This window comes from Streptomyces sp. NPDC031121 (assembly GCF_055570615.1).
The window spans coordinates 386687-441734 of sequence record NZ_JBVIGV010000003.1 but is presented as its reverse complement, the minus strand read 5'-3'; the positions used below and the strand labels follow the sequence as shown (position 1 = coordinate 441734).

53 protein-coding genes and 1 tRNA gene (1 of these 54 only partly in view) are annotated in these 55048 nt (G+C 75.5%); 27 read left to right on the top strand and 27 right to left on the bottom strand.

Going from position 1 to position 55048, the window contains the following annotated elements; genetic code table 11:
• Window positions 1–44: 44 nt before the first annotated feature.
• From ACZ462_RS07615 to ACZ462_RS07600, 4 genes are all read right to left on the bottom strand, one after another.
• Window positions 45–329, bottom strand: coding sequence for a DUF6087 family protein (locus ACZ462_RS07615; protein WP_467804815.1), 285 nt, complete (start codon window positions 327–329; stop codon window positions 45–47).
• 133 nt (window positions 330–462) lie between these two features.
• Window positions 463–1812, bottom strand: coding sequence for a bifunctional RNase H/acid phosphatase (locus ACZ462_RS07610; protein WP_467804816.1), 1350 nt, complete (start codon window positions 1810–1812; stop codon window positions 463–465).
• Window positions 1812–2555, bottom strand: coding sequence for a zinc ribbon domain-containing protein (locus tag ACZ462_RS07605; RefSeq protein ID WP_260615538.1), 744 nt, complete (start codon window positions 2553–2555; stop codon window positions 1812–1814). Before ACZ462_RS07605 ends, ACZ462_RS07610 begins: the two co-directional genes overlap by 1 nt.
• Window positions 2552–3409, bottom strand: coding sequence for a Nif3-like dinuclear metal center hexameric protein (locus ACZ462_RS07600; protein WP_467804818.1), 858 nt, complete (start codon window positions 3407–3409; stop codon window positions 2552–2554). Before ACZ462_RS07600 ends, ACZ462_RS07605 begins: the two co-directional genes overlap by 4 nt.
• Before the next feature lie 197 nt (window positions 3410–3606).
• On the opposite strand from ACZ462_RS07600, the gene ACZ462_RS07595 reads away from it, so the two are divergent.
• Window positions 3607–4755: a hypothetical protein gene (locus tag ACZ462_RS07595; protein ID WP_467804819.1), complete on the top strand. Its 1149-nt coding sequence runs from the start codon at window positions 3607–3609 to the stop codon at window positions 4753–4755.
• Window positions 4756–4775: 20 nt separating this feature from the next.
• On the opposite strand, the gene ACZ462_RS07590 is transcribed toward ACZ462_RS07595, so the two are convergent.
• The 3 genes from ACZ462_RS07590 to ACZ462_RS07580 all read right to left on the bottom strand — a co-directional run bounded on the left by ACZ462_RS07590 (window position 4776) and on the right by ACZ462_RS07580 (window position 7800).
• Window positions 4776–5732, bottom strand: a complete 957-nt coding sequence (locus ACZ462_RS07590; protein ID WP_467804820.1) for a 3-oxoacyl-ACP reductase — start codon at window positions 5730–5732, stop codon at window positions 4776–4778.
• 76 nt (window positions 5733–5808) lie between these two features.
• Window positions 5809–6888 (bottom strand): alcohol dehydrogenase catalytic domain-containing protein, encoded by a 1080-nt coding sequence (locus tag ACZ462_RS07585; RefSeq protein ID WP_467804821.1) that lies wholly within the window; start codon window positions 6886–6888, stop codon window positions 5809–5811.
• Window positions 6889–6945: 57 nt separating this feature from the next.
• Window positions 6946–7800: a MaoC/PaaZ C-terminal domain-containing protein gene (locus ACZ462_RS07580; protein WP_467804823.1), complete on the bottom strand. Its 855-nt coding sequence runs from the start codon at window positions 7798–7800 to the stop codon at window positions 6946–6948.
• Window positions 7801–8035: 235 nt separating this feature from the next.
• On the opposite strand from ACZ462_RS07580, the gene ACZ462_RS07575 reads away from it, so the two are divergent.
• Complete coding sequence (locus tag ACZ462_RS07575; RefSeq protein ID WP_467804994.1) at window positions 8036–8458, top strand: response regulator; 423 nt, start codon at window positions 8036–8038, stop codon at window positions 8456–8458.
• Here ACZ462_RS07575 and ACZ462_RS07570 read toward each other — a convergent pair.
• Window positions 8439–9626 (bottom strand): thiolase C-terminal domain-containing protein, encoded by a 1188-nt coding sequence (locus tag ACZ462_RS07570; RefSeq protein ID WP_467804824.1) that lies wholly within the window; start codon window positions 9624–9626, stop codon window positions 8439–8441. The genes ACZ462_RS07575 and ACZ462_RS07570 overlap by 20 nt on opposite strands.
• 14 nt (window positions 9627–9640) lie before the next feature.
• On the bottom strand, window positions 9641–11794 hold the full coding sequence (locus tag ACZ462_RS07565) for an acyl-CoA dehydrogenase family protein (RefSeq protein ID WP_467804825.1): 2154 nt from the start codon (window positions 11792–11794) through the stop codon (window positions 9641–9643).
• Between the two features lie 256 nt (window positions 11795–12050).
• On the opposite strand from ACZ462_RS07565, the gene ACZ462_RS07560 reads away from it, so the two are divergent.
• The 5 genes from ACZ462_RS07560 to ACZ462_RS07540 all read left to right on the top strand — a co-directional run bounded on the left by ACZ462_RS07560 (window position 12051) and on the right by ACZ462_RS07540 (window position 16943).
• On the top strand, window positions 12051–13109 hold the full coding sequence (locus ACZ462_RS07560; RefSeq protein ID WP_467804827.1) for a polyprenyl synthetase family protein: 1059 nt from the start codon (window positions 12051–12053) through the stop codon (window positions 13107–13109).
• Window positions 13110–13150: 41 nt separating this feature from the next.
• The gene (locus ACZ462_RS07555; RefSeq protein WP_467804828.1) at window positions 13151–13801 is read left to right on the top strand and encodes a class I SAM-dependent methyltransferase; all 651 of its coding nucleotides are present in this window, start codon (window positions 13151–13153) and stop codon (window positions 13799–13801) included.
• Window positions 13802–13911: 110 nt separating this feature from the next.
• Window positions 13912–14892, top strand: a complete 981-nt coding sequence (locus tag ACZ462_RS07550; RefSeq protein ID WP_467804829.1) for an N-acetylmuramoyl-L-alanine amidase — start codon at window positions 13912–13914, stop codon at window positions 14890–14892.
• A 137-nt stretch (window positions 14893–15029) separates the two neighbouring features.
• On the top strand, window positions 15030–15821 hold the full coding sequence (locus tag ACZ462_RS07545) for a DUF5336 domain-containing protein (protein ID WP_467804831.1): 792 nt from the start codon (window positions 15030–15032) through the stop codon (window positions 15819–15821).
• Window positions 15822–15932: 111 nt separating this feature from the next.
• Window positions 15933–16943 carry an LLM class F420-dependent oxidoreductase gene (locus ACZ462_RS07540; protein WP_467804832.1) on the top strand — a complete coding sequence of 337 codons (1011 nt, stop codon included), beginning with the start codon at window positions 15933–15935 and terminating at the stop codon, window positions 16941–16943.
• Between the two features lie 39 nt (window positions 16944–16982).
• On the opposite strand, the gene ACZ462_RS07535 is transcribed toward ACZ462_RS07540, so the two are convergent.
• The 4 genes from ACZ462_RS07535 to ACZ462_RS07520 all read right to left on the bottom strand — a co-directional run bounded on the left by ACZ462_RS07535 (window position 16983) and on the right by ACZ462_RS07520 (window position 20970).
• Entirely contained in the window at window positions 16983–17651 is a 669-nt protein-coding gene (locus ACZ462_RS07535; protein ID WP_467804995.1) for a hypothetical protein, read from the bottom strand.
• A 156-nt stretch (window positions 17652–17807) separates the two neighbouring features.
• The gene (locus ACZ462_RS07530) at window positions 17808–18896 is read right to left on the bottom strand and encodes a prenyltransferase/squalene oxidase repeat-containing protein (RefSeq protein WP_467804833.1); all 1089 of its coding nucleotides are present in this window, start codon (window positions 18894–18896) and stop codon (window positions 17808–17810) included.
• The gene (locus ACZ462_RS07525; RefSeq protein WP_467804835.1) at window positions 18893–19627 is read right to left on the bottom strand and encodes a class I SAM-dependent methyltransferase; all 735 of its coding nucleotides are present in this window, start codon (window positions 19625–19627) and stop codon (window positions 18893–18895) included. Before ACZ462_RS07525 ends, ACZ462_RS07530 begins: the two co-directional genes overlap by 4 nt.
• A gap of 38 nt (window positions 19628–19665) precedes the next feature.
• Window positions 19666–20970: a glycosyltransferase family 4 protein gene (locus ACZ462_RS07520; RefSeq protein ID WP_467804836.1), complete on the bottom strand. Its 1305-nt coding sequence runs from the start codon at window positions 20968–20970 to the stop codon at window positions 19666–19668.
• A gap of 242 nt (window positions 20971–21212) precedes the next feature.
• Here ACZ462_RS07520 and ACZ462_RS07515 point away from each other — a divergent pair, with 242 nt between their 5' ends.
• A complete protein-coding gene (locus tag ACZ462_RS07515) occupies window positions 21213–21839 on the top strand; it encodes a TetR family transcriptional regulator (protein ID WP_467804837.1) in 627 nt (208 codons plus the stop codon).
• 69 nt (window positions 21840–21908) lie between these two features.
• On the opposite strand, the gene ACZ462_RS07510 is transcribed toward ACZ462_RS07515, so the two are convergent.
• Complete coding sequence (locus ACZ462_RS07510) at window positions 21909–22142, bottom strand: ferredoxin (RefSeq protein WP_467804839.1); 234 nt, start codon at window positions 22140–22142, stop codon at window positions 21909–21911.
• Between the two features lie 3 nt (window positions 22143–22145).
• The gene (locus ACZ462_RS07505) at window positions 22146–23609 is read right to left on the bottom strand and encodes an aldehyde dehydrogenase (protein ID WP_467804841.1); all 1464 of its coding nucleotides are present in this window, start codon (window positions 23607–23609) and stop codon (window positions 22146–22148) included.
• Between the two features lie 185 nt (window positions 23610–23794).
• On the opposite strand from ACZ462_RS07505, the gene ACZ462_RS07500 reads away from it, so the two are divergent.
• The 7 genes from ACZ462_RS07500 to ACZ462_RS07470 all read left to right on the top strand — a co-directional run bounded on the left by ACZ462_RS07500 (window position 23795) and on the right by ACZ462_RS07470 (window position 31719).
• Entirely contained in the window at window positions 23795–24868 is a 1074-nt protein-coding gene (locus tag ACZ462_RS07500; protein ID WP_467804842.1) for an MBL fold metallo-hydrolase, read from the top strand.
• 362 nt (window positions 24869–25230) lie between these two features.
• Entirely contained in the window at window positions 25231–26481 is a 1251-nt protein-coding gene (locus ACZ462_RS07495) for a prenyltransferase/squalene oxidase repeat-containing protein (RefSeq protein ID WP_467804843.1), read from the top strand.
• A complete protein-coding gene (locus ACZ462_RS07490) occupies window positions 26481–27164 on the top strand; it encodes an SCO2322 family protein (protein WP_467804845.1) in 684 nt (227 codons plus the stop codon). The genes ACZ462_RS07495 and ACZ462_RS07490 overlap by 1 nt, the downstream gene beginning before the upstream one ends.
• Entirely contained in the window at window positions 27161–28342 is a 1182-nt protein-coding gene (locus tag ACZ462_RS07485) for an energy-coupling factor transporter transmembrane protein EcfT (protein ID WP_467804846.1), read from the top strand. Before ACZ462_RS07490 ends, ACZ462_RS07485 begins: the two co-directional genes overlap by 4 nt.
• On the top strand, window positions 28339–30129 hold the full coding sequence (locus ACZ462_RS07480; protein ID WP_467804848.1) for an ABC transporter ATP-binding protein: 1791 nt from the start codon (window positions 28339–28341) through the stop codon (window positions 30127–30129). Before ACZ462_RS07485 ends, ACZ462_RS07480 begins: the two co-directional genes overlap by 4 nt.
• The gene (locus ACZ462_RS07475; protein ID WP_467804849.1) at window positions 30126–30962 is read left to right on the top strand and encodes an ECF transporter S component; all 837 of its coding nucleotides are present in this window, start codon (window positions 30126–30128) and stop codon (window positions 30960–30962) included. Before ACZ462_RS07480 ends, ACZ462_RS07475 begins: the two co-directional genes overlap by 4 nt.
• A 352-nt stretch (window positions 30963–31314) precedes the next feature.
• On the top strand, window positions 31315–31719 hold the full coding sequence (locus ACZ462_RS07470; RefSeq protein WP_402377811.1) for an aggregation-promoting factor C-terminal-like domain-containing protein: 405 nt from the start codon (window positions 31315–31317) through the stop codon (window positions 31717–31719).
• 143 nt (window positions 31720–31862) lie between these two features.
• Here ACZ462_RS07470 and ACZ462_RS07465 read toward each other — a convergent pair whose 3' ends face one another.
• On the bottom strand, window positions 31863–33032 hold the full coding sequence (locus ACZ462_RS07465) for a steroid 3-ketoacyl-CoA thiolase (RefSeq protein ID WP_467804851.1): 1170 nt from the start codon (window positions 33030–33032) through the stop codon (window positions 31863–31865).
• Window positions 33033–33296: 264 nt separating this feature from the next.
• Between ACZ462_RS07465 and ACZ462_RS07460 the strand changes: the two genes are divergently transcribed.
• Together ACZ462_RS07460 and ACZ462_RS07455 are read left to right on the top strand one after the other, a co-directional pair.
• On the top strand, window positions 33297–34568 hold the full coding sequence (locus ACZ462_RS07460) for a cytochrome P450 (RefSeq protein ID WP_467804852.1): 1272 nt from the start codon (window positions 33297–33299) through the stop codon (window positions 34566–34568).
• A 118-nt stretch (window positions 34569–34686) separates the two neighbouring features.
• Window positions 34687–35052, top strand: a complete 366-nt coding sequence (locus tag ACZ462_RS07455; protein WP_467804854.1) for a DUF6193 family natural product biosynthesis protein — start codon at window positions 34687–34689, stop codon at window positions 35050–35052.
• Window positions 35053–35315: 263 nt separating this feature from the next.
• Here the strand turns inward: ACZ462_RS07455 and ACZ462_RS07450 are convergent, their stop codons facing one another.
• Entirely contained in the window at window positions 35316–35972 is a 657-nt protein-coding gene (locus tag ACZ462_RS07450; protein ID WP_467804855.1) for a CAP domain-containing protein, read from the bottom strand.
• 196 nt (window positions 35973–36168) lie between these two features.
• Window positions 36169–38298: a bifunctional glycosyltransferase 87/phosphatase PAP2 family protein gene (locus ACZ462_RS07445; RefSeq protein ID WP_467804856.1), complete on the bottom strand. Its 2130-nt coding sequence runs from the start codon at window positions 38296–38298 to the stop codon at window positions 36169–36171.
• A gap of 108 nt (window positions 38299–38406) precedes the next feature.
• On the opposite strand from ACZ462_RS07445, the gene ACZ462_RS07440 reads away from it, so the two are divergent.
• Complete coding sequence (locus tag ACZ462_RS07440; protein WP_467804858.1) at window positions 38407–38772, top strand: antibiotic biosynthesis monooxygenase family protein; 366 nt, start codon at window positions 38407–38409, stop codon at window positions 38770–38772.
• Between the two features lie 24 nt (window positions 38773–38796).
• Here the strand turns inward: ACZ462_RS07440 and ACZ462_RS07435 are convergent, their stop codons facing one another.
• Window positions 38797–39192 (bottom strand): nuclear transport factor 2 family protein, encoded by a 396-nt coding sequence (locus ACZ462_RS07435; RefSeq protein ID WP_467804859.1) that lies wholly within the window; start codon window positions 39190–39192, stop codon window positions 38797–38799.
• A gap of 299 nt (window positions 39193–39491) precedes the next feature.
• A complete protein-coding gene (locus ACZ462_RS07430) occupies window positions 39492–41558 on the bottom strand; it encodes an MDR family MFS transporter (RefSeq protein WP_467804860.1) in 2067 nt (688 codons plus the stop codon).
• Between the two features lie 618 nt (window positions 41559–42176).
• Here ACZ462_RS07430 and ACZ462_RS07425 point away from each other — a divergent pair.
• Both ACZ462_RS07425 and ACZ462_RS07420 read left to right on the top strand, forming a co-directional pair.
• The gene (locus tag ACZ462_RS07425) at window positions 42177–42698 is read left to right on the top strand and encodes a peptidoglycan-binding domain-containing protein (protein ID WP_467804862.1); all 522 of its coding nucleotides are present in this window, start codon (window positions 42177–42179) and stop codon (window positions 42696–42698) included.
• Window positions 42699–43411: 713 nt separating this feature from the next.
• Window positions 43412–44095: an HAD-IA family hydrolase gene (locus tag ACZ462_RS07420; protein WP_467804863.1), complete on the top strand. Its 684-nt coding sequence runs from the start codon at window positions 43412–43414 to the stop codon at window positions 44093–44095.
• 182 nt (window positions 44096–44277) lie between these two features.
• Here ACZ462_RS07420 and ACZ462_RS07415 read toward each other — a convergent pair whose 3' ends face one another.
• The gene (locus ACZ462_RS07415; RefSeq protein ID WP_467804865.1) at window positions 44278–44871 is read right to left on the bottom strand and encodes a TMEM165/GDT1 family protein; all 594 of its coding nucleotides are present in this window, start codon (window positions 44869–44871) and stop codon (window positions 44278–44280) included.
• 618 nt (window positions 44872–45489) lie between these two features.
• Between ACZ462_RS07415 and ACZ462_RS07410 the strand changes: the two genes are divergently transcribed.
• The 4 genes from ACZ462_RS07410 to ACZ462_RS07395 all read left to right on the top strand — a co-directional run bounded on the left by ACZ462_RS07410 (window position 45490) and on the right by ACZ462_RS07395 (window position 49384).
• A complete protein-coding gene (locus ACZ462_RS07410) occupies window positions 45490–46134 on the top strand; it encodes an HNH endonuclease family protein (RefSeq protein WP_467804996.1) in 645 nt (214 codons plus the stop codon).
• Between the two features lie 138 nt (window positions 46135–46272).
• Window positions 46273–47949, top strand: a complete 1677-nt coding sequence (locus ACZ462_RS07405; protein ID WP_467804866.1) for an alkaline phosphatase D family protein — start codon at window positions 46273–46275, stop codon at window positions 47947–47949.
• 132 nt (window positions 47950–48081) lie between these two features.
• Window positions 48082–48711, top strand: a complete 630-nt coding sequence (locus tag ACZ462_RS07400; protein ID WP_467804867.1) for a DedA family protein — start codon at window positions 48082–48084, stop codon at window positions 48709–48711.
• Window positions 48712–48886: 175 nt separating this feature from the next.
• Entirely contained in the window at window positions 48887–49384 is a 498-nt protein-coding gene (locus ACZ462_RS07395) for a hypothetical protein (RefSeq protein ID WP_467804869.1), read from the top strand.
• Between the two features lie 15 nt (window positions 49385–49399).
• Here ACZ462_RS07395 and ACZ462_RS07390 read toward each other — a convergent pair whose 3' ends face one another.
• The 4 genes from ACZ462_RS07390 to ACZ462_RS07375 form a co-directional block, all read right to left on the bottom strand.
• On the bottom strand, window positions 49400–49627 hold the full coding sequence (locus ACZ462_RS07390) for a DUF2277 domain-containing protein (protein ID WP_467804870.1): 228 nt from the start codon (window positions 49625–49627) through the stop codon (window positions 49400–49402).
• 14 nt (window positions 49628–49641) lie between these two features.
• Window positions 49642–50034 (bottom strand): TRADD-N-associated membrane domain-containing protein, encoded by a 393-nt coding sequence (locus tag ACZ462_RS07385; RefSeq protein ID WP_467804872.1) that lies wholly within the window; start codon window positions 50032–50034, stop codon window positions 49642–49644.
• 191 nt (window positions 50035–50225) lie between these two features.
• Window positions 50226–50519, bottom strand: a complete 294-nt coding sequence (locus ACZ462_RS07380; protein WP_467804874.1) for an Imm32 family immunity protein — start codon at window positions 50517–50519, stop codon at window positions 50226–50228.
• 652 nt (window positions 50520–51171) lie between these two features.
• Window positions 51172–51246 (bottom strand) — tRNA-Val (locus ACZ462_RS07375).
• Between the two features lie 104 nt (window positions 51247–51350).
• Between ACZ462_RS07375 and ACZ462_RS07370 the strand changes: the two genes are divergently transcribed.
• The 3 genes from ACZ462_RS07370 to ACZ462_RS07360 all read left to right on the top strand — a co-directional run bounded on the left by ACZ462_RS07370 (window position 51351) and on the right by ACZ462_RS07360 (window position 53943).
• Complete coding sequence (locus ACZ462_RS07370; protein ID WP_467804876.1) at window positions 51351–52601, top strand: hypothetical protein; 1251 nt, start codon at window positions 51351–51353, stop codon at window positions 52599–52601.
• A gap of 438 nt (window positions 52602–53039) precedes the next feature.
• Window positions 53040–53573, top strand: coding sequence for a DUF4383 domain-containing protein (locus ACZ462_RS07365; RefSeq protein ID WP_467804997.1), 534 nt, complete (start codon window positions 53040–53042; stop codon window positions 53571–53573).
• Between the two features lie 166 nt (window positions 53574–53739).
• Window positions 53740–53943, top strand: coding sequence for an FmdB family zinc ribbon protein (locus tag ACZ462_RS07360; RefSeq protein ID WP_179172463.1), 204 nt, complete (start codon window positions 53740–53742; stop codon window positions 53941–53943).
• Between the two features lie 8 nt (window positions 53944–53951).
• Here the strand turns inward: ACZ462_RS07360 and ACZ462_RS07355 are convergent, their stop codons facing one another.
• Both ACZ462_RS07355 and ACZ462_RS07350 read right to left on the bottom strand, forming a co-directional pair.
• Window positions 53952–54611: an O-methyltransferase gene (locus ACZ462_RS07355; RefSeq protein ID WP_467804878.1), complete on the bottom strand. Its 660-nt coding sequence runs from the start codon at window positions 54609–54611 to the stop codon at window positions 53952–53954.
• Window positions 54608–55048, bottom strand: the 3' portion of a protein-coding gene (locus ACZ462_RS07350; protein ID WP_467804879.1) for an HAD family hydrolase. The gene runs 390 nt beyond the window's last position; only the last 441 of its 831 coding nucleotides appear in the window; its start codon lies off the right edge, out of view; the stop codon is at window positions 54608–54610. The genes ACZ462_RS07355 and ACZ462_RS07350 overlap by 4 nt, the downstream gene beginning before the upstream one ends.

Sequence of the window (55048 nt, the reverse complement as noted above, 5' to 3'; positions counted from 1 at the left end):
GGCGCCGCCGGGGGGAGACCGTCCGGAGCGGGGGGCGGCGGAGATCAGGGCTTGCGGTGGCGGCCGGTGCCCGGGGCCAGGGGCGGGCCGGCGGGGCCGGTGGGCGGGGTGTCGGCCTCGGGGTAGAGGAGGCGCTTGGCCGCCGCGAGGTCGGGCGTGAACGCGTACGGCTCCCAGGTGTGCCCGTTCCAGCGCTCGACCGCGCGCGGAGCACCGGGGTTGACGTGCGCCGCCCTCGGGCCGCCGCCGGGGGCGAGGGGCACGGCCCGCAGACGACCGGTCTTCGCGTCTCGGCGCTCGGCCCACTCGGACAGCGGTTCGTCGTCCATGTCCCGGAGGGTAGCGGCTCCCGGCGAGGCGTCGGCGGGGTCCTGCGGGCATTGCACAAGAAGGTGTCGCCACGGCGGCGCCGTACGGCGGCCTGCGCGCCCCGGCGCGCGCGGGGGCGCGCCGGGGGCGGGGTCAGCGGAGGTGGGACGTGTCGTTGAGGAGGCGGAGGGAGGCGTTGCCGTCGCCGTAGTAGGCGACCGCGGAGAGGGACGCCGCCGCCAGCTCCATGCGGAACAGGGACTCCGGCGGGGCGCCGAGGGCCAGGCGGACCAGGATCTTCACCGGGGTGACGTGCGTGACCAGCAGCACGGTGCGGCCCCGGTGCGCGGCCAGCAGCCGGTCGCGGGCCGCGGAGATCCGCCGGGTGGCGGCCGCGAAGCTCTCGCCGCCGCCCGTCGGGGCGGCCTTCGGGGAGTCCAGCCAGGCCTGGAGGTCGTCCGGGTGGCGCTCCTGCACCTCGCCGAACGTCAGCCCCTCCCAGGCGCCGAAGTCGACCTCGCGCAGGCCCTCTTCGACGGTGACGGCGAGGCCGAGCCGGTCGGCGACCGTCTGCGCGGTCTCCCGGCAGCGGCGCAGCGGCGAGCTGACGACCGTCTGGATGGTGCCGCGCGCGGCCAGCGCCTCGGCCACCGCGTAGGCCTGCCGGCGGCCGGCGGGGGACAGTTCGGGGTCGCTGCCGCCGCTGCCGGAGAAGCGCTTCTGCGGGGTGAGGGCGGTCTCGCCGTGCCGGAGCAGGACGAACGTCGACGGGGGCCCGAGGTCGGGGCCCCAGCCCCGGCCGGCCTTCGGCGCGGCGGCGGCCGGCCCCGCTTCGGCTGCCGGCGCCGGAAGGACGGCGGTCGTGGGGGCGGCGGTCCCCGGCGCCGCCGCGGCAGGCGCGGCAGCGGACCCCGCGGCAGGCGCGGGTGCGGACGCGGACCCCGCGGCCGCCGCCGAGGCGGCGAGGGCTGCGCGGACCGCGGCGGCGCCTGCCGTGGCGTCGCCCGGCGGGCCCGCCGGGGGCGGTGTGGCCAGAGTGCGGGCCGCCGAGGCGTCCAGGGCGGCCGCGGACGCGGACGGCTCCCACTGCCGGCCGGCCCGCCCCGCGTCCATCGCCTCGTTGGCGAGCCTGTCGGCGTGCCGGTTCCGCTCGCGCGGGATCCACTCGTACGTCACCCGGCCGCGCGGCAGGACCGCCGCCGCCTCCGCCGCGAGCGGCTTCATGTCGGGGTGCTTGATCTTCCAGCGGCCCGACATCTGCTCGACGACGAGCTTGGAGTCCATGCGGACCTCGACCGCCGCCTCGGGGTCCAGCTCGCGGGCGGCCTTCAACCCGGCGATCAGGCCCCGGTACTCGGCCACGTTGTTCGTGGCGACGCCGATGTACTCGGCGCGCTCCGCCAGCGTCTCGCCCGTCGCGGGGTCCAGGACGACCGCGCCGTAGCCGGCGGGCCCCGGGTTGCCCCGGGATCCGCCGTCCGCCTCCACGACCAGCCGGGGCATCAGATGCCCGAGTCCGCCGTACGGACCAGGATGCGGCCGCAGTTGTCGTGCCGGACGACCCGGTTCGCGGCCGCGGCCTTGATCTCGTTGACCTCGGCCATGTCGAGCTCCAGCCGGCAGCCCTCGCAGCGGCGCTGGTACAGGCGGGCCGCGCCGACGCCGCCCTGCTTGGCGCGGATCTTCTCGTACAGGGCCACCAGGTCCGCGGGGAGGGAGGCGGCGACGAGCTCGCGCTCCTTCGTGATGCGGGCGGTCTCCGCGTCGAGTTCGCCGGTGGCGGCGTCGCGCCGCGAGGTGGCGTCGGCGAGCTTGGCCTCCAGGGCGGAGACCCGCTCGGTCAGTTCGCCGACCCGCTCCTGCGCGGCCTCCAGGCGCTCCATCACCTCGAGGACGACGTCCTCCAGGTCGGCCTGGCGCTTGGCGAGCGAGACGACCTCGCTCTGCAGGTTCGCCAGGTCGCGCGGGGACATGCCGGCGCCCGAGTCGAGCCGCTGCTGGTCGCGGGCGGCCCGCTGGCGGACCTGGTCGACGTCCTGCTCGGCCTTGGTCTGCTCGCGGGCGGCGTCGCTCGCCTGCGTCTGCGCCGCCACGAGCAGGTCGCGCTGCTGGGAGAGGTCCTTGGTCAGCGAGTCGACCTCGGCGTGCTCCGGCAGCGACGTCCGCTTGTGGGCGAGCTGGGACAGCCGCACGTCCAGGGCCTGGACGTCGAGGAGTCGGATCTGGTCGGCGGGCTCGGCGTTCAGTTGGGGGCTCCAGGGGTAGTCGGGGAGGTTGCGGACGGCGCGTGCGCCGTCCAGGGGTCGGTGACCGTGCGGGACACATGGGTGCGCAGGCCCCAGCCGTGCCGCTCGGAGACGGAGTCGAGCTGGGCCGCGGCCTGCTCGCACCAGGGCCACTCGGTGGCCCAGTGGGCGGCGTCGACGAGCGCGAGCGGGCTCTGCTCGCGGGCCTCGGACGCCGGGTGGTGGCGCAGGTCGGCGGTGAGGAAGACGTCCACGCCGGCCGCCCGTACCTGCGCGAACAGGCTGTCGCCGGAGCCGCCGCTGACGGCGACGGTGCGGACGGTCATGTCGGGGTCGCCGGCGACGCGGATGCCCTGCGCGGTGCGCGGCAGCCGGGCGGCGGCGCGCGCCGCGAACTCGCGGAGCGTCTCCGGGTGGTCGAGTTCGCAGATCCGGCCGAGGCCGCGGCGGCCCTGCGGGTCGGTCGGGTCCGGCACCAGCGGGCCGGTGATCCGCAGGTCGAGCGCGCCGGCGAGCGCGTCGGAGACGCCGGGGTCGGCCGTGTCGGCGTTGGTGTGGGCGACGTGCAGCGCGATGTCGTTCTTGATCAGCGTGTGCACGGCGCGGCCCTTGAAGGTGCCGGCGGAGACCGTGGTCGTGCCGCGGAGGTAGAGGGGGTGGTGGGTGACGAGCAGGTCGGCGCCCAGCTTCACCGCCTCCTCGACGACCTCCTGCACGGGGTCGACCGCGAACAGGACCCGCGCGACCTCGGCATCGGGGTCGCCGCAGACGGTTCCGACCGCGTCCCACTGCTCGGCCCGCGAGGGGGGCCAGAGAGCGTCCAGCGCGGCGATGACTTCAGAGAGACGGGGCACAGGCCAAGGCTACCGTCCGTACGGAAACGAAAAGGTCCGCCCGCGGTGCCCGGCCGCCGGCCCCCGGCGGGCAGCACAGGCGGCGGTGCGGCCCGGCGGGAAACGGCGCCCGGCCACCCTTAAGGGTGAAGCCGGGGAGGTCGTGTTGTTCGGCTGGTAGTGCGAAAACTAGCTTCCTCACCGGAGGTGACGCACGGATGACTGTCTGTGCCATCGAGATCGCGACGGCTGCCCCCTTCACCATCGCCGCGGACGGCTCGTACGCCGCCCGGCTCGCCGGGAGCGGCGAGGCGCGCTACCCGGAGCGCTGGACCCTGGCCGGCCCCGAGCCGTACGCGGTGCCGCTGCCGCTGGCCCAGCCGGAGGAGGCCGACAGCGAGGTGCTGCCGCTCGCCGACGGGCGGGTCCTGATCCACCGGCGGGTCGCGGACCGGCACGCCTTCGCCCTGCTGTACCCGACGGGCGGTGTCGGGGCCGGCCCGCGGACGGGCGAGCTCGCGCTGGGCTCCGTGGTCCCCAAGCGGGAGGACGTACGGGTGTCCCTGCTGCCACCGCCGCCCGGCGGGGCCGGCGCCTTCGCGCTGGCGTCGTCGGCCGCCGGCTCGGCCGTCTGGCAGGTGGCGGGCGGCCCGTTCGGGCCCGTGGCCCGGATCCCCGGCCGCTGCACCGGCGGCGTCTGGCTGGACCGCGGCGGCCGCATACTGGCCCTGGACCGCGAGCGGGAGGGCACCGTCAAGGCCGTCACCGTGGACCTGGGGCGCGGCGAGGCGACCCCGCTGCTCCAGATCGCGGACGGCAGCGAGGACCGGCTGCTGTTCGCCGACCCCGACAGCGGGCTGCTGCTGATCCGGTCGGACGCCGCGGGTGAGCCCCGGCTGGGCTGGGGCGTCCTCGGCAGTGCCCGGCCCGTCCGCTTCCCCGAGTGCCTGCGCGGCCTGCCGGCGACGCCGTTCGCGGTCCAGCCGGGCCAGGCGCTGATGCCGGAGACGTGCGGGGTCGCGTTCCGGCTGGAGGACCCGGCGGACGGCTCCGGCGGCTGGGGCGACGTCGCCCTGTGGCGGCCCGCCGACCGGCGCGTCTTCCGCCTCGCCGCGCCCGCCGGCTGGCTCGGCACCGGCGTGTGGAGCCCCGAGGGCCGCCTGCGGCTGCCTTTCTCCACGCCCGAGGTGCCCTGCGGGATCGCCGGGGTGGCTGTGCCGGACGCGCCGCCGCGACCGGTCCGGGTCGAGTCGCCGCCCGCGGAGCCGGCCGGGCCGGAGGCGGCGCCCCGCCCGGTGCCGCCCCGCCCGGTGCCGCTCCAGCAGGCCCCGCTCCAGCAGGCTCCGCTCCGGAGCGCCGCGCGCTGACCGGCCCTGTCCGGTCGCGCCTACCCGGCCGCCGCCCGGCCGTGCCGCAGGCCGAACACCTCGGCCGCGGCGAAGGACTCGCCCTCCGGGCGGCCCGCGTAGTGCGGTGTCAGGAGCGAGTCCAGCTCCTCGTACGAGAAGACGTCCTTGGCGGTGTCGAACACGGCCGCCACCCTGGGCCGCTCCATCACCGCGACGATGCCGCCGTGGACGACGAACAGCTGCCCGTTCACCCGGCCCGCGGCCGGCGAGGCCAGGTATCCGACGAGCGGGGCGACGTGCTCGGGGGCCAGCGGATCGGGGCGGCCATCGTCCGGCACCCCGAACCCGGCGAAGACGTCCTCCGTCATCCGCGTCCGCGCCCGCGGGCAGATCGCGTTCGCGGTGACCCCGTACTTGGCGAGGGCGAGGGCGGTCGAGGTCGTCAGGCCGACGATGCCGCCCTTGGCTGCCGCGTAGTTCGGCTGGCCGGCCGAGCCGCCGAGGAAGGCCTCGGAGGAGGTGTTGACGATCCGCCCGAAGACCGGGCCGCCCGCCGCCTTCGACCGCTCCCGCCAGTGCGCAGCGGCGAAGCGGGTGGTGTTGAAGTGGCCTTTGAGGTGGACGCGGACGACCGAGTCCCACTCGTCCTCCGACATGGAGAACACCATCCGGTCGCGGAGGATCCCCGCGTTGTTGACCAGGACGTCCAGCCGGCCGAAGGTGTCCACCGCCAGCTCGACGAGTTCGCGGGCCTGCCCGAAGTCGGCGACGTCCCCGGCGTGCGCCACGGCCCGGCCGCCCGCCGCTCGGATCTCGTCGACGACCTCCTGCGCCGGGCCGGCGGACGCGTCGCCCGATCCGTCGCGGCCGGACCGGCCCAGGTCGTTGACGACCACGGCGGCGCCGAGGCGGGCCAGTTCCAGCGCCTCGGCACGGCCGAGGCCCCGGCCGGCGCCGGTGACGACGGCGGACAGTCCCTCGAGTGGCAGCGGCATCTGCGGGTTCCTCTCCGACGGGCGTAAGGGCGTACGGGCCTGAAGGGGCGGTCGAGGGGCGACGGCGCCGCGCCGCTCAGAGTTCGATGCAGGTGCGCAGGGCCGTCCCGGTGCGCATCTGGTCCAGGGCGTCGTTGACGTCGGCGAGCCGCACCCGGTGGGTGATCAGCCCGGCCAGGTCGACGCGGCCCGCCCGCCAGAGGGCGATCGTGCGCTCGTAGGACCGGAGCACGTCCCCGCCGCCGTACATCGACGGCAGGATCCGCTTCTCGTCGAAGAACAGCGAGAACATGTTGACGCAGTAGTCGTCGTCGAGGGCGCCCGCGCCGACCACGACGACGGAGCCGCCGCGCCGGGTCATCTCGTACGCGGTCCGCACGGTCGCGGACCTGCCCACGACCTCGAAGACGCAGTCGAAGCCTTCGCCCCCGGTGATCCGCTGCCGCGCGTCGGCGAAGGCCTCCGGCGCGACCGCCTCGGTGGCGCCGAACCGCAGCGCCGCCTCGCGCCGGGCGGCGACCGGGTCGACGGCGACGACCTGCGCGGCGCCCTGCACCTTGGCGCCCTGGACGACGGAGATGCCGACGCCGCCGCAGCCGATGACGGCGACGGACGACCCGGCCTCCACCTTCGCCGTGTTGATCGCCGCGCCGAGCCCGGTGGTGACGCCGCAGCCGATCAGCGCGGCGATGTCGTACGGCACGTCGTCGGGGATCTTCACCGCGCAGGCGGCCGGGACGACGAGCTCCTCGGCGAAGGTGCCGGTGCCGGCGAAGCCGAAGACGTCGCCGCCGCCGGTGCGCCGGAAGTTGGGGGTGGCGGCGTTCCCGAATGCCGCCAGGCACAGGTGCCCCTGGCCGCGCCGGCACGCGGGGCAGTCCCGGCAGGGCGGCAGCCAGCAGACGAGGACGCGGTCGCCGACGGCGTGGGTGGTGACCCCGTCCCCGACGTCGGTGATCTCGCCCGCGGCCTCGTGCCCGGGGACGAACGGTGCGGGCTGCGGCAGCACCCCGCTCATCGCGGACAGGTCGGAGTGGCACAGGCCGGTGGCCCTGATGCGGATCCGCACCCGGCCGGGCCCGAAGCCCACGGCCTCCATGTCGTCGACTACCTCGAGCTTCTCCTGGCCTATCTCGCTCTGCAGCGCTGCGCGCACGGTGCGGCTCCTCGGCTTGGGGCTACGGGGGTGCGGGGGTGCGGGGGCGACAGGTCCTTAACCGTGCTCGACGACGGTGTCCGCGAGGACGGGGGCGTCGTCCCGCTCCGCGGCGCCCACCGCGACGCGCACCCGGCCGGGCTCCTCCCACATCCGGATCCGCAGCGTCTCGCCCGGGTAGGCGACGCCGGCGAACCGGGTGCGGTAGGCGCGGACGCGGGTGACGTCCCCGCCGAGCGCGGTGTCGACGACGGCCTTGAGGGCCATCCCGTACGAGCACAGGCCGTGCAGGATCGGCCGGTCGAAGCCGGCCGCCTTGGCGAACTCGGGGTCGGCGTGCAGCGGGTTCCAGTCCCCGGAGAGCCGGTAGAGCAGCGCCTGCTCCTCGCGGACGGGCCTCTCCACGACCCGGTCGGGGGTGCGGTCGGGTGCCTCGGCGCTGGCGGAGGGGCCGCGGTCGCCGCCGAAGCCGCCCTCACCGCGGACGAAGATCTGCGCGTCGCTGGTCCACAGCGGGCCGTCGGCGTCCGCGGCCTCCGAGCGCAGCACGATGACCGCGGCCTTGCCCTTGTCCCAGACGGCGGCGACCTTGGAGGTGGCCGTGGCCCTGCCGGTGACGGGGATCGGCCGGTGCAGCTCGATGGAGTGGCCGCCGTGCAGGACGGCTGCGAGGTCGACCTCGATCCCGGGTGCGGAGAGCCCGCCGAGCATGGCCATGCCGGCGCCGGCGACGGTGGCGAAGCTGGGCAGGACGTGGAGGCGGGACTCCAGGGTGTAGCGGAGCTCGTCGGGGTCGGTGGCGGGGATCCCAGCGCCGAGGCCCAGGTGGTAGAGCTGGATGTCCTTGCGGTCCCAGGCGATGTCCCCGCGGCGGGGTTCGGCGGCGAGGGCCCTGGCGGCGTCGATCGGCATGGGGATGGTGCTCCTTGTCCGTGGAAGACCTCGGCGCGGTCGTCCGCACCGTCGGCCGCACCGAGGTCGCATGCGGGACCGGTTCTAGAACGCGTTCCAGTGTCCACCGGTGAGGCATGTATAACGCACGCCCCACCACTTGGGAAGGCCGCTGACTGCGTGTCAGATGGAGGTGTCCGGGTGCGTGTTGCGCAGCCGGACCGGCCGCCGCCCCTAGGGTGGCGGCGTGGACGAAATGCCCGTGGCCCGCCGCCCCGCCAAGTCCCTGCGGGTGCTCCTCTTCCCCCCGGACGCGGCGCTGGCGCTGCGCCTGGGGCTCCAGCCGGACATCGAGATGGTCGGCTCCGCGCTGGCCCGGCCCGCGGTGGCGCTCGTCGAGGAGCTGTCGGCGGTCACGGCGCTGCTGGAGGAGGATCCCGAGTGCCGGGTGCTGGTGATGGCCGGCTCGGCGCACCCCGGACTGCTGGACGCGGCGCTGGCGGCGGGCGCGGCCGGGCTGGTGGTGCGGGACGGGCCGCTGGAGGAGCTGGCGGACGCCCTCCGGCGCGCCTCCCGCGGCGAGACCGTGGTCGACCCCGCCCTGGCGGCCGCCCCGCGCCCGGGCCCCGGACCCGCCGAGGGCCCGGGCTCCGGGGGGCTCAGCGGCGCAACAGGGTGACGACGGCCGCGCCGCCCAGGCCGATGTTGTGGGCCAGGCCGACCGCGGCCCCGGGGACCTGCCGGGCGCCGGCCTCCCCGCGCAGCTGCCACACCAGTTCGGCGGTCTGCGCGAGCCCGGTGGCGCCCAGCGGGTGCCCCTTGGAGATCAGCCCGCCGGAGGGGTTGACGACCCAGCGCCCGCCGTACGTCGTCGCGCCGCTCTCCACGAGGGCGCCCGAGTCTCCGTCGGCACACATGCCGAGGGCCTCGTAGGTGAGGAGTTCGTTGACGGAGAAGCAGTCGTGGAGTTCGACGACGTCGACGTCCTCGATGCCCAGGCCGGAGGCCGCGTACGCCTGGCGGGCCGCGGCGGTCGTCACCGGTTTGCCGACGACGTCGATGCACGAGCCGGAGGCGAAGGACGCGGGCGTGTCGGTGGCCATCGCCTGCCCGGCGATCTCGACGGCCTTGGCGTGCAGCCCGTGCCGTACGAGGAACCGCTCGGAGACGACGACGGCCGCGGCGGCGCCGTCCGAGGTCGGCGAGCACTGGAGCCGGGTCAGCGGCTCGTGGACGGGCTTCGCCGCAAGGACCTCCGCCACCGTGTACACGTCGCGGAACTGGGCGTACGGGTTGTCCGCGGAGTGCCGGTGGTTCTTCGCGGCGACCGCCGCGAGCTGCGCCGGGGTGGTGCCGTACCGCTCCATGTGCTCGCGGGCCGCGTTGCCGAAGAGCTGCGCGGTGGGCGGCGACTGCCCGAAGCCGTGGCGGGCGGCCATGATCCCGTAATGCCGGGCGACCGGGGAGGCCCCGAAGTCGCCCGCGCCGGCGCCGGAGCCGAGGGAGCCCTTCTTCATCTTCTCGAAGCCGAGGGCCAGCACGCAGTCGGCGAGGCCGCCCGCGACGAGCTGCCGGGCCATCACCAGGGCGGTGGCGCCGGTCGCGCAGTTGTTGTTCACGTTGTAGACGGGCACGCCGGTCAGCCCCAGCCCGTACGCGGCGCGCTGGCCGGCGGTGGAGGGCTGGAAGCAGTAGCCGACGGGGACGTGCTCGACCTGCTCGTATCCGATCCCGGCGTCCGCGAGGGCGGCCCGCCCCGCCTCCTCGGCGAGCTCCCAGTACGGCCGGTCGGCCGTTTCGGGCTTCTCGAAGCGGGTCATCCCGACTCCGGCGACGTACGGCTTCATGCCCGTCCCTTCCTTCAGTCCCTGGGGAGGCCGAGGATCCGCTCGGCGACGACGTTCAGCTGGACCTGCGTGGTGCCCCCGGCGATGGTCAGGCAGCGGGACAGCAGCATCCCGTGGACGGCCCGCTCCCCCGGCCCCTCCCGTACGGCGCCCTCGGGGCCGAGGAGTTCGAGGGCGAGCTCGGCGACCCGCTGCTGGTGCGCGGTCTGGACGAGCTTGCGGATCGAGGCGCCGGCGCCGGGCTCCCGTCCGGACACCTGCCGGAGCGTGGTGCGCAGCCCGATGCAGGCCAGGGCGTGGGCTTCGGCGGCGAGCGCCCCGATGCGGGCGCGGCGGGCGCCGTCGAGGCCGGGGGCGCGGGCGAGGAGCACCTCCAGGCCGGTGTCGAAGGCGACCTGGTCGGCCATGTGGACGCGCTCGTTGCCGAGGGTGGTGCGGGCGACCGCCCAGCCGTCGCCGGGCCTGCCGAGGAGGGCGTCGGCGGGCAGCAGCGCGCCGTCGAACCAGACCTCGTTGAAGAGGGTGTCACCGGTGATCTCCCGCAGCGGCCGGATGTCGATGCCGGGGGTGGTGCGCATGTCGACGAGGAAGCAGCCGAGGCCGCGGTGGCGGGGGGCGTCGGGGTCGGTGCGGGCGAGGAGGATGCCGTGGTCGGCGCTGCGGGCGGCGCTCGTCCAGACCTTCTGGCCGGTGATGCGCCAGGAGCCGTCCGGGCCGGTCCGCTCGGCCCGGGTGCGCAGGGAGGCGAGGTCGGATCCGGCGCCGGGCTCGGAGAAGAGCTGGCACCAGGCGAGGTCGCCGAGCAGGGTGGCGGGGAGGTACGCGGCCTGCTGCTCGGGGGTGCCGTGGGCGATCAGGGAGGGCACGACCCAGGTGGCGATCCCGAGGTCGGAGATCCGTACGCCGGCCCGGGCCAGCTCCTGCGCGACGACGAGCTGCTCCAGGGGCCCGGCGCCGAGCCCCCAGGGCGGCGGCAGGTGGGGGGCCGCGTACCCGGTGGGGGCCAGGGCGCGGCGGGCCGCGGCCGGGTCGAGGCCGCGGGCGCCCTCGGCGGCGCGGCGGGCGGCGGGCCGGTACCGCTCGGCCTGCCGGGGGAGGTCGGTGCGGACCTCGCGGCGGGCGCCGGCGGCGGCGAGGTCCGCGGCGTGCAGCCGGTGCTCGTCGCCGGGGCCGAGGAGCTGCCGGGCCACGAGGGCGCGCCGAAGGTGGAGGTGGGCGTCGTGCTCCCAGGTGAAGCCGGTGCCGCCGAGGATCTGGATGCAGTCCTTGGCGCATCCGTACGAGGCGTCCAGGGCGGTGGCGGCGGCGAGGGCGGCGGCGAGCGGGCGGCCGCCGGGCGGCCCGTCGGCGGCGCGGGCGGCGTCCCAGGCGAGGGCGCGGGCCTGCTCCAGGCGGACGAGCATGTCGGCGCACAGGTGCTTGACGCCCTGGAAGCGGCCGATGGGCCGGCCGAACTGCTCGCGGACCTTGGCGTGTTCGGCGGCGGTGTGCACGGCCCAGGCGGCGGTGCCGCAGGCGTCGGCGGCGAAGAGGGTCCGGGCGAGGTCGCGGACGAGGCCGTCGTCGAGGTCGAGGAGCCGGTCGGGCGGCACGGCGGCGCGCAGGGCCCGCACCTCGGCGGTGGGGCGCGTCGGGTCGGCGGCGGTGTGGGTGCGCACGGCGAGACCGGCGGTGTCGACGGCGAACCAGCGGGTGCCGGCGGGGGTGGCGGCGGCGAGGAGGACGAGGTCGGCCTCGCCGGCGCCGAGGACGGGCGGGGCGAGGCCGTCGAGGAGGTGTCCCCCGTGCGGGGCGGGGGCGGCGGCCAGGGTGCCGGGGCCGAGGGCGACGGCCCCGATCCGGGTGCCGTCGGCGAGGGCGGCGGCCAGGTCGGCGGCTCCGGCCCGGTCCAGCAGGGCGGAGGCGAGGGAGTTGGGCAGGAACGGGCCGGGCAGCGCGGCGCGGGCGGCCTCCTCGACGGCGACGGCCAGGTCGAGGAGGGTTCCGCCCTCCAGGTGGGGGGCGAGGAGCCCGGCCGCGGCGAGGCCGTCCCACCAGGCGGGGCGCTCCCCGGTGCGGGGCGGTGCGTCCATCAGGGCGCGGACGCGTTCGGGCGGGACGTGGCGGGCGGCCCAGCCGCGCACGGCGGCGGCCAGGTCCTGCTGCTCCTGCGTGATGGCGATGCCCATGCGGATCCTGCCGCCTCTCCGACGTCCGGCGTCCCGGCGGCCGCGCCGGGGGTGTCCGGCGCCTCGGCCGCGGGCCAGGGTAGAACACGTTCCATTCTGACGGAAGGTCAGATGCACGTCGGGGGGCGGCCGCGGCCCGGACACCGCGAACGGCCGCGTCCGGAAATCGCTCTGGATCCGGCCCGCCCCGAATGATCGAATCGGGGGCGGCCCAGGCCGCCGCCCCTCGCAGCAGCCCCCGGGAAGGAAACGACCCGTGCACCCCCTTCCGTACGCGGACCTCCACGCGCTGGTCCCCCTCGACGTCGAGGCGGAACTGGACGCCGCCATCCGGCGGCTGGGGCCGGAGGCGGACACCCGCGCCGCCCGCGGCGCGGTCGCGGGGCTCCTGCGCCGCCACCCGCTCCGGCACCCCCTGTGGGTACTGCCGCCGCTCGTCCACGGCGCGGAGACCGGCGACGCCGCCCCCGCCGTCCCGCTGGCCGCCCTGCACGTGCTGTGGTGGACCTCCGCCTGCCACCTCGACGACCTGGCCGACGCCCCCGGCCGTGCGGGCCCCGGGGAGCCTGCGCCCGGGCCCGGGCCCGGGCCCGGCCCGAGCGAAGAGCTGATGGCCGCCTTCCTCGCCGGGAGCGTCCTGCCGCTGCGCATCGTCGAGGCGCTGCCCGCCCCGCCGGAGGTGCGCGCGGTCCTGGCATCCGAGGTGCTGACCGCCTGGACGGCCGCCGCGGAGGGGCAGCTGGCCGACATCGGCACGGCCGCCGCGCACGCCACCCGGGAATCCGCGGTGGCCGCCTACCGCGGGAAGTCCGGCGGCCCCTTCGCGATGATCACGGCGATGGCGGCGGAGCTGGCGGGGGCGGAGCCGGGGAGGGTGGAGTCCTGGCGCGAGTTCGGCACCGTGTTCGGCGTCCTCTGGCAGCTGTTCAACGACCAGGAGGACATCCTCACCGGCCGCCACGAGGACCTCCGCAACGGCACACCGACCTACCTGCTCGCCTGCGCCCTCGAAGGAGCCGCCTCGCCCGCCGGCCGGGACCGCCTCATCGCCCTGTGCGAGGCCGCGCGCCGGTCCGCCGCCGCCCGCTCCGAGCTCACGGCGGCCCTCCTCGCGCCGGCCGTGCTCCACCGCTACGGCGCCGGCCTCGGCGCGTTCCGCGCTCGCGCCCACCGCGCCCTCGCCCGGCTCGGCGGCCACGAGCGGTACCTGCCGGCGCTGCGGCGCCTCGTGGACCACGCCTCGGCCCTGCTGCTGCCGCCCGCCGCCCCCGCGGCCCCGCGGCCGACCCGGCCGTGGCGGCCTACCGGGCGGTAGGGCAGCATGGGCTCCGCCCACGCGCAGCACAGGAGGAACCCATGGCCCCCGCCGCCACCCCCAAGCCGGAGACCCTCGCCGCCTTCGAGGCCGCCAAGGGCTTCATGCCCCTGCGCGAGGGGCTCGCCCTGTACGAGGCCGCCGCCGCGGCCGCGGCCCTGGGGCTGCCGCTGCTGGAGGTGGGCACGTACTGCGGGCGCTCGACGATCCTGCTGGCCGACGCCGCCCGCGAGGCCGGCGTCAGCGCCGTCACCGTCGACCACCACCGCGGCAGCGAGGAGCAGCAGCCCGGCTGGGAGTACCACGACCCGTCCGTCGTGGACCCCGAGATCGGGCTGATGGACACCCTGCCGACCTTCCGCCGCACCCTGCACCGGGCGGGGCTGGAGGAGCACGCCATCGCCGTCGTGGGGCGGTCCCCGCAGGTCGCCGCCGTCTGGGGCGGGCAGCTGGGCTTCGTCTTCATCGACGGCGGCCACACCGACGAGCACGCCGCCGGCGACTACGAGGGCTGGGCCCCGCACCTGGCCGAGGGCGGCACCCTCGCCATCCACGACGTCTTCCCCGACCCGGCCGACGGCGGGCAGGCCCCGTACCGGATCTACCTGCGCGCCCTGGCCTCCGGCGCCTTCGAGGAGGTCTCGGCGACCGACTCGCTGCGGATCCTGCGCCGCACCGGGCCCGGCATCTGACCGCGGCGCGGCCACCGGGGGCGCACCGGGCATATCACCCTACGATCGCACCGCGCCCTCGGACGGCCCAGTGCCCGGTCCTGCCCGGGGGCCGGGTCTAGCATCGCGCCGTGCGCAACGACGACAGCTCCCCGCAGCCCGAGACCGCCTCCGCGCCCGCCGCGGACCGGCGGCCCTTCGCTCGCCGCTCCGCCCTCGCCGTCGCCGCGGCGGTGATCGCCCCGACCACCCTGGCCGGCTGGGTCCTGGTCCAGGTCGGCACCGGCGCCGGGGCGGACGACGCCCGTCCGCCCCGTATCGCGGCGGCAGCGGCCGCGACCGCCACCCCCGCGGCCGCCCCGCCCGCCTCCGCCTCCCCGGGCTCCGACCCGAGCGCCGGCGCCCCGGCGAGCGGCGCGCCCGCCCCCGGCGCCACCGCGCCCCTCGCCGGCAAGACCGTGGTCATCGACCCCGGGCACAACACCGGCAACTTCGACCACACCCGCGAGATCAACCAGCAGGTCGACATCGGCACCGCCCGCAAGGAGTGCGACACCACCGGCACCACCACCCGCTCCGGCTACAAGGAAGCCGAGTTCACCCTCGACGTGTCCCGCCGGCTGCGCACGCTCCTCGAAGACCGCGGCCTGAAGGTGGTGTTCACGCACGAGGCCGACCGCGCCTGGGGCCCCTGCATCACCGAGCGGGCCCGCATCGGCAATGAGGCGAGCGCCGACGCCGTCGTCTCCGTGCACGCGGACGGCGTCTCCGAGGGCAGCCGCGGCTACCACGTCATCCTGCCCGCCAAGGTCAAGGGCGGCGCCGCGGACACCGCCGCGATCGTCGGCCCGTCCCGGACGCTCGGGGAGCGGATCGCCGCGAACTTCGCCCGAACCACCGGCACCGGACCCGCCAACTACCTCGGCGGCGGCACGGGGTTGGTCGTCCGCGACGACCTCGGCGGCCTCAATCTCTCGACCCGGCCCAAGGTGTTCGTCGAATGCGGCAACATGCGTGACAGCAAGGACGCGGCGCTGCTGACGAGTCCGCAGTGGCGGCAGAAGGCCGCGCAGGGCATCGCGGACGGGATTGTCGGCTTCCTCGGGGGGTAGTCCTCCGGGGAGGGGCGGCCCTCCGCCCCCGTCCTCTCGGCCGCGGGAAACCTCCGTACCATGGTCCAGCCCGCCCCCTGCTCCTGGTTGCACGACCGCACCACGAGACGACCGAGACCGAGAAGGACACCTAAGACGTGAACATCCGCTCCCTCACTCGAGGCGACGGCGTGGTGATCGGAGCAGCGGTGCTGCTGTTCATCGCCTCGTTCCTCGACTTCTACTCCGCGACCGGCCTGGACCTGCCGAGCGTGTGGGACACCGACATCTACCGGCTGGCGCTGCCGTCCGTCTTCCTGCTGGGCTTCATCGCCGCCGGCCTGCTCGTCGCCGGCCGCTTCCTGCCGGCGGGCCGCCAGCTCGCCGGCCTGCCGCTGTCGGCGTGGGGGACGGTCCTCGCGGTCTCCGCCGCCTGGTCGTCGCTGTGGTCGCTCATCACCAGCCCGAGCGGTGCCGACCTGGGCGCGGGCTGCATCATCGCCTTCCTCGCCACCCTCCTCCTGGCCGGCACCGCCCTGTTCGGCGGGAAGGTCCCGGCGCTCGCCGGCCCGCTGCTCCCGGAGGCCCGCCCGGCCGCGCCGGCGCCGTACGGCGGCCAGCCGCAGCCGGGCGCCGGGTACGGCTACCCGGGCGGCCAGCAGCCCCCCGGCTACGGCACCACCCCGCAGCCCGCCCCGCCGTACGGCGGCACCCCGGGCCCGCAGGACGCGGCACCCGCCCCGGCGGCGGACTTCGCCCCGTTCTGGTTCGCGGTGCCGGTGGCCCGCCCCCTGTACGCGGAGGACGGCTCGCCGTCCCCGATCGCCGAACTCGCCCCCGGCACCTGGTACCTGGCGGTGGACCAGCGCGGCCCGTCCACGCTGATCGCCCAGACGCAGGACGGCCGCCGCGGCGTCCTCAACGACACCTCCGGCATCCAGCGCGGCTGACGCGCCGCATGCGGTCCCGACGGCCCTCCGCCCTTCCGGGCGGGGGGCCGTTGTCCTACAGTCGCCCCGTTCACTGACGTACCGTCAGGAACGTCGGCGAAGGGACCGCTCATGCGCCTCGGACTCGCACTCGGCTACTGGGGCCGCGGCCCCGACCCCGCCCACCTCGCCCTCGCCACCGAGGCCGAGCGCCTCGGCTACTCCTCGGTGTGGACCGCCGAGGCCTGGGGCTCGGACGCCTTCACCCCGCTCACCTGGATCGCCGCGCACACCTCCCGCATCCTCCTCGGCACGGCCGTGGCGCAGATGGCCGCCCGCAGCCCGACCGCCACCGCCATGCACGCCCTCACCCTGGACCACCTCTCCGGCGGCCGCATGATGCTGGGCCTCGGCCTGTCCGGACCGCAGGTCGTGGAGGGCTGGTACGGGCGCCCGTTCCCGGCGAGCCCGCTGACCGCCACCCGCGAGTACGTCGACGTCGTCCGCCAGGTCCTGCGCCGCGAGGCACCCGTCGCCCTGGAGGGCCGCTTCCACAGCCACCCCTACCTCGGCCCCGACGCCACCGGCCTCGGCCGGCCCCTGCGGCCGATCACCCACCCGCTCCGCGCCGACCTGCCGCTGCTCCTCGGCGCGGAGGGCCCGCGCAACGTCGCCCAGACCGTCCGCATCGCCGACGGCTGGCTGCCCCTGTACTGGTCGCCGCTGCGGACCGGCGCCTTCCGGGAGGCCCTCGCCGACCTGCCCGAGGGCTTCCTGATCGCGCCGATGGCCCGCGCCCGGGTGTGCGACGACGTCGCCGAGGGCCTGCTGCCGGTCAAGGCCATGCTCGGCTTCTACATCGGCGGCATGGGCCACGCCGCCCGCAACTTCCACGCCGACCTCATGGCCCGCATGGGCTTCGCGGAGGAGGCCCGCCGTGTCCAGGAGCTGTTCCTCGCCGGACGCCGCAACGAGGCCGTCCTGGCCGTGCCCGACGCGTTCGCCGACGAGGTCAGCCTGGTGGGGCCGCGCGAGCGGATCGCCGAGCGGCTGGAGCTGTGGCGCCGCGGCCCGGTCACCGACCTGCTGGTCACGGCCCCCGACCCGCACACCCTGCGCGTCCTCGCGGAGCTGGTGCTGTGACCGGCCCGGCCGGGAGGGGCCCCGGCCGGGCGGCGCAGGCTACCCGCCGAGCTCGGACACGCTGGGCACCTGGTCCTTGACGGGCGCGCCGACGCTCTTGCCGGCGTCCTTCACGCCGTTGATGACGTTCTGGAACGAGGTGATGTCGGCGTCGGCGACCTCGCCCTTGCGCAGCTTCGTCCCCATCTCCTTCAGGGATTCGATGCCCGCGGTCAGCGGGGCGAGCGCCTTCGACAGCAGCGGGTCGGCCTGGGCGTTGCCGACGGCCGCCTTCAGCCGGTTGTACGCGAAGGCGCCCGCGAGGGCCGCCTTGATCAGCGTGAAGGTGCGGCCGCTCGCGCCCTTGCGGAACTTGCCCTGCTGGTACGGCTTGACGATCCACTGGTAGGTGGCGCCGGCCGCGAGCCCCGCGTTGGCGACGAACCGGGTCTTGGCGAACCGCTGCCGCTCGGCGGAGGTGGTGGGCGTCGGCTCGGCCTCCGGGGCGGCGGCCCGGGCCTCGGCGTGCGCGGCCTGCTCCCGCAGGACCCCGGCCTGCTCCGCGTTCCCGAGGATCCGGGCGGCCGCGACGCCCCCGGCGGCGGCCTGCCCGCCCTGGCCCCTCGCCCCGTCGGCCGCCGGACCGCCGCACGCGGCGCCCCCGGCGACCAGCGCGCCCGACAGCGCGAGCGCCGTCAGGCCGCGGCTGAATCGGATGCTCCTGCGTATCGACACGGTTGCCTCCCGGTGGAGTGGGGTGTCCCCGGCAGCGTCACCCCCGGACCCGCCCCCCGCCACTCGGGCCACCCGATCGGCCCACCCGGGTGGCGCGGGCGGCCCTCCGCCCGCACCATCCCCTGCCGCACCCGGCGACGGGCGGGCCCGTCAGGGGCGTCCGCAGCAGTCCGGCTCCAGCCCGGCGGGCAGCGAGAGCCCCCCGAACACGGCCGTGGTGGCCTCGTCGCCGCCGAGCGCGGCGGCAGCCAGCAGAAGCGATCCCGCCGTCCACGTCGTCTGCTCCACCGGCCAGACCGCCTCGTCCTCAAAGACGTACCCGGTCCAGTACATGCCGTTCTCGGCGCGCAGGTGCGTGATGGAGCGCAGGATCTCCAGGGCCCGGTCCGACTCGCCGACCGCCCACAGGGCGAGCGCCAGCTCGCAGGACTCGCCGCCGGTCACCCACGGGTTGGGCAGCACGCAGCGCACCCCGAGGCCGGGGACGACGAACTCGTCCCACCGCTCCTCGATGCGCGCCTTGGCCGCCGCGCCCGTCACGGCCCCGCCGAGGACGGGGTAGTACCAGTCCATCGAGTAGCGGGACTTGTCCAGGAACCGCTCCGGGTGGCTGCGTATCGCGTGCCCGAGCGCGCCGGCCGCCAGCTCCCAGTCCGGCTGGGGGTCCTCCCGGTGCTCGGCGATCGCCAGCGCGCACCGCAGCGCCTGGTGGATGGAGGAGGAGCCGGTGAGCAGCGCGTCCGCGACGGGCGTGCCGTCTGCCTCGCGCTTCCAGCCGATCTCGCCGCCGGGCTGCTGGAGGTCCAGGACGAACTCCACGGCCGCGTACACGACGGGCCACATGAGCTCGAGGAACCGGTCGTCGCCGGTGGCCAGGTAGTGGTGCCACACCCCGACCGCCACGTACGCGGTGAAGTTGGTCTCCCGCCCGGCGTCCTGCGGGCTCACGGTGTCGACGCCGCCCGGCCGGTCGGCGTACGCCGCGTACCAGGAGCCGTCGGTGTTCTGGTGCCGGGCCAGCCACCGGTAGGCGCGCTCGGCGGCGGCGTGCTCGCCGGCCGCGTCGAGCGCCATGGCGGCCTCGGTGTGGTCCCACGGGTCCAGGTGGTGGCCGCGGAACCAGGGGATCGCGCCGTCGGAGCGCTGCACGGCGAGGATCCCGGCGACGGTCTCCGCGGCCTGCTGCGCCGTCAGCACCCCGTCCAGGGCGAGGCGTTCGGTGCGCCCGGTGGAGCTCACTGGGCGGCGCCGACGGGAAGGTGCGGCTTGGTCGCGTACACGACGAAGCTCTTGCCGATGAGGGGGTTCAGGGCCTGCTCGGCGAGGCGCGTCGCGAGCGGCTTCTTCATGATGTCCCAGACCAGCAGCTTGTGGTAGGCGCGGACGGGCAGGGCCTTGTCGTTGTCGACGCCGAAGGCGCACTTGAGCCACCAGTACGGGGAGTGCAGGCCGTGGGCGTGGTGGGTGCCGTACGGCTTGAGGCCGGCGGCCCGCATCCTGCCGAGCAGCTCGTCGGCCTTGTAGATGCGGATGTGGCCGCCCTCGACCTCGTGGTAGGCGTCGCTGAGCGCCCAGCAGACCTTCTCCGGGCCGTAGCGGGGGACGGTGACGGCGATGCGCCCGCCGGGCTTGAGGACGCGGACCATCTCGGCGAGGACGCCCTTGTCGTCGGGGATGTGCTCCATCACCTCGGAGATGATGACGACGTCGAAGGAGTCGTCGGGGAAGGGCAGTGCGAGGGCGTCGCCCTCCATCGCGGTGGCGGTGGCGCCGGCCGGGGCCTCGCCGGCCTCCTTCATGGCGGCGAACCACTTGGCGACCTCGCGGATCTCCTCGCCGTTGCGGTCGACGGCGACGACCTGCGCGCCGCGCCGGTAGCACTCGAAGGCGTGCCGGCCTGCGCCGCAGCCCAGATCGAGCACGCGGTCGCCGGCGGCGAGCGGGAACCGGGAGAAATCGACGGTCAGCACGGGGTCCTGCCTTCGCTGTCGCGGGGGTGGGGGAACATTCAGCGGGTGCGGCGGGCCTGCGCGATCGCGGCCCGGTAGTGGGCGGCGGTGCCTTCGGCGGCCTTGGCCCAGGTGAACCGGGCGAGGACCCGCTCGCGGCCGGCGGCGCCGAGCCGGGCGCGGAGCTGCGGGTCGCCGAGGAGCCGGCCGAGCGCGGCGGCCAGGGCGCCGGCGTCGCCGGGCGGCACCGCGAGGCAGGTCTCGCCGTCGGGTCCGGCGACCTCGGGGATCGCACCGCCCGTGGTGGCGACCAGCGGGGTGCCGGTGGCCATGGCCTCGGCGGCGGGCAGCGAGAACCCCTCGTAGAGGGAGGGCACGCAGGCGACCTGGGCGCTGCGCACGAGGTCGACGAGTTCGGCGTCGGTGACGCCCTTGACGAAGCGGACGGCGTCCTGGAGGCCGTACGTCTCGATGGCGCGGGCGACGGGCCCCTCCTCGGCGCGCTTGCCGACGACGACGAGGTGCGCGGCGGGCTGCTCGGTGCGCAGCTTGGCGAGGGCCTCGACGAGGAACACCAGGCCCTTGAGGGGCACGTCGGCGCTGGAGGTGGTGACGATCCGGCCGGGCACCTCGGCGACCGCGGGGTCGGGCGACCACAGGTCGGTGTCGGCGCCGATGTGGACGACGTGGATGCGCTCGCCGCGCACGCCGAGGTGCTCGGCGATCTCCTGCTTGGAGGAGCCGGAGACGGTCAGCACGGACGGCAGGCGGCGGGCGACGCGGGCCTGCATGCGCGTGAAGGCGTACCAGCGGCGGACGGAGAGGCGCCGCTTGCGGTCGGGGGCGGCGTCGAGCTCCAGCTGCCGGTCGACGGTGATCGGGTGGTGGATCGTGGTGACCAGTGGGGCGCCGAGGTCGCCGAGGAGGCCGTAGCCGAGGGTCTGGTTGTCGTGGATGACGTCGAACTCGCCGGCGCGGGCCGCGAGGTGGCGGCGGGCGCGCAGGGAGAAGGTCAGCGGCTCGGGGAAGCCGCCGGTCCACATGGTGGCGACCTCCAGGGCGTCGATCCAGTCGCGGAACTCCTCGCGCCGCGGGGTGCGGAAGGGGTCGGGCTGGCGGTAGAGGTCGAGGCTGGGCAGCTCGGTCAGGGAGGCGCCCTCGTCGAGGACCGGATAGGGCTGGGCGCCGATCACCTCGACGGAGTGGCCGAGCCGGGCGAGTTCCCGCGAGAGGTGCCGCACGTAGACGCCCTGGCCCCCGCAGAACGGGTTCCCCTTGTACGTCAGGAGTGCGATGCGCAACGGCCGGTCACCGTCCGTCACAGACCCTGCGAAAGGGCTCGTCACCACGGCCTCAGCGGTCACTCTCGGCCCCTTTCTGGCTGCAACTTTCGCCGGAGCGTAACCGCTCGGATAATGTAGAACAAGTTTCAGAGTTGATCCGTCGCGGACCATTGAATCTACCGGCCGGAAACCCCACCGTAAGAGGCGGAGCAGGTGATTCGCGCCACCACGCGGCGCCTGCCATGCTGGGCCCGCACCAGCCCGGAAACGCCCCCGCACCTGCGGGGCTCTCCCAGCCAGCGGCACACCACGGAACGGGGCACATGACAGCGGAAGCGAAGGCCGTCACCACACCGGCGTCCCCTCCCCTGACCGAGCGCCAGGAGGCGCGCCGCCGCCGCATCCTGCAGGCCAGCGCACAGCTGGCGGGCCGGGGCGGCTTCGACGCCGTCCAGATGCGCGAGGTCGCGGAGGCCGCGGGGGTCGCCCTCGGCACCCTCTACCGCTACTTCCCCTCCAAGGTGCACCTGCTCGTCGCCACGATGCAGGACCAGCTCCAGCACATGCACGCCACGCTCCGCAAGCGCCCGCCGGCCGCGGAGGACCCCGCGGCCCGGGTGGCCGAGACGCTGATGCGCGCCTTCCGCGCCCTCCAGCGCGAGCCGCACCTCGCGGACGCGATGGTGCGCGCGCTGACCTTCGCGGACCGCAGCGTCAGCCCGGAGGTGGACACCGTCTCGCGCCTGACGACCGCGATCATCCTGGACGCGATGGGCCTGGACGCGCCGCCGACCGCGGAGCAGCTCTCGGCGGTCCGCGTCATCGAGCACACCTGGCACTCCGCGCTGATCACGTGGCTGTCGGGGCGGGCCTCGATCGCCCAGGTGAAGATCGACATCGAGACGGTCTGTCGGCTGATCGAGCTGACGGCCCCGCCCGAAAAGGCCTGAACCCGCCGTCGGCGGGGGGCCGGGCGGGCGTCCCGGGCGGGTGCCCGCGCCCCGCCCGCCCCGCGCGCCTCACTCCTCGGGCGGGAACACCGCCTCCCCGGTCCCCGCGAGCGTGATCGAGATGGCCTCGACGGGACAGCCCTCGGCCGCCGCAAGGACCGGCTCGCTCGCGTCGGCCTCCTCCCGGCGCGGGTGCGACTGCCGCGCCGCGTCCAGGGCGAAGCCCTCGGGGGCCAGGCCCGCGCACATGCCGGAGCCGATGCACACGGTCCGGTCGACCTCCACCCGCCACCGGTCGCCCACGGCTCAGGCCCCCGCCGCGTACCCGGCCGGCAGGTGGACCATCTTGTGCTCCAGGTACTCGCCGAACCCCTCCGGCCCGAACTCCCGGCCCAGCCCGCTGTTCTTGTAGCCGCCGAACGGCCCGAGCACGTCCAGGCTGAAGGTGTTCACGTTGAAGGTGCCCGTCCGCACGCCGCGGGCGAAGTCGACGCCCCGCTCGACATCCGCTGTCCACACGCTGCCGCTCAGCCCGAACTCGGAGTCGTCCGCGATCCGCAGCGCCTCCGCCTCGTCCCCGTACGGGATGAGGCAGACCACCGGCCCGAAGATCTCCTCCCGGGCGATCCGCATCGCGTTGTCCACCTCCCCGAAGAGGGTCGGCTCGACGTACCAGCCGCGCTCCTGGCCGGCGGGCCGGCCGCCGCCGGCCAGGACCTTCGCGCCCTCCTCCTGCCCGATCCGGATGTACTCCAGCGACCTGCGCCGCTGCCGCTCGGCGACCAGCGGGCCGACCTGCGTCGCGGGGTCGAGGGGGTCGCCGACGACGAGCGCCCCGGCGGCCGCGGCGAGCGCCTCGGCGATCTCGCCGTAGCGGCTGCGCGGCGCGAGGATCCGGGTCTGGGCCACGCACGCCTGCCCGTTGTTCATCCAGGCGGCGGGCACGATCCCGGCCAGGGCCGCGTCGAGGTCGGCGTCGGGCAGGATCACGGCGGCGGACTTGCCGCCCAGCTCCAGCGTGACCCGCGCCAGGTTCCGCGCGGCCACCTCCATCACGCGCCGGCCGGCGGCCGCGGAGCCGGTGAAGGAGACCTTGTCCACGCCCGGGTGCCCCACCAGGTACTCGCTCACCTCCCGGTCGGCGGGCAGTACGGACAGCACCCCCTCCGGCAGCCCGGCCTCCCGGGCGATGCCGGCCAGCAGGTACGAGTCCAGGGGCGACTCGGGGGACGGCTTCAGCACCACTGACGACCCTGTCAGCAGCGCGGGCGCCAGCTTCGCCGCGGCCACGAACTGGGGGACGTTCCACGGGATGACGGCCGCGACCACGCCGACCGGCTCCCGCCGCACCAGGATCGGCCCGAGCGCCCCCTGGCGGCGCTCCTCGAACGGGAAGGCCCGCGCCACCTGTATCGCGGCGTCGTAGACCATCATCGGACCGAGCGCCTGGGCGAGGATGCTCCAGGAGTACGGGGAGCCGTTCTGGGAGCTGATCGAGCGGGCGATCTCCTCGTGGCGGACGGCGAAGGCGTCCTTGATCCGCGCCACGACCGCGATCCGCTCCTCCAGCGGCATCCGCGGCCAGGGGCCCTCGTCGAAGGCCCGGCGGGCGGCGGCCACCGCGCGGTCCACGTCGCCCCGGGAGGCGTGGGGGACGCTGCCGATGACCTGCTCGGTGTGCGGGGAGACGACCTCGATCGTCCCGGCGCCCAGCGGATCCGCCCATTCCCCGCCGATGAACAGCTGTCCGTGGTCCACGCGCTCGGTCATGGCTGATGCCTCCTGCGGCTTGGCGTTCCGGAACTGATACCAGTTCCAGTTCAAGGAGTCCACGGCTCCCGCGCACCCTCCGGAGATCGGGTACTGGCCATCAGGCCCGGGCGCATGGTCGACTGGGGCTACCACTGCAACACGTTCTCGCCATGTGGCTCCGCCGGACGCAGACAGGACCCCCCATGCCACGGAACGCACCCCAGCAGCCACCCCGCACCCCGCCGCGGGTCACCGACCACGGCGGCGGCGTCCACTCCGTCGAGGTCCCCCTCCCGGACAACCCGCTCGGCCACACCCTCGTCCACGTCCTCGACACCGGCCGGGGCCCCGTCCTCGTCGACACCGGCTGGGACGACCCCGCCTCCTGGGACGCCCTCACCGCCGGGCTCGACGCCCTCGGCACCGGCGTGGGCGACGTCCACGGCGTCGTCGCCACCCACCACCACCCCGACCACCACGGCCTGTCCGGCCGGGTCCGCGAGGCCTCGGGCGCCTGGATCGCCATGCACCCCGCCGACACCGAGGTCGTCGTCCGCACCCGCTCCGCCCCGCCCGGCACCTGGTACGCGTACGTCCACGACAAGCTCGCCGCCGCCGGCGCCCCCGAGGAGCACCTCGCCCCGCTGCGCGCCGCCCGCCGCGACCCCCGCGGCATCCCGGGCCTGCGGGCCGCCGTCCCCGACCGGGACATCGTCCCCGGCGAACTGCTGCCCCTGGCCGGGCGCCGCCTGCGCGCCGTCTGGACCCCGGGACACACCCCCGGGCACGTCTGCCTGCACCTGGAGGAGCGCCACCCGGCGGGCCTGCCCGGCAGCGGCCGCCTCTTCTCCGGCGACCACCTCCTGCCCGGCATCTCCCCCCACATCGGCCTCTACGAGGACCCCGACGGCGAGGCGGGCGCCCTCGACCCGCTCGGCGACTACCTCGACTCCCTCCAACGCGTCGCCCGCCTCTCCCCCGCCGAGGTGCTCCCCGCCCACCAGCACGCCTTCACCGGCGCCCCCGACCGCGTACGGGAGCTGCTGCGGCACCACCGGGACCGGCTGGCGGGGCTGCGGCGGCTGCTGGCGGCCCGGCCGCTGACCCCGTGGCAGCTCGCCGAGCGCATGCAGTGGAACCGGCCCTGGGAGGAGATCCCGTACACCTCGCGCACCATCGCCGTCTCCGAGGCGGAGGCACACCTGCGGCGCCTGGTGAAGCAGGGCAGCGCGGAACCGGTCCCGGGCAGCGACCCGGTGGAGTACCGCGCCGCCTGACGGACCGGCAGGCCGCGGACCGCGTTCGGGCACCCCTCCGCAGGGTGCCCGGTCCGGCACCGCCGCGGCCTGCGGGAAGGAGCCGGGGCGCCGCCGCCTCCCTCCCCCCGCAGTACCGGCCGGTACAGTGAGGGCCGTCGTCCACCCTCCGTACGGGGGAAAGCCGGTGCGATTCCGGCGCTGACCCGCAACCGTGACCCGCCCGGGCAGCCCTGCCGGGCGGCAGCCGGAACGCCCCGTACCGAGGTGCGCGGCTCGTGCCGCCGGATTCCCCGGCGGCCGGCACCGTCGAGGAATACGGGGCCGGAGCCGGTGCCCCCGCACCCTGCCTCCGGCCCCCCTGCAGGAGAGGCACCGCCCCCATGAACGTCCGCCGCAGCGCCGCCGCGCTCGCCGCCTCCGCCGTGCTGTGCGCCGGCGCCGCCCCCGCAGCCCTCGCCGCGCCGGCCACGCCGTCGCCGTCGGCCCCGCCGGTCGTCCCGTCCGGCCTGTACGGGAAGAACGACCCGACGTACGACGGGGTGTGGCGGCAGTCCATCGCGCTGCTCGCCCAGCAGACCGTCGGCGTGAAGCCCGCCAAGGAGGCGGTGGCCTGGCTGTCCGGGCAGCAGTGCGCGAACGGCGGCTTCGCCTCCTTCCGCGCCGACGCCGCCGCGGCCTGCGGCGACCAGACCGTGTACGACACGAACGCCACCGCCGTGGCCGTGCAGGCGCTGAAGGCCCTCGGCGGCCAGGACGCCGCGGTGAAGAAGGGCACGGACTGGCTGAAGTCCGTCCAGAACGAGGACGGCGGCTGGTCCTACGTCCCCGACTCCCCGAGCGAGGCCAGCTCCACCGCCGTCGTCATCGGCGCCCTCGCCGCCGCCGGCGAGAAGCCGGCCGAGGTGAGGTCGAAGGCCGGCAGGTCCGCCTACGACGGCCTCCTCGCCTTCCGCCTCCCCTGCACCGCCGAGCCCGCCTCCGACCGCGGCGCGTTCGCCTACCAGCCGGTGGACGGCAAGCTCCTCGCGAACGCCGACTCGACGGCCGCCGCCACGCTCGCCGCCCTCGGCAAGGGCATCGTGGTCGCCCCGGCCGCCGAGGACACCCCGGCGGGCACCGACTGCACCGACGGCGCCGGCCCCGAGGCCGCCGCCGAGGCCGCCGCCGGGCACCTGGCCGCCGCGCTGAGGAAGGACGGCCACCTCACCGCCGTCGCCCCCGGCGCCGACCAGCCGGCCCCCGACACCGGCAACACCGCCGACGCCGTCCTCGCCCTGGTCGCGGCCGGGCACAAGCAGTCCGCGGCCGACGCGGTGGAATGGCTGAAGCGCAACTCGGCCGACTGGGCCAAGGGCAGCCCGGCCGCCCTCGGCACCCTCGTCCTCGTCGCGCACGCCACGGGCTCCGACCCGAAGGCGTTCGGCGGCACGGACCTGGTCACCGCCCTGAACGCGACGGGCCCCGCCCCGCAGGCCGCCGCCGGCTCCACGACGGACGAGCCCGCGAAGAAGGACGACGACGGGGAGGGCTCCGGCGGCCAGAGCGCCTGGTGGATGATCGCCGTCGGCGCGGCCGCCGGCATGGGCATCGGCATCCTGCTGAGCGGCCGCCGGAAGAAGAACCAGCTCTGATGCGCCGCGGCCTGACCCCCCTCCGCCCCGCCGCCGCTCTGCTGTCGCTGCCAGTGCTCCTTATGGCGTCCGCCCCCGCCCAGGCGGCGGGATACCGCTACTGGTCGTACTGGGACGGCACGGCCACCGGAGCGTGGACGTACGCCCAGGTCGGCCCCTCGACGGCCCGCCCCGCGGACGGCTCCGTGCAGGGCTTCCGCTTCGCGGTCAGCGCGGACGCGGCGGCGCAGGCCGCCCAGCCCCGCACCCCGGCCGACTTCGCGGCCGTCTGCGCGGCCACCCCGGCCGCGGAGGGCCGCAAGCGCATAGCCGTCGTCGTCGACTTCGGCGTCCCCGCGGACGCCCCGGCGGGCGAGGCCCCGCCGCAGGACGCCCCCCGCACCGCCTGCGCCCAGGTCGCCCCGGACGCCAGCGCCGCGGAGGCCCTGGCCGCGGTGGCCAAGCCGCTGCGCTACGACGGCTCGGCGATGCTGTGCGCGATATCCGGCTACCCGCGGCAGGGCTGCGGCGAGCAGATCGCCGACGGCCAGGGCCCGGCCGCCGCGCCGACCGGGAAGCCCGCGGCCGCCGAACCTGAGGCCGGCTCCGGCGGCAGCGGCTGGTCCGGTCCGCTGGCGGGCGGGGCGGCCCTGGCCGCGGTCGCCGGCGCGGCCCTCTGGCAGTCCCGCCGCCGCTCCCGATGACACCGCTTGCCACGCCGGGCGCCGGGAACCAGGACGCCGCCGGGACCGGCACGCGGCGCCCCGTCCCCGGGCCGCTCCGGCGGCTGCGGGCGCCGCTCGCGCGGCGGGGCAATGCCCTGCACGCCGGGGCGTGGTGGCTGTGGGCGCTCGGCCTGGCCGCGGCGGCCTCGCGGACCACCAACCCGCTGCTCCTCGCCCTGATCGCCGCCGTCGCCGGCTACGTGGTGGCCGCGCGGCGCACCTCCGCGCCGTGGGCCCGCTCGTACGGGGCGTTCCTCAAGCTCGGCCTGTTCGTGATCGGGCTGCGCGTGCTGTTCTCCGCCCTGCTCGGCTCGCCGCTGCCCGGCACGCAGGTGCTGTTCACCCTGCCCGAGGTGCCGTTGCCGGACTGGGCGCAGGGCGTCCGGATCGGCGGCCGCGTCACCGCCGAGCAGCTCGTGTTCGCGTTCTACGACGGGGCCAGGCTGGCCGTCCTGCTGGTCTGCGTGGGCGCGGCGAACGCGCTCGCCAGCCCGGCGCGGCTGCTGAAGTCCCTGCCGGCCGCGCTGTACGAGGCCGGGGTGGCGGTCGTCGTCGCCATGACGTTCGCGCCGAACATGGTCGCGGACGTGGCCCGGCTGAGGACGGCCCGCCGGCTGCGCGGCCGCCCGACGGGCGGGGTCCGGGCCGTGCTCCAGATCGGCCTGCCGGTGCTGGAGGGCGCCCTGGAGCGCTCCGTCGCCGTCGCCGCGTCGATGGACGCCCGCGGCTACGGCCGTACCGCCGGCGTCCCGGCCGCCGTACGCCGTACGACCGCCTGCCTCACGCTCGGCGGCCTGCTCGGCATGTGCGCGGGCACGTACGGGCTGCTGGCCGCGGAGGGCGCCGCGTACGGGGTGCCGGCGCTGCTCGCCGGCCTGGCCATGGCGGTGGCGGGGCTGCGGCTGGGCGGCCGGCGCAGCGTGCGGACCCGGTACCGGCCCGACCGGTGGGGGGCGCGGGCGTGGCTGGTGGCGGGCTCCGGCACGGCGGTCGCGGTGCTGCTCGCGTACGCCGCGGGCGCCGACCCGCAGGGCCTGCGGCCGGGCGTCATCCCGCTGGCGGCGCCGGCGTTCCCGCCGTGGCCGGCGGCCGCCGTCCTGATCGGCCTGCTTCCCGCCTTCGTGGCACCCGTACCTTCCGAGGAGTCGTCCCCGTGATCCGTTTCGAGCAGGTGTCGGTCACGTACGACGGCGCCTCCCGGCCGGCGCTGGGCGGCGTCGACCTGACCGTCCCGGAGGGGGAGCTGACGCTGCTGGTCGGCCCGTCGGGCGTCGGAAAGTCCACCCTCCTGGGGACCGTCTCCGGGCTGGTGCCGCACTTCACGGGCGGCACCCTGCACGGCCGCGTCACGGTCGCCGGCCGCGACACGCGCACGCACCGGCCGCGGGAGCTCGCCGACGTCGTCGGCACGGTCGGCCAGGACCCGCGGGCCCACTTCGTGACGGACGCCGTGGAGGACGAGCTGGCGTACGGGATGGAGTCGCTGGGCCTGCCGCCTGCCGTGATGCGCCGCCGCGTCGAGGAGACCCTCGACCTGCTGGGCCTGAACGAGCTGCGGGACCGGCCCCTGTCCGCCCTGTCCGGCGGGCAGCAGCAGCGGGTCGCGATCGGCTCCGTCCTGACCGCGCACCCGCGGGTGCTGGTGCTGGACGAGCCGACCTCCGCGCTGGACCCGGCCGCGGCCGAGGAAGTCCTCGCGGTGCTCCAGCGCCTGGTGCACGACCTCGGCACGACGGTGCTGATGGCGGAGCACCGGCTGGAGCGGGTCGTCCAGTACGCCGACCGGGTGCTGCTCCTGCCGGGCCCGGGCGCCGCCCCGGTGCTGGGGGCGCCGCAGGAGGTGATGGCCGTCTCGCCCGTCCGCCCGCCGGTGGTCTCCCTGGGCCGGCTGGCCGGCTGGTCGCCGCTGCCGCTGTCGGTGCGCGACGCCCGCCGCCTCGCGGGCCCGCTGCGCGCCCGCCTGGACGGGGCCGCACGGCAGCCGTCGGGCTGCGGGGACACCGCTGCCGTACCCGTACCCCTGCCCCCGGCCGCTCCCGGGGCTGCGGCCGCGCCCCGGCGGGGCGGGGTCGTGGCGCGGCTGCTCCGCCGCGGCGCACCGACCGCCTCCGCCGCCGCCCCGGACGCCCCGGACGCGGCGGTGGCGCGGGTGCGCGGCCTGTCCGTGCGGCGGGGCCGCGCCGAGGTGCTGCACGGCGTGGACCTGGAGGTCGCGGGCGGTGAGACCGTGGCGCTGATGGGCCGCAACGGCGCCGGCAAGTCGACGCTGCTCTCCGCTCTCGTCGGCACCCACGCCCCCGCCTCGGGCGAGGTGCGGGTCGGCGGGCTGGCCCCGCACCGCACGGCCCCGGCCGAGATGGTGCGCCGCGTCGGCCTCGTCCCGCAGGATCCGCGCGACCTGCTGTACGCCGACACGGTGGCCGGGGAGTGCTCCGCCGCGGACGCGGACGCCGGCGCGGCCCCCGGGTCCTGCCGGGCCCTGGTGTCGGCGTTGCTGCCGGAGGTGGCCGACGGCACGCACCCGCGGGACCTGTCCGAGGGACAGCGGCTGGCGCTCGCCCTGGCGCTGGTGCTGACGGGCCGGCCGCGGCTCCTGCTGCTGGACGAGCCGACGCGCGGCCTGGACTACGCGGCGAAGGCCCGCCTGGTGGGGATCCTGCGCGCGCTGGTGGCGGACGGGCACGGCATCGTCCTCGCGACGCACGACGTGGAGCTGGCGGCGGAGCTCGCCGACCGGGTGGTGGTCCTCGCGGGCGGGGAGGTCGTCGCGGACGGTCCGACCGCCGAGGTGGTGGTGTCCTCGCCGGCGTTCGCCCCGCAGGTCGCGAAGGTGCTGGCGCCGGGCCGCTGGCTGACGGTGGGGGAGGTGGCCCGCGCACTGGACGGGCCGCCCGCGTCCTCCGCGGCGGAGGATGCGGCGGGTGCTGCGGGGGCGGCGCGGTGAGCCGGCCCGTCCGTATCGGCCCGCGTGCCGCGGCCGCCCTGGTGCTGGTGACGCTGATCGGCGTGGCAGCGTTCGGCTGGCCGCTGCTGGCCGACGCCGGGTCCGGGCTCGCCCACGCGCAGGACGCGCCGTGGCTGTTCGCCGCGCTGCTGCCGCTGCTCGTCGCCGTGGTCGTCGCGACCATCGCCGACCAGGGCCTCGACGCCAAGGCGGTGGCGATGCTGGGGGTGCTGGCCGCGGTGGGGGCGGCGCTGCGGCCCCTGGGTGCGGGCACGGCCGGCCTGGAGCCGATGTTCTTCCTCATGGCGCTGAGCGGGCGCGTCCTCGGCCCCGGGTTCGGCTTCGTGCTGGGCGCGGTGACGATGTTCGCCTCCGCTCTGCTGACCGGCGGGGTCGGGCCGTGGATGCCGTTCCAGATGCTGGCGATGGGCTGGTTCGCGCTGGGCGCCGGGCTGCTGCCGGGGGCGCGGCGGATCCGGGGCCGGGCGGAGCTGGCGATGCTGGCGGCGTACGGGTTCGCGGGCTCGTTCGCGTACGGGACGGTCATGAACCTGCAGGGCTGGGTGCTGCTCCAGGGCATGGGCCAGGGCGTCTCCTTCCACCCCGGGGATCCGGTCGGGGCGAACCTCGCGCGGTTCCTCGCGTACTGCGCGGCGACGTCCCTGGGCTGGGACCTGGGGCGGGCCGTCCTGACGGTGGTGCTGACGCTGCTGCTGGGCGGGACGCTGCTGAAGGCGCTGCGGCGGGCGACTCGCAAAGCGGCGTTCGAGGCGCCGGTTTCCTTCGATCCGGGGGCCGGAAGTGGCCCCGACCACACAACAAAAGGGACATAGGTGGCTACACGGGGTGAGATCGGGCTCTCCTGAGGGTGAGGCGCCCCATAGGACCCACGTCACATACGACCCCGCCTAGTGGACGGCGGGCGGCGGCCTCCGGGCGCGGAGGGGGCCCCGGACGGGGGCTGGCGGAGCCCGTCGGCGAGGCCGCGCGGAGGGGTTTCCTCCGAGGGTCCGTAGTAGGAGGGGGCCTTTGCCAGGGCCGCGGGGGCCTGGCTAACTGGTGATGTCGCCACGGCGGCCCGGGCACACAGCCCGCCGCCCGACGAGCCCCTCTCCCCCGTGTGAGTGACTCACGCATGCCTCCTGCATGCGGCGGCCGCATCCCGTCCCCTACGGAAGGCTCTCCGTGTCCATCTCCGTCATCCGCCGCATCGCCGCCTCCAAGAAGACCCTCGCGGGTACCGTCGTCGGCCTTGCCGCCGCCGGTTCCATGCTGGCCGCCGTCCCCGCGCAGGCCGCCCCGACGAGCGCCAAGGCGATCGCCCAGCAGATGATCAAGGACCCGGCCCAGTTCGCCGCCTTCGACAAGATCATCTCCCGCGAGAGCGGTTGGGACCACACGGCGACGAACGCGTCCTCCGGCGCGTACGGCCTGGTCCAGGCCCTGCCGGCCTCCAAGATGGCCTCGGCCGGTGCCGACTGGAAGACCAACCCGGCCACCCAGATCAAGTGGGGCCTGGACTACATGAACGAGCGCTACGGCTCCCCGGTCGGCGCCTGGAACTTCTGGCAGGCCAACCACTGGTACTAAGCCGCGGCACCACGCCCGGTACGACACCGCACCGCCGCCCGGCACGACGCCGGCGCGGCGGTGCGGTGCGAAGGCCCCGGTGGCCGGCCTCCCCAGGCCGGCCACCGGGGCCTTCGGCTTCCCATCCCAGTGGGCTTTCGGTGTCACAGCCGCTGGATGATCGTGCCGGTCGCCTGCGCGCCGCCCGCGCACATGGTGATCAGCGCGAACTCCTTGTCGCGGCGTTCCAGCTCGTGCAGCGCCGTGGTGATCAGCCGGGCGCCGGTCGCGCCGACCGGGTGCCCGAGCGCGATGGCGCCGCCGTTGACGTTGACCTTGCCGAGGTCCTGCTCGAAGACCTGCGCCCAGCTGAGGACGACCGAGGCGAACGCCTCGTTCACCTCGACGACGTCGATGTCCTTCAGGGACATCCCCGCCTTGCCGAGCACGGCCCGCGTCGCGTCGACCGGCCCGTCGAGGTGGTAGTGCGGGTCGGCGCCGACGAGCGCCTGCGCGACGATCCGCGCGCGGGGCTTCAGCCGCAGGGCGCGCGCCATCCGGCGGGAGGCCCACATCACGGCGGCGGCCCCGTCGGAGATCTGGGAGGAGTTCCCGGCGGTGTGGACGGCGGTCGGCATGACGGCCTTGAGTCCGGCCAGCGCCTCCATGCTCGTGTCGCGCAGCCCCTCGTCCCGGTGCACCAGCCGCCACATGCCCTGCCCGGCGGCCTGCTCCTCCTCGGTGGTGGGGACCTGCACGGCGAACGTCTCGCGCTTGAACCGCTCCTCGGCCCAGGCGGCCGCGGCGCGCTGCTGGGAGAGCAGGCCGAGCCGGTCGACGTCCTCGCGGGTCAGGCCCCGGCGGCGGGCGATGCGCTCGGCGGCCTCGAACTGGTTGGGCAGGTCGACGTTCCACTCGTCGGGGAAGGGCTTGCCGGGCCCGTGCTTGGAGCCGGAGCCGAGCGGGACCCGGCTCATGGCCTCGACACCGCAGGCTATGCCGATGTCGACGACCCCGCCGGCGACCATGTTCGCCACCATGTGGTTGGCCTGCTGGGAGCTGCCGCACTGGCAGTCCACGGTCGTCGCCGCGGTCTCGTACGGCAGGCCCATCGCCAGCCAGGCCGTACGGGCGGGGTTCATGGACTGCTCGCCGGCGTGGGTGACGGTCCCGCCGACGATCTGCTCGACGCAGTCGGGCTGGATGCCCGTACGGGCGAGGAGTTCGCGGTAGGTCTCGCCGAGCAGGTACGCGGGGTGCAGGTTGGCGAGTACGCCCCCGCGCCTGCCGATCGGCGTGCGTACGGCTTCGACGATGACGGGTTCCGCGGCCATGGGATCGTCCTCTCCTGCGCAGCGCTGCCGGCACGGCGGGACCGGGCGGGCCGTTCCCGGCGCCCCGCCCGCACCCCGAAATTGGTACGCGTTCTAGTTCTCCCCCCGAAGTCTTATGACCCGCGGGCCCGGCACGCAAGGGTCTTGCATCCGGCCTCCACGGATTCCACACGCAACCGGCCGGGCGCGGCCCCTTGCCACTTCCGGGACCCGTCATTACCTTCTGCCCAATTGCTGATGGGCCGTCAGACTTGGAGTGCCGCGATGACCTGTCCCGCACTGCCCGAAGGCTTCGACGCGACCGACCCCGACCTCCTCCGGGAGCGGGTACCCCTCCCGGAGTTCGCGCGGCTGCGGCAGACGGCACCGGTGTGGTGGTGCCGCCAGGAGCGCGGCATCACCGGCTTCGACGACGACGGCTACTGGGCCGTGACCCGGCACGCGGACGTCAAGTACGTCTCCACGCACCCCGAGCTGTTCTCCTCCGCCGCCAACACCGCCATCATCCGCTTCAACGGCGGCATCGCCCGCGAGCAGATCGACGCCCAGCGGCTGATCATGCTGAACATGGACCCGCCCGAGCACACCCGGGTGCGCCAGATCATCCAGCGCGGCTTCACGCCCCGGGCCGTCCGCGGCCTGGAGGGCGCCCTGCGCGAGCGGGCCCGCCGGATCGCGGAGCAGGCCCGCGCCGCGGCGGCGGCAGCGGCGGCCGGCGACGGGGACAAGGACGGGGGGTTCGACTTCGTCACCCGGGTGGCCTGCGAACTCCCCCTCCAGGCGATCGCCGAACTGATCGGCGTACCGCAGGAGGACCGGCTGCGGATCTTCGACTGGTCGAACAAGATGATCGCCTACGACGACCCCGAGTACGCCATCACCGAGGCGGTCGGCGCCGAGGCCGCCATGGAGCTCATCGGCTACGCGATGCACATGTCCGCCGCCCGCAAGGAGTGCCCCGCCGAGGACATCGTCACCCGGCTCGTCGCCGCGGAGGGCGAGGGCAACCTCGGCTCCGACGAGTTCGGCTTCTTCGTGCTGCTCCTCGCCGTCGCCGGCAACGAGACCACCCGCAACGCCATCAGCCACGGCATGCACGCCTTCCTCACCCACCCCGAGCAGTGGGAGCTCTACAAGGCGACGCGGCCCGCGACGGCCGCCGAGGAGATCGTCCGCTGGGCCACACCCGTCGTCTCCTTCCAGCGCACCGCCACCCGCGACACCGAACTCGGCGGGCAGAAGATCCGGGCCGGCGACCGGGTCGGCCTCTTCTACGCCTCCGCCAACCACGACCCGGAGGTCTTCACCGACCCGGACGCCTTCGACATCACCCGCGACCCCAACCCGCACCTGGGCTTCGGGGGCGGCGGCCCCCACTTCTGCCTCGGCAAGTCCCTGGCCGTGATGGAGATCGACCTCATCTTCAACGCCGTCGCCGACCACCTGCCCGACCTGCGGCTGACCGGCCCGGCACCGCGCCGGCTGCGGGCCGCCTGGCTCAACGGGATCAAGGAGCTGCGCGTCAGCCACCCCTGACCGCCGCTCCGGCGCGGGGCGGCGTACGGAGACGATCCCGACAAGCTGCGGTAACGGCACGCCATCGATGCCTTCCCGGCCATTGTGGCGGAGGCCGGGCGGGGCCCAGACTGCGCGGATGAACCTCCAGGACAGCGGAACGCATGCCGGCGTGGAGGCCCGCTGGCAGCGCCTGCCGACGACGTGGCGGCTGATGGTCGAGCGCGGCGGCCCCCAGGCCGCCGCCGGCCGGGGCGTCCTCGCCCTCATCGAGGCCGCCGCCGCGCGACCGGAACTGCGCCGGCTGTACCCGTTCACCAGCCACTGCGTCCTCCGCTTCGGCTCCCGCGGCGGCGTACCGACCGAGGCGGACGCGCCCGCGCTGGAGCCGACGCGGGACGGCCGCTTCCGCGTCCTGAGCCCCAGCCTGCAACGCGTCCTCGGCGAGGCGGACTCCGCGGAGGAGGCGGTGGCCCTGGCCGTCGCCCGACTCCCCTCCGCCTGAACGGCCCGCCCGTACGCGTACGGGGGCCGCGCGCATCCCCCGTACGGGCCGGGGCCTGTCCGGCGGACAGGGGCCGGACGGGCCCTGGGCGGAGCACCCGGGTGGCGGACTCCGCGCACCTGCCGGACCGTGACAGCACGCGGCGATCCCCCGCGGGGGCGCCGGGGCCGAAGCGTCCCGGCGCCCCCGCGGCCCCGCACCCGGCGGCGGCCGCGACGCGCCCGGGGCGCGGGTGGCGCGGGGCGCGGGTGGCGCGGACCCCGCTACCTCTCGCAGCGCCCCAGCACCACCACGTACGTCCCCGCATCGGACGCCCCGGCCCCCCTCCGCTCGGCGGCGCCGCCCCTCGGCGCGATCCCGAACTCGGTGAGCGAGGGATCCCGGATGGCCTCGGCGTGGCCGCCCGTGCTGCGGTGCAGCCACCACTCCACGGCCGCGCGGGGCGTCCCCGCGCCCGCCCACCCGGTGTAGGTGATCTCGTGGCCGAGCCACGACCGTCCGTCCCGGCAGTAGCCCGCTGCGCGGATCCGGTCCACGATCTGCTCCCCGCCCGTTCCTGCGGCCTGCGGGTTCCGGTGCGGGTCCCGCCTGTCGTCCGGGTCCTGCGGGTTCGGCCACCACTTCTGGGCGAGGGCCGCCGCCACGTGCCGGTTCGCCGCCTCCCGCAGCTCGCCGGAGTCCGTGAACTCCCGCAGGCCGAGCCGCCGGCGCTCGGCGTTGACCAGGCAGTGCACGCCCGCGGTGGCGGGCAGCACCCCGTACCCGAACCGGCCGGGGTCGGCGGGCGGGGGCCGGTCGTAGGCGTCGGCGCCCAACCCCTCGCAGGGCGCCCCCGGCTGGGCCGCGGCCGTCCCGGCCGCGCCGGCGAGCAGTACGGCGGCGAGCAGGGCGGCGGGGGCGCGCCGGATGCGCATGCCCATGGCGGTGCCCGTCTCTCCCCGAGTCGGATGTCCGGCCGCCGGGCCTCGATGCCCCGGCGTCGGACCTGAACTCCCGCCCCTCGGCGCCCGGTTCCCCGTACAACGCCCCCCGGGGCACGCTCCGGTGCACCACCCCCATGGTGCGCCCCGGGCCTGCCTCCCGCCATTCGGCCCGGGACCGCGGCCGACGGCGGCCCTACGGCCGGGCGGACGCCCGGGCGGGTGCCCCGGCGGCCGGCTCCGCGCCCTCGCCGGGCGGGGCGGCCGCCTGCGCCGGCAGCCTCAGCCGGAGCCGCCGCGGCCCGGACAGCACGTGCACCAGCCCGAACCCGGCACCGACGACCGCCGCGCCGCCGACCGCGTCCAGCACCCAGTGGTTGGCCGTCGCGACGATCGCGCACACCGTGATCAGCGGGTGCAGCGCCCCCAGCAGCTTCTGCCAGCCCTTCGGCGCCAGCACGACGACGACGATCCCGCACCACAGCGACCAGCCGAAGTGCAGCGACGGCATCGCCGCGTACTGGTTGGAGATGGCCGTCATCGCCCCGTACTGCGGGTTGGCCAGGTCCTGCGGCCCGTGCACCGTGTCGACGAAGCCCATCCCGGGCATCAGGCGCGGCGGCGCCAGCGGGTACAGCCAGAACCCGGCGAGGGCCAGGACGGTGGCCAGCCCCAACGAGGCCCGCGCCCAGCGGTAGTCACCGGGCCGGCGCCAGTACAGCACGCCCAGGATCGCCAGCGGCACCACGAAGTGGAACGACGTGTAGTAGAAGTTGAAGAACCCCTCCAGCCACGGCGTCGCCACCACCGCCTGGTTGACGGCGAGTTCGATGTCGATGCCCAGCGCCCGCTCGACGGCGTGGATCTGCCCGCCGTTCTCCTCGGCGAGGCTGCGGGAGGCCGGCGCGGCGGCCCGGATGTGCGAGTAGACCGAGTACCCGACCCTCGTCAGCAGCAGCTCCAGCAGCAGGTTGGGCCGGGACAGCACCCGCCGCCAGAACGGCAGGAGCGGAATCCGCGACCAGCGCGCCGCCGCCGGACGCCCGTACTCCGTCGGCACCGGCGCCCGCCAGTACGGGGACGTACGCGGCAGGAACGGCACGGCGCAGGCCGCCGCGAGCGCCACCAGCAGCAGCACGTTGTCCCGTACGGGCGCCAGCGCGGCCAGGTTCGGCAGCAGCACCGTATGGGGCAGCGTCGCCGCCAGGACCACCGCGACGGGCCACACCCGCCGGTCCGCGGCCCGCGCCCCGGCCCGGCCCGCCACCGCCAGCAGCACCCAGAGCAGCTGGTGCCGCCACCCCGCCGGCGCCACCGCCACGGCCACGCACCCGGTGACGGCGGCCGCGAGCAGCACCTGCCCGTCACGGGCGTACCGCACGGCCCGCCGCAGCCCCACCCAGACGATCGCCGCGGACAGCACCGCGTACAGCACGACCTCGCCGGGCCCCGACAGCCCGAGCCGCAGCAGCGCCCCGTGCACGGACTGGTTGGCGGACGCGTCGGGGGAGCCGCCGAAGCCGGTGCCGGCCAGGTGGTGCGCCCAGTACGTCCAGGAGTCGTACGGGAGGGCCGCCCAGGACAGGGCGGTGGCCCCGGCGAACGTCGCGGCGGCCGCACCGGCGGCGGGGCGGCGGCCGGTCCGCCACAGCAGCGGGACGAACAGCAGCAGGGCCGGCTGGAGGGCCGCGGCCAGCCCGACGAGGAACCCGGCCGGGCGGTCGGCGGGCACCCGGAACAGCGCCAGCAGGACCAGCAGCACCGGCAGGGCGGGCAGCACCGGCACCGCGCCCTGGCCGGGCGCGGCGGCCTCCCGGACGGGCAGCGAGACCATCATCAGGCCGACCAGCACGGGCGCGGCGAGCAGGGCGGTGCGCCGCGGGACGGGGTCGGGCAGCCCGCGCGCGGCGACCAGCCCGACCGCGGCGACGGTCAGCAGCGACGCGCAGGTCCACAGGACGCCGAGGGACGCGGGCGGCGCCAGGCCGAGGAACGGTTTCAGGACCAGCCCGGCGAAGGGCGTGCCGGTGAACCGGTCGGGGTCGTGGAGCGCGTACGGGGCGTACGGGGAGCCGGTCGGCCAGGGGCCGGACGGGGCGCGCAGCACGGCGGCCGCCTGCCGGACGGCGAGCACGCCGGCCAGCGCCCAGAGGATCAGGCGCAGGGCCGAGAGCCGTACGCCGGCAGCCTCTTCCGCGGCTGCCGCGGCTGCCGCGGCTGCCGCGCCGACGGGTGCGGCCGCGCGTGTGCCCGAGGCGGCTGGTGCGCCTGCGCTTATGACCCCGGCATGCCCGTTCGCACCGCTGTGCTCCGCCGCGTTCGCCACGCCTCGCAGGCCTCCCGCCCTCAGATGCGCAACCCGGTTCAGCCTGGCTGCCGCGCTGGATTGTCCGGGGACGACGATATCCCCCGCGGGGTCCCTAGGATGGCGGTCATGAGCATCGTGAAGATCAACGTCCTGACCGTGCCGGCCGAGCAGCGCGAGGTGCTGGAGCAGCGGTTCGCGTCGCGGGCCGGGGCCGTGGAGGGTTCCGACGGATTCGAGTGGTTCGAACTGCTGCGGCCGGTGGAGGGCACGGACCAGTACCTGGTGTACACGCGCTGGCGTTCGGAGGAGGACTTCCAGGCGTGGATGGAGGGGCCGATGAAGGCCGCGCACCAGGGCGGGGCGGGCGCGGGTGCGGGCGGCGGGGCGGGCGCGGGCGAGCGTCCGAAGCCGGCGGCTTCGGCGTCGACGGTGTGGTCGTTCGAGGTCGTGCAGCAGGCGGGTCCGAAGGCCGGGGCAGACGCCGACCGGTAGGCGCCGGCCCCGGCGGGCCGGACGTCACTGCCAGAAGGCGTCCTCCTCGTCGATGTCCTGGGTGCACTCGTCGATGTCGGTGATCTTTCCGCCGACGATCGTGAAGAAGAGGCCCTGCTGCAACTCCAGGCCGCGGTCGCCGCGGTCGCCGTAGAAGGTGTGGACGGCCATCGCGTGGCCGCGCCCGTCCACGAGCACCGAGTGCAGTTCGACCCGTGCGGTGCCGCCGGTCTCCTCGCCGAGCCGGCGGTACATGTCGAGGACGGCCTCGCGGCCCTTGTGGTGGCCGGACAGCGGGTTGCTGCCGGGCACGTGGTGGATGACGTCGGCGGTCATCAGGGCGCCCAGGGCCTGCAGGTCGCCCTTGCCGAAGGCTTCGTAGCCGCGGCGGACGAGGGCAGCGTCGGGGTGTTCGGACATGGCGTTCCCGCCCTCCCGTTGATGCGATAAACCCCTTTACCCATCATCGGCCCGTCCCTGTGGATATTCCACGCGTCGCCCGCGGCCCCTCCCCCCACACTGGCGCCATGACCGCACACGTCCCGCCCGCGCCCACCCCGACCCCCACCGGCCGACCCGCCCCGGCAGCTGCGACTCCCGCTCGCGGGTGGCGAATACGCGACGCACACGCCTGACGGGCCGACGACCACCCGGGCCGGCGCCACACCGACCCGCGGCCGGCGAACGGCGGCCGCGGGGCGGCGGTCACCGGGCGGCGGTCACCGGGCGGCGTGGTCGCGTCGGGGCTCGGCGTCGTAGGGCTCCTCGGCGTCCGATCCGCACAGCTCCGCGTTGATCTCCCGGACGAGCTCGGTCAGGTCGGTGGGCCGGTCCGGCCCCCACCAGTCGCCGAGCAGTTCGGCGAGGGACTCCTCGCGGGCGCGGGAGAGCCGGTCCGCGTGTTCCCGGCCGAGGGCGGTCGGGACCAGTTCCAGCCCGTCCCGTACGGCGAGCCTGCGCTCCTCCAGCTGGCGGGCCGCATCCGTGACGACCTTGATCGGGACGGCGGTGCGCTCCGCGAGGAGCGCGGGCCCCGTGGCCCCGTACCTGGCCATCCGCAGCAGCATCCAGCTCGCGGCGGGCAGCAGGTCGAGCCCGGCCCGCGCGGTGATCTTCCGGTAGACGTCGCGGCGGCCCTCGCGGGTCCCGAGGACGGTCAGGGCGCGGGCGACCTCCTCGTGGGAGGAGCGGTGGACGGGGTTGGAGGCGAGCGTCTCGGTGACGTCGGGCGCGGTCACCGAACCCCGGAGCACGTCCTCCCTGAGGAAGAGGGAGACGGCGAAGGCGAGGAGGACGACGGGCACGGCGTACAGGAACACGTCCGTGATGGAGGCGGCGTACGCGTCGAGGGCGCGCGGCTGGAGATCGGCGGGCAGGGTACCGATCGCCCGGGGGTCCGCTTCGACCTGCGCGGCCGTCCCCGGCGGCAGCGACTGGCCGGCGAAGGCGGTGGCGAGTTTGCCGTCGAGCCGGTTGACGAAGACCGTGCCGAAGACCGCCACGCCGAAGGAGGCGCCGATGGAGCGGAAGAAGGTGGCACCGGAGGTGGCGACGCCGAGATCGGCGTAGCTGACGGCGTTCTGCACGGCCAGGACCAGTACCTGCATGACCAGGCCGAGCCCGAGGCCGAAGACGAAGAAGTACAGGCTCATCTCCCACGCCCCGCTGGTGCGGTGCATCTGGTGCAGGAGGACCAGCCCGACCGCGGTGACCGCGGTTCCGGCGACGGGGAAGACCTTCCACCGGCCGGTGCGGGAGACGATCTGCCCGGAGCCGGTGGAGGCGATCAGCATGCCGAGCACCATCGGCAGCATGTGGACGCCGGACATGGTCGGGGAGACGCCCTGGACGACCTGGAGGAACGTGGGGAGGTAGACCATCGCGCCGAACATGGCGAAGCCGACGATGAAGCTGATCAACGAGCAGAGGGTGAAGGTGCGGACCCGGAAGAGGCCCAGCGGCAGCACGGGTTCGGCGGCACGCCGCTCGACGAGGACGAACGCGGCGAGGAGTACGGCACCGAGGACGTCCAGCCCGATGATCCGGGCGGAGCCCCAGCCCCAGGTGCCGCCGAGGGAGGCGATCAGGACGAGGCAGGTCGCGACGCAGGCGATGAGGAAGGTGCCGAGGTAGTCGATGCGGTGCGGTTCGCGGCGCACCGGGATGTGCAGGGCGGCCGCGATGACCGCGAGCGCGACGAGACCGACGGGGAGGTTGATGTAGAAGACCCAGCGCCAGGACAGCTGGTCGACGAACAAGCCCCCGAGGAGCGGGCCGAGGACGCTCGTCGCCCCGAACACGGCTCCGAAGAGGCCTTGGTAGCGTCCGCGTTCCCGCGGGGGGACGATGTCGCCGACGATCGCCATGGACAGCACGATCAGGCCGCCGCCGCCCAGGCCTTGGAGGGCGCGGAAGCCGATCAGCTGGGGCATGTCCTGGGCGAGCCCGCACAGCGCCGATCCGATCAGGAAGATGACGATGGCCGTCTGGAAGAGCTTCTTGCGCCCGTACTGGTCGCCGAGCTTCCCCCACAGGGGTGTCGCAGCGGTGGCGGCGAGCATGTAGGCGGTGACGACCCACGACAGGTGGTCCATTCCGCCGAGTTCGCTGACGATCGTCGGCAGGGCGGTCGACACGATCGTCTGGTCGAGTGCGGCGAGCAGCAGGCCCAGCATCAGTGCGCCGATGGGGACCAGCACGTCACGGGAGGCGCGTTCGGCTGCTGGGCCCTCGCCGCCGGGTCCGGAGCGGGGGTCGCGGGAGCCTGACGTCACTTCCTGGGACATCCGTTCCTCCTCAGGCCGATCAACATTTCCATCCTGAGCGGTGTGTCCGGTTATGGCCTCTCGGGAGGGTTGGGCGGGCTGCGGCGGGTCTGCATAATCGCAGGCAATGCCCAGGGAGGGAGTCCAGTGAGCGCTGAGCGCTGTCCAGATTGCGACGCTGCGGGCGTCGACTGCGGGTGTGCGCCGGGCACGAACGGGGGCGGTTTCGAGCCACTGCGGGTCCGCCCGTACGTGACACTGCCCCACCCCGGCGGCCCCGCGACACACGCCCCGCTGCCGCACCCTGCACAGCCGCCGGCGCACGGCGCCCCGGCCGCCCCGGGCCGACCGCACACGCCTCCGCCCGGGCCCGGCTCGGAGGCGGCGACCCCGTCGTACGGCATACCCGTATGGCCGGACAGCCCGCCGCAGGCGTACTGGCCCGCCGAAACGGCCCCGCTGCCACCGGCCCCACCGGTACCGATGGCATCGGCCCCGGTCCAGGACCTCGGCCTGCTCGCACCAGCACACACCGGGAGGGAAAGGGGAGGGGGCGGGGGCGGGGGCCCCAGGGGGAAGCGCACCGGCGGGGGCTCCCGACGCCGCCGGATTCCGACGGTCCTGGCGGGCGCCGGCACGGTGGTCGCCGTCGGCACGGTGGCGCTGGCGATGGGCATGCTGTCGCGTTCCGTCGAGAGCGACACGGTCCTCCTCGACGCCAAGCCCTCGGCGCCCGCCGCGAGCGTCCTCCCGACGAATCCGGCGGAGTCCGCCTCCCCGTCCGCCGCCGCTCCCACCAGGTCGGCGTCCCGCTCCGCCTCCCCGAGCGCGTCGAAGTCGACGTCTGCCTCACCGACCGCGTCCGCTCCGTCGACCGCCGTGGCGGCCCGGCCGACCTCGGCGAGCCCGAGCCGCTCGGCGAGCAGCTCCCCGTCCCCGTCGAAGGCACCCACCCTCCGCCAGGGCGATTCGGGCCCGGAGGTGGAGAAGATGCAGCGACTCCTGGCGGCCAACGGCGTGTACGGCGGCAGAATCAGCGGCCGGTTCGACAGCCGCACCAAGGAAGCCGTAGCGGAGTTCCAGTGGCGGAACCACATCTACGACGACGGGTACGGCGTCTACGGCCCCTCCACCCGCAAGGCCCTGGAACGCACCGCCTGACACCCGCCCGAGCCGCATCAGGCCGACCGCAGACGGCCCCGGCGGCTGGCGGGCGGGGCCGTACGGCGCCCCACCCCAGCGCCGCGGCCGGCGCACCACGCGGCAGCCCCGGCAGCGCGCCGCGGCGGCCGCTTGTGCGGGCGGGCGCCTGCCCGCGAACCGCCCGGGCCTGCCGGGCCGCCTCCACACGCGCCGCGGCAGCCCGGCGCCCGTGTCCGCTCACCGCCCGCCGGGAGCCGGGGACCCCGTCCGGAAGCCGCCCAGCCCGGCGCGCCGCACGGCTCCACTCCACCCGCCCAGCCTCTCTACCCGGCCCCTCCACGCCCCTCGCCGGGCTCGCCTCGCCCCCGGACGCCACCGACCGCACGCTCCACCCGCGCCGCCGGTCCGGCCGCCCCTCCACCGTGCTCGGCCCCTCCCCCCGACAGGCACTTCCGGCCGCGGCCCGCCACCCCGCCATCGCGACGCCTCCGCCCTGCACGATTTCCGCTTCGCCCCGCCTTGGTCCGACCTCTCGCCGCGAGGCAGGTTCACCCGCGCCAGTCCCTTGGCGCGTGCCGCCCCGAGCCGTGGTTTCGTCCGGTCCGGGGGGCGAGTGGCGACCTGGCCCCAGGTTTTGTATCGTGTAGGAACAAAGTGGTTCCGTCCGCATTCCCTGACCGGTGGACGGAACCGCTTGTTTCTTTTCTCCCGCCCCGTCTGGAGCCACGCCGATGCCGGCCAGCACCACCACCGCCCCCGTCGTCCTCACCGCCAAGGCCCTGCTCCTGGACATGGACGGCACCCTGGTCAACTCGGACGCGGTGGTCGAGCGCTGCTGGCGGGAGTGGGCGGTCTCGCACGGCCTGGATCCGGAGGAGGCCCTCAAGGTGGTCCACGGCCGCCAGGGCTACGCCACCATGGCGATCCTCCTGCCCGACCGCCCGATGGAGGCCAACCACGACGAGAACGCGGTGATGCTGGCCCGCGAGACGGCCGACACCGACGGCGTCGTCCCCATCGGCGGGGCTCCGGAGTTCATGCGGGCGATCGCCGGGCTGCCGCACGCCCTGGTCACCTCCGCCGACGCTGCCCTGGCCTCGGCCCGGATGGGAGCCGCCGAGCTGCCGCTGCCCGAGGTGCGGGTCACCGCCGAGTGCGTCGAGGCTAGCAAGCCGCATCCGGAGGGCTTCCTGAAGGGCGCGGCGGAGCTGGGGGTGGACCCCGCCGACTGCGTCGTCTTCGAGGACTCCGCCGCCGGCATAGCCGCGGGCAGGGCTGCCGGCATGCGCGTCATCGGCATCGGCCCGCGCGCCGCCGAGCACGGCCCCACGGTGCACGTCGCCGACCTGGCGTCCGTCGAGGTGGCCGCGGCGCCCGACGGCTCGATCCGCCTCACGCTCACCCCCGCCGCCTGACCTGGCGCACGGCGGCACCGCGCCGAGACGGCGCCGACCCCAGGAGGGCGGCGGCCACGGTCGTGGGGCTTCCGCCCGTGCCGTGCGCCGTGCCCGCAGCAGCCCGCGTACGCCGGGGCGGAAGCAGGAATCCCGGCGGTACCCGGCACCCCCGGCCCCCGCCCGCGGCGGCGTGCGCCCGCTCAGCCGACGACGGCCTCGTACAGGGAGAACCCGCCCAGGGCGGTCATCACGGCGGCCGCGATCTTCGTGATGAGGCGGAGGGGGACGTACTTCATGAGGGTCCGGCCGCCGAGGATGCCGATGCCGGCGACGGCCCACAGGGCCAGAACGGCACCGATGCCGACGGAGAGCGGGTTGTCGTAGCGGGCGGCGAGGTTGGCGGTCATGATCTGGGTGAGGTCGCCGAACTCGGCGACGAGGATCAGCATGAAGCCGGCACCGGAGACCTTCCAGAAGGACTGGTCGGCGGGTGGCTTGACGTCTTCCTCCCCGTCGTCCTTCTTCAGCAGCAGCATCGCCGCGCCGGCGAGGAAGAGGACGCCGACGACGGCCTGGACGAGCCGGTGCGGGAGCAGCGTGAGGACGCTGCCTGCGGCGATGGCGAGCGCGACGTGCACGGCGAAGGCAGCGGCGACTCCGGCGAAGACGTACGAGGCGCGGTAGCGGGTGCCGAGGACGAGGCCGGCGAGGGCGGTCTTGTCGGGCAGTTCGGCGAGGAAGACGACGCCGAAGGCGATGGCCGTGACGGCGATGCTGAAGTCGGTGCTGGACACGGGGTGGGGACCTCGATCGGTGGGCGGGCGGGCGCCGCCGTTCCGAGGGACCTGGAGTGCTCCGTCAGGGGTCGCTTCGGCTCGGCGGCGCCCTGACGGTGTTCGGTGCGCCCGTGGTGGTGCACGGGTGCGGTGAACGCGGACAGGGCACTGCGGCCGAAGGTCTCGCTGGCCGGCCGCGGTGTGCGGCCTGCCTCCGGGCGCCGGCTGGGTGACCCAGCAGTATGTCGACGGTCCGGCGAAGAGCTACTCCCCTTCTGCTCCGCCCAGGATACGCGACGGTGCGGTCGCGGGGCGGGGCGGGCGGCCGGGGGAGGCCGGGCCGGGGGGCGCCCCGAGGGGTTCGACCCGGGGGCGCCCCCGCGCCGGCAGTCCGCGCCTCCCCGCCGGCTTCGAGAGCGCGGCCTCCCGGCCGGCTTCCCGGAACCCCAACATCCGCTTAATCCCCGGAAGTTGCCCTCCCCCAAGCCTGACGTGCACATGTCGCAAGCCGGTAACCTTGCGCCCGCCGCCACGCAATCCGGCATCGCCACCCTGGCCGCGGGCCCCCTCTCGCGGGGCCCTCCGGCCGCCACACCCCCCACTCCAGGGAGTTCTCCCATGGCCCTTTCGGCCCGCATATCCGCCGTCTACGCGCGTCGTATTGGCGTGCTCGCGTCATCCGCCGCGCTCGCATCCCTCGTGTCCCTCGTCAGCGCCCCCGCCGCGCACGCCGCCCCGCCCACCCCCATCAGCGCGTCCTCCGCCCGCGCCTACCTTGCCACCGTCACGCCCCGCGCCGAAGGCTCCCTCACCGGCTACAGCCGCTCCCTGTTCCCCCACTGGAGCACCGTCTCGGGCACCTGCAACACCCGCGAGACGGTCCTCAAGCGGGACGGCTCCGGCGTCGTCACCGACTCCTCCTGCGCCTCCGTCCGCGGCTCCTGGTTCTCCGAGTACGACGGTGCCACCTGGACCGCCGCCTCCGACATCGACATCGACCACGTCGTCCCGCTGGCCGAGGCCTGGCGTTCCGGGGCGTCCTCCTGGACCACCTCCCAGCGCCAGCAGTTCGCGAACGACCTCACCCGCCCGCAGCTCATCGCGGTCACCGACCACGTCAACCAGGCCAAGGGCGACAAGGACCCCTCCGACTGGATGCCGTCCCGCACGTCCTACCGCTGCACCTACGCCCGCATGTGGGTCCACGTGAAGCAGTACTGGGGCCTGGACATGGACTCCGCGGAGAAGGCGGCCCTGGTCAACGAGCTGAGCGCCTGCTGACGACCCGGCCGGCCGCCCCGGGGCCCCGGACGTCCGCGGCCCCGGCCGGCCCGGAGGGCCTTTTCCCCCGCCAGGGGGAGGCCCGCCGGCCCCTCCCCGTCGTACCGTGATCGCAGGGTCTTCAGGAGGGGGAATTCGATGGCCGCGCTGCGCCTGGGTCCGCTGTTGCGCCACGTCGACTGGGAGACGGGCGGCTCGGCCACCCTGTGGGTCGAGGCCGACCGCCCGTGCTCTGCCGAGGTGCGCTGTGCCGACGGCGCGGGAGGCTCCGCGCGCACGTTCCAGGTAGCGGGGCACCACTACGCGCTCGTGCCGGTGTCCGGCCTGGCCCCGGGCACCACCACGGCGTACGAGGTCCTGCTCGACGGCATCCGCGTGTGGCCGGAGCCCGGCGGCCGCTTCCCGCCCAGCACGATCACGACACCCGCGGTCGCCGGCCCCGGCCGGCCCGCCCCGGACGTGCGCATCACGTTCGGCTCGTGCCGGCACGCGGCACCGTCGGCCGACCGGCACGGGGCGCACGGCCCGGACGCGCTGGACGCCCTCGCCGCGCGGCTCGCCGACCACCCGGAGGAGCCCCGGCCGGACGTCCTGCTGCTCCTCGGGGACCAGGTGTACGCCGACCAGCCGTCCGAGGCGACGCGCCGGTGGCTCGCGGCCCGCCGCGACCTGCGGGACCCGCCCGGCGCGCAGGTCGCGGACTACGAGGAGTACACGCGGCTGTACGACGAATCGTGGCGGGACCCGGAGATCCGCTGGCTGCTGTCCACCGTGCCCAGCCTCCACATGTTCGACGACCACGACGTCATCGACGACTGGAACACCAGCGCGGCCTGGCTCGCGGAGATGCGGGAGAAGCCGTGGTGGCGGGAGCGCATCCTCAGCGGGCTGATGTCGTACTGGGTGTACCAGCACCTCGGCAACCTCTCCCCGGCCGAGCTGGCCGCCGACCCCTTGTACGGGGCGGTGTGCTCCTCCCCGGACGGGACGGAGGCGCTGCGCGCCTTCGCCTCCGCGGCCGACTCCGGCCCGGCGGCCGTGCGCTGGAGCTACCGCCGCGACTTCGGCCGGACCCGGCTGCTGATGGTGGACACCCGGGCCGCCCGGGTCCTCGCGGAGGACCGGCGGGCCATGCTCGCTCCGGCCGAGGAGCAGTGGCTGCGGGAGAACGCCCTCGCCGGCCACGGCGGCTTCGACCACCTGTTGATCGGCTCGTCGCTGCCGTGGCTGGTACCGCCCCTGATCCACGACGCCGAGGTGTGGGACGCCGCCCTGTGCCGCGGGGAGCGGGGGCCGCGCTGGGCGCGGGTCGGCGAGCGGCTGCGGCGGCTGGCCGACCTGGAGCACTGGGCGGCGTTCCCCGGCTCGTTCGCCGCGCTGGGTGCTCTGATCGAGGAGGTGGGGACGGGCCCGCGGGCTCCGGCGACCGTGGCGGTCCTGTCAGGGGACGTCCACCACGCGTACGTGGCGGAGCCGCGCATACCCACCGGGGCGCGGGTGTTCCAGCTGACGTGCTCGCCGGTGCACAACTCGGTGCCGGGGGTCGTCAAGTGGGGCTTCCTGCTGGGCTGGTCGCGGCTGGGCCGCCGGCTGGGCCGGGTCCTGTCCCGGCACGGGCGGACGGGCCGGCCGCCGCTGGCCTGGCGGCGTACGGGCGGGCCGTGGTTCGGCAACCAGCTGATGACGCTGGCGCTTTCGGGCCGGGAGGCGCGGCTGCGCCTCGAACAGGCGCGCCGCCGACGGGGCGGCCGCGGCAGTCGGCGTGCGGCGCGGCTGGTCACCGTGCTGGACCGGCGGCTCGCGCCGGGTGGTTGAGGGCCGGGACCCGGGCGTCGGACGGGCGGGTGCCGGGCGTACGCTGTATGGCTGTCAAGCCGCCCCTGCCGCTCCCCCGCGACGTCGCGGCGCCATACGCCGTCGCACGTCAACCGGACTGGGGAGTCCCGCTTGTTTGAGACGCTGGGGTCGCTGACCACGAGCCCGTGGATCTACGCCGTGGTGGCCTTGTCCGTCGTGCTGGACGTGTTCCTTCCGGTGCTGCCGAGCGGCGTCCTGGTGATCACGGCGGCTGCGGCCGCGGCGGCCGCCGGCGCGGCCGGGCCGGTGCCCGTGCCGGAGCAGGTGCCGGACATCGCGGCGCTCCTGGTGATCGCCGCGACGTCCTCGGTGCTGGGTGACATGGCGGCGTTCCGGGTGGCGCGGCGCGGCGGCGGCCGGCTGGAGCGGGCCATCGCCCGCTCCCGCAGGCTGACGCTCGCCCAGGAGCGCCTCGGTATGGCGCTGGCCCGGGGCGGCGGCGCCCTCGTCGTGATCGCCCGGTTCGCGCCCGCCGGCCGCTCGGTGGTCTCCCTCGGCGCCGGCAAGGCCCACCGCAAGGCCACGGAGTTCCTGCCGTGGTCGGCCCTGGCCGGCATGGCCTGGGCGGGCTACAGCGTCGCCCTGGGCTACTTCGGCACGCAGTGGCTGGGCGCGGCCTGGCTCGGCACCGCCGTGTCGGTGCTCGCCCTGTTCGCCGCCGGGGCCCTGGCGGGCTTCGTCATCCGCCGCCCGGCGCCCGCGGGATCGCCGGCGGTGTAACGGCAGCGGCCGGCACGCACCCGTCCCCCGGACGGCGCACCGGCTCACCCATTCACCCGGGTCGGATCGCCGTACCCGGCGGGGCCTCCTAGCGTCGCAGAGAGGCGCACAGCCGAACCGCGTCACAACCGTGGCGGGGTCGCGCCGTTTCGAGGAGCCCCGAGGAGTTCTCTCCATGACCGTCAAGCTGCCGAACCGCCGCCTGCTGGGCCTCGCGGCCGCGACGCTCGCCGTGGCCGCCACGACCGCCACTCCCGTCACCGCAGCCCCGTACGCCACCTCCCCGACCGCGACGGTCTCCCCGACCAGTGCCGCCCCCGGCAGCCGGGTCAGCCTGACGCTCCGCGGCTGCGCGACCCGGGCGGCCAGGGCGACGTCCACCGCCTTCGGCGACGCCCGCCTCGCCCCGGCGACGGGCGACAGCACCGCCCTCTTCGGGGCCGCCACCGTCTACGGCAACGCCTCCACCGGCGCGCACTCGGTCACCTTCGACTGCGGCGACGGCTCCCGGATCACCGTGTCCCTCCAGGTCACCCCGGGCGCGGCCCGCGGCGGCACCGGCGGCAGCATCGGCGGCGCCAACCCCGCCCTGATCGCCGTCGGCGGCACCCTGGCCGCGAGCGCCCTCGGCGCGGGCGTCTGGGTCCTGCGCCGCCGCACCCGCACCACCTGACGGCCGGCGGGGCCGCTACGCGGCCGGCGCCGCGGCCCCCCGCACCTTCAGCCCGCCGAGCAGGTCCCGGGTCGCCTCGGCGACGGCGTCCACGGCGGCGTCGAAGACCTCCCGGTTGTGCGCGGCGGGCGCCCGGAAGCCGGACACCTTCCGCACGTACTGTAGGGCGGCGGCGCGGATCTCCTCCTCGGTCGCCGTCTCGGGGATGGCAGGCGGTCGCAGCGTCTTAATGGAACGGCACATACCCCCACTATCCGCTACCGCGGCAGTTCCGCTCCGGACAACTTCACGATCAGGGCGGCCTGGAGCCGCGCCCGCACCTCGGGGTCCGCGACCTCGTCGAGCAGCCCGACCGCCTGCTGCACGGCTGCAGCCGCCCGCCGGTCCTCCCGCAGCGAGGCGGTCTGCGCGGCCATGTGCCGCAGCGCGATGTCGGCCCGCCGGTGGAAGAGCTGCCCGATCAGCGTGACGACCACCCCGACGGAGCAGGTGACGACGCCGAGGTACAGATCCCCGGACGTCTCGGCCCGCCACACGGCGAGCGCCACCCCCAACAGCAGGATCGCGCCCCCCGCCCCGGCGAACCACTGGCTGGTCACGAAACTGCTCCGCGCCTGCGCCAGCCCGTAGGCGTAGTACTCCACCAGCACGGACGTGAAATCCCCGTCCCCCCGCCGCCCACGCGGCACGGCCCCCACATCCGCATACTTGCCATCCGGCTCCCCCTCCCGCTCCCCCATCCCGGCAAGCAGCCGCTCCCGCTCAACCCCCCGCCACCGCTCCAACCTCTCCCCGAACAACCCCACCACCCCCACACCGAACGAACGGATGCCCCGGCCGCTCACTCCTTGCAGCCGCGCTCCAGCACCAGGCCGACCGAGCCGCTCTCCAACCCGTTGCCATCCTCGAGGTGCAGGTGCGCCCCGTCGTGGACACCGTCGCCGGCGAGCACCAGAAGATGCCTGGCAAGCGTCCGCAGCCCGGCGGCATTCGCCTCGATGACGACCTCGCTCCCGAGCCCCCGAACCTCGATCCGCGCGTCGGCATCCCATGAAAAGACGAGCGCTGCACCCCCACTGCCGGCCACGGCAACGTGCGTGCTTTCAACCGGAACCGAACCGTTTCCCGAAGTCATGCCCCCATCATGACCGCCCCAACCAGCTGCCCACCCAGTCTCACGAGCGTGCGGGGCACGCGTAAAACCGCTGCCCTGCCCCCTCCAAAGCGCGAAGTTCACCGCCGACTGCCCTACCGCCCTCAGGCCGGCTCAAGTCGTCTCACCGCCGAGCGGCTCGGCCACGGAGCCACTCGAACCAGCTCACGAGGACCCACCACAGTCTCCACAGCCAACCTCTGCGCCGAGAAAGTCGCCCCTGTTCGTGACGCACAGCCTGAACGCGAAGCCTCGGCGCTCGGCCACGTCCATCCCCACCATGCAGATGACAGAACCCGCCCCACCCGGCCGCGTTTCGGCAGACTTGCCCTCGTCGGGTGATCCCACCGCAGCGCTGCATGGGCAGAGTGTGGCAGAAGCCCGGGAAACACACTCCCAGTTGCTCACGCAGGTGGCGTCTGCGCACTGATCCGCTGCTCGGGTCTACATGGTGGTGACCGCGCCGTCGCCGCCTCGCAGACGAGCAGATCGGGGATGTCCGGCCAGCCGAGCCCGACAAGGCATGCGGCACGCAAGTGGCACGGGGCTCTTCGGCGCCTCCCGGCCGGGGGACGGACAAGGCCCAGGCTCCCGGTTCAGTACCGGTGACCTGGGCCTCTGTCCATCTACCTACTGGTGGGCGCGGACGGTTTCGAACCGCCGACATCTGCTTTGTAAGAGCAGCGCTCTACCCCTGAGCTACGCACCCGTGGACGAGCCGACAGCCTACATGGCGGGCGCACCCCCCACGCAAACCCGTTCGCTGGGGGAGAATGGAGCGGGGCTTGGCGGCGGCGGTACGGGAGAGGGATTGTGACGACGGCATCCCGGCGGTGGTTCGGCGGGCGGGGAGACAGTCGCAGGGCGGATGCCCAGGCGGCGAAGGATGCCGCGGCGGCGGCGTTCTACGAGCTGGACACCGCGCAGCGGGATCTGCGGATCTCGCTGGAGACCATTGCCGCCGGTGACGGTTCGCCCGCGGCGCGGCAGGCGGCGGAGGCGTTCGCCGCGCTGGGGCGGCGGATCGACGAGGCCAGCCATGTCTACATCGAGGCGGTCGACGCGCACGACCTGGACCGGCCCGAGCTGGACGGTGCCGTGGCGGGGCGGGCGCGGGACGAGCTGACGCGGGCCCGCGACGGGCTCGTCCGGGCGAAAGCCGAGCTGGACCGGTTCGCGCAGGGCATCCAGCCGCTGCTGGACCGGGCGGAGACGCAGTTGGCGCGGGTGGTGCCGGCGCGGGAGCGTGCGAAGGCGGCGCTGCTGGCGGCGAGCACGGCGCTGGACGAGGTGCGGGCCCGCGGGATGCGGGCGGACGAGTTCGCGGCGCGGCTGGCGGCGCTCGGGCCGGAGCTGACGCTGCTCAACCAGGGCGCGGCGCGGCACGGGGTGCAGGAGACGGTGCAGCGGGCGGACCGGATCCTGCGCGACGCCGAGGGGATACGGGCCGAGCTGGAGCGGTTGCCGGAGCGGGCGGCGGAGATCGACCGGCGGCTGGTCAGCCTGCGGACGCGGGCCCAGGCGCTGCGCAACCGGGCGGACCGGGTGGATCCGGTGCTGAGCGAGCTGCGCCGGAGGTTTTCGGCGGCGTGCTGGCAGGATCTGCAGCAGGTGCCGGAGCAGGCGGTGCAGGACGTGGGGCGGGCCGAGCGGGAGCTGGTGAAGGCGGCGCAGGCCCGCGAGGAGCAGCGGTGGGGTGACGTCGCGACGCTGATCGAGGCGGTGCGGGCCGCCCTGGACGCGACCGACGAGGCGGTGTCGGCGGCGCAGGACCGGCTGACCCGGCTGGAGGCGGTGTCCCGGGACCCGCAGGCGGAGGTGCAGCGGACGCGGTTCGCGATCCGGGATGCGCAGCGGCTGGCGATGGAGGGCCGCAGCGTGCCGGATCCCCGGCATGCGGGTCCGCTGGACCAGTCGGTGGCCCGGGTCGACCGTGCGGTGGCGTCGCTTGAGGGGCGGCACCCGGACTACTGGCATTTCCTGCAGGAGATGGAGGAGGTCCGGGCGGCGGTCGGCCGGGTGGTCGCCGACATGCGGGGCCGCCGCGGCGCCGCCGACGGCTGAGGGCGGGTGCTTGCTTGCGGCTGCCGGTGGCGGGCCCCTGCGGCCGCATGTGACTGCCGATCGCCGGGTGGGGCGCTGCCGGTGGGCGTGCCGGTCACCCGGGTGTGCGGCTGACCGGCCGCATGTCCGGCGGGCACCGGCCGGTTCGGGTGGGGTTGTCCGGGGGTGGGTGGCGGCGGATGCTGGAGGGGAGGTCGGAGCAGAGGAGGGCAGGCCATGGCTGCCCATACGTTCAGCAGGGGTCGTGAGGAGCGGGGCGTACGGGGGCGGCGCGGGTCGCGTCGGGCGGCGCCCGCGCCTCCTCCTGTGGTGCAGGAGTCGTATGCCCCGCACGCGGCCTACGGGTGTCATGAGGCGCACGAGAACTACGCGCCGTACACGCCCCACGAGGACGCCGGGCGGCGGGCCCACAAGGTCGGGCACAAGCTGCTGCACCGGATGACGCATCCGGTCGAGGCGCAGCTGGACGCGCATCTGCCCGCCGACCACAAGCTGATCACCGTCTACCGGGTCGGTGCAGGGCTGACGGGGCTGTTGCTGGTGGTGTTCGGGGTGCTGGGGTTGATCGACCGCATCGGGTTCTTCGACACCGGCGGCGACACCGTCCTCTCCCTCAACACCAACGGGGCGCTCAGCGTCCTGTCGATCTGCGTAGGGCTGCTGCTGTTCGCGGGGATGGTGATCGGCGGGAACTTCGCCTCGACGTTGAACATCACGCTCGGGCTGGCGTTCATCGCGAGCGGGTTCGTGAACCTGGCGCTGCTGGACACCGAGCTGAACTTCCTCGCCTTCGAGATCCAGAACGTGCTGTTCAGCTTCGTCGTCGGCGTGATGCTGATGTGGTTCGGGATGTACGGGAGGGTGGGGAGCGCCCTGCCCCACGACAATCCGTACTGGCGGGCCCGCCATCCCGAGCAGGCCGCCCGTGAGGACCGGGCCCGGGCCCGGCTCCAGGCGCGCCACGGCCTGTAGCGCGCCGCCCACCACCCGCCGCCGCCCACCACCACCTGCCGCCCACCACCCGCCGCCGCCCACCACCACCTGCCGCCCACCACCCGCCGCCGCCCGCTGCCCCGCCGCCCTGCCCACCACCCGCCGCCGCCTCCCGCCGCCGGCGCGGCATCGGTAGCCTTGCCCCATGCCCCGTTACGAATTCCGCTGCCGGACCTGCGACGACACCTTCGAGGTGAGCCGTCCCATGGCCGAGTCGTCCGCTCCCGCCGACTGCCCCGCCGGGCACTCCGACACCGTCAAGCTGCTCTCCGCCGTCGCCGTCGGCGGCACGAGCAGCGCCCCCGCGCCGTCGGGCGGGGGCTGCTGCGGCGGCGGGGGCTGCTGCTGACCGGTCCGTCAGCGCTTGCGCGAGAGCGTGAGCCCGTCGGAGATCGCCAGGAGCACGGACTCCATGCGGGGGTCGGCGGCGACGTGGTCGTTGTAGGCGCGCACGGCCGCCGCCGCGCCCGTCGCCGCCTCGTCCACGACCCTCCCGTGGAAGAGGGTGTTGTCGGTGACGACCAGCCCGCCCTGCCGCATCCGCGGGACGAGTTCCTCCCAGTACGCGATCTGGCCCTCCTTGTCGGCGTCCACGTACGCGAGGTCGATGTGCGGCTCCTGCGGCATCGCCCGGAGCGTGTCGAGCGCCGGCGCGATCCGCAGGTCGATGCGGTCGGCGACGCCGGCCTCCGCCCAGGCCTCCCGCCCGTACGCCGTCCACTCCTCCGAGACGTCGCAGGCGATGACGACGCCGCCCTCCGGGAGGGCCTGCGCCATGGCGAGGGTGGAGAAGCCGGTGAAGGTGCCGATCTCCACGACGTGCCGGGCGCCGGTCAGCCGGACCAGGAACGCCAGCAGCGGGCCCTGCTCCTCCGCGGACTGCATGCCGGCCACGTCGGGGAACTCGGCGTAGGTCCGCTCCACCAGCTTCGCGGCGACCGGGTCGAGCGGCGGGTTGTGGGCGAGCATGTACCGGTACAGCTCGTCGGTGATCTTCGTACTGTTGCCCTTGGTCATGGGGCCAGTGTTGCGGCTCCGGCCGCTTTCCGGGTGAACGCCCGCACGATCTCCTCACCGGCCGCGACTCCGCGTTCCGCCAGCGCCGTCACCGTCGGCGCCGTCCAGCCGCAGTCGGCCAGTTCGCCGTGGCCGGGCCGCCAGGCCGCGTCCGCCGCGAGCAGCAGGTCGGCGTCCAGCAGGGAGTCGCCGGCGGCGAGCGTGGTGGTCGCGCCGGTGCGGCGGGCCACTTCCCGCATCGCGGCGCTCTTCGTCAGCGGCCGCGGCACCGCGTACACCTTGCGGCCCTGGAGGGAGACCGTCCAGCCGCGGGCGTCCGCCCAGTCGGCCAGCGACTTGATCCACTCGTCGGGGACGCGTTCGCGCTCGACGACGAGGTAGGCGAAGAGGTCCTCCGCGATACGGGCCTTGCGCAGCCAGGCCGGGTCGGCGGCGGC

Excerpts from the sequence above, each read along its gene's own strand:
- ACZ462_RS07615 (WP_467804815.1), bottom strand. The coding sequence starts at position 329 with ATGGACGACGAACCGCTGTCCGAGTGGGCCGAGCGCCGAGACGCGAAG.
- ACZ462_RS07610 (WP_467804816.1), bottom strand. The coding sequence starts at position 1,812 with ATGCCCCGGCTGGTCGTGGAGGCGGACGGCGGATCCCGGGGCAACCCG.
- ACZ462_RS07595 (WP_467804819.1), top strand. The coding sequence starts at position 3,607 with ATGACTGTCTGTGCCATCGAGATCGCGACGGCTGCCCCCTTCACCATC.
- ACZ462_RS07590 (WP_467804820.1), bottom strand. The coding sequence starts at position 5,732 with ATGCCGCTGCCACTCGAGGGACTGTCCGCCGTCGTCACCGGCGCCGGC.
- ACZ462_RS07580 (WP_467804823.1), bottom strand. The coding sequence starts at position 7,800 with ATGCCGATCGACGCCGCCAGGGCCCTCGCCGCCGAACCCCGCCGCGGG.
- ACZ462_RS07575 (WP_467804994.1), top strand. The coding sequence starts at position 8,036 with ATGCCCGTGGCCCGCCGCCCCGCCAAGTCCCTGCGGGTGCTCCTCTTC.
- ACZ462_RS07570 (WP_467804824.1), bottom strand. The coding sequence starts at position 9,626 with ATGAAGCCGTACGTCGCCGGAGTCGGGATGACCCGCTTCGAGAAGCCC.
- ACZ462_RS07565 (WP_467804825.1), bottom strand. The coding sequence starts at position 11,794 with ATGGGCATCGCCATCACGCAGGAGCAGCAGGACCTGGCCGCCGCCGTG.
- ACZ462_RS07555 (WP_467804828.1), top strand. The coding sequence starts at position 13,151 with ATGGCCCCCGCCGCCACCCCCAAGCCGGAGACCCTCGCCGCCTTCGAG.
- ACZ462_RS07540 (WP_467804832.1), top strand. The coding sequence starts at position 15,933 with ATGCGCCTCGGACTCGCACTCGGCTACTGGGGCCGCGGCCCCGACCCC.
- ACZ462_RS07515 (WP_467804837.1), top strand. The coding sequence starts at position 21,213 with ATGACAGCGGAAGCGAAGGCCGTCACCACACCGGCGTCCCCTCCCCTG.
- ACZ462_RS07505 (WP_467804841.1), bottom strand. The coding sequence starts at position 23,609 with ATGACCGAGCGCGTGGACCACGGACAGCTGTTCATCGGCGGGGAATGG.
- ACZ462_RS07500 (WP_467804842.1), top strand. The coding sequence starts at position 23,795 with ATGCCACGGAACGCACCCCAGCAGCCACCCCGCACCCCGCCGCGGGTC.
- ACZ462_RS07495 (WP_467804843.1), top strand. The coding sequence starts at position 25,231 with ATGAACGTCCGCCGCAGCGCCGCCGCGCTCGCCGCCTCCGCCGTGCTG.
- ACZ462_RS07490 (WP_467804845.1), top strand. The coding sequence starts at position 26,481 with ATGCGCCGCGGCCTGACCCCCCTCCGCCCCGCCGCCGCTCTGCTGTCG.
- ACZ462_RS07485 (WP_467804846.1), top strand. The coding sequence starts at position 27,161 with ATGACACCGCTTGCCACGCCGGGCGCCGGGAACCAGGACGCCGCCGGG.
- ACZ462_RS07465 (WP_467804851.1), bottom strand. The coding sequence starts at position 33,032 with ATGGCCGCGGAACCCGTCATCGTCGAAGCCGTACGCACGCCGATCGGC.
- ACZ462_RS07460 (WP_467804852.1), top strand. The coding sequence starts at position 33,297 with ATGACCTGTCCCGCACTGCCCGAAGGCTTCGACGCGACCGACCCCGAC.
- ACZ462_RS07455 (WP_467804854.1), top strand. The coding sequence starts at position 34,687 with ATGAACCTCCAGGACAGCGGAACGCATGCCGGCGTGGAGGCCCGCTGG.
- ACZ462_RS07450 (WP_467804855.1), bottom strand. The coding sequence starts at position 35,972 with ATGGGCATGCGCATCCGGCGCGCCCCCGCCGCCCTGCTCGCCGCCGTA.
- ACZ462_RS07440 (WP_467804858.1), top strand. The coding sequence starts at position 38,407 with ATGAGCATCGTGAAGATCAACGTCCTGACCGTGCCGGCCGAGCAGCGC.
- ACZ462_RS07435 (WP_467804859.1), bottom strand. The coding sequence starts at position 39,192 with ATGTCCGAACACCCCGACGCTGCCCTCGTCCGCCGCGGCTACGAAGCC.
- ACZ462_RS07430 (WP_467804860.1), bottom strand. The coding sequence starts at position 41,558 with ATGTCCCAGGAAGTGACGTCAGGCTCCCGCGACCCCCGCTCCGGACCC.
- ACZ462_RS07420 (WP_467804863.1), top strand. The coding sequence starts at position 43,412 with ATGCCGGCCAGCACCACCACCGCCCCCGTCGTCCTCACCGCCAAGGCC.
- ACZ462_RS07405 (WP_467804866.1), top strand. The coding sequence starts at position 46,273 with ATGGCCGCGCTGCGCCTGGGTCCGCTGTTGCGCCACGTCGACTGGGAG.
- ACZ462_RS07395 (WP_467804869.1), top strand. The coding sequence starts at position 48,887 with ATGACCGTCAAGCTGCCGAACCGCCGCCTGCTGGGCCTCGCGGCCGCG.
- ACZ462_RS07390 (WP_467804870.1), bottom strand. The coding sequence starts at position 49,627 with ATGTGCCGTTCCATTAAGACGCTGCGACCGCCTGCCATCCCCGAGACG.
- ACZ462_RS07380 (WP_467804874.1), bottom strand. The coding sequence starts at position 50,519 with ATGACTTCGGGAAACGGTTCGGTTCCGGTTGAAAGCACGCACGTTGCC.
- ACZ462_RS07365 (WP_467804997.1), top strand. The coding sequence starts at position 53,040 with ATGACGCATCCGGTCGAGGCGCAGCTGGACGCGCATCTGCCCGCCGAC.
- ACZ462_RS07360 (WP_179172463.1), top strand. The coding sequence starts at position 53,740 with ATGCCCCGTTACGAATTCCGCTGCCGGACCTGCGACGACACCTTCGAG.
- ACZ462_RS07355 (WP_467804878.1), bottom strand. The coding sequence starts at position 54,611 with ATGACCAAGGGCAACAGTACGAAGATCACCGACGAGCTGTACCGGTAC.